Annotated in this window: 60 protein-coding genes (2 of these 60 running past the window's edge); 26 read left to right on the top strand and 34 right to left on the bottom strand. The window is 66.1% G+C overall.

All coding sequences use genetic code 11. The annotated features are described in order from the left end of the window. The 5 genes from DOL89_RS05275 to DOL89_RS05255 form a co-directional block, all read right to left on the bottom strand. Positions 1-643 carry the 5' portion of a TonB-dependent receptor gene (locus DOL89_RS05275; protein ID WP_119678195.1) on the bottom strand. Its footprint begins 1496 nt before the window's first position, so 643 of the gene's 2139 nt are visible here — the first part of the coding sequence; it begins with the start codon at positions 641-643; its stop codon lies beyond the left edge, outside the window. 104 nt (positions 644-747) lie between these two features. Beyond that, a complete protein-coding gene (locus DOL89_RS05270) occupies positions 748-1461 on the bottom strand; it encodes an HdaA/DnaA family protein (RefSeq protein WP_119678194.1) in 714 nt (237 codons plus the stop codon). A 28-nt stretch (positions 1462-1489) separates the two neighbouring features. After that, complete coding sequence (locus DOL89_RS05265) at positions 1490-2659, bottom strand: AI-2E family transporter (RefSeq protein ID WP_119678193.1); 1170 nt, start codon at positions 2657-2659, stop codon at positions 1490-1492. Beyond that, positions 2656-3243, bottom strand: coding sequence for a CDP-alcohol phosphatidyltransferase family protein (locus DOL89_RS05260; protein ID WP_225889902.1), 588 nt, complete (start codon positions 3241-3243; stop codon positions 2656-2658). Before DOL89_RS05260 ends, DOL89_RS05265 begins: the two co-directional genes overlap by 4 nt. A gap of 9 nt (positions 3244-3252) precedes the next feature. Beyond that, positions 3253-4770, bottom strand: a complete 1518-nt coding sequence (locus tag DOL89_RS05255) for a DUF2066 domain-containing protein (RefSeq protein WP_119678192.1) — start codon at positions 4768-4770, stop codon at positions 3253-3255. 159 nt (positions 4771-4929) lie between these two features. Between DOL89_RS05255 and purM the strand changes: the two genes are divergently transcribed. From purM to DOL89_RS05240, 3 genes are all read left to right on the top strand, one after another. Then, complete coding sequence (gene purM, locus DOL89_RS05250) at positions 4930-5991, top strand: phosphoribosylformylglycinamidine cyclo-ligase (protein WP_225889901.1); 1062 nt, start codon at positions 4930-4932, stop codon at positions 5989-5991. Further along, on the top strand, positions 5979-6629 hold the full coding sequence (purN, locus tag DOL89_RS05245) for a phosphoribosylglycinamide formyltransferase (RefSeq protein ID WP_119678190.1): 651 nt from the start codon (positions 5979-5981) through the stop codon (positions 6627-6629). The genes purM and purN overlap by 13 nt, the downstream gene beginning before the upstream one ends. A gap of 119 nt (positions 6630-6748) precedes the next feature. After that, the gene (locus DOL89_RS05240) at positions 6749-6970 is read left to right on the top strand and encodes a hypothetical protein (RefSeq protein ID WP_119678189.1); all 222 of its coding nucleotides are present in this window, start codon (positions 6749-6751) and stop codon (positions 6968-6970) included. A gap of 144 nt (positions 6971-7114) precedes the next feature. Here the strand turns inward: DOL89_RS05240 and ndk are convergent, their stop codons facing one another. Next, complete coding sequence (gene ndk, locus DOL89_RS05235) at positions 7115-7537, bottom strand: nucleoside-diphosphate kinase (RefSeq protein WP_119678188.1); 423 nt, start codon at positions 7535-7537, stop codon at positions 7115-7117. Between the two features lie 225 nt (positions 7538-7762). Here ndk and DOL89_RS05230 point away from each other — a divergent pair, with 225 nt between their 5' ends. Together DOL89_RS05230 and DOL89_RS05225 are read left to right on the top strand one after the other, a co-directional pair. Then, positions 7763-9652 (top strand): ABC-F family ATP-binding cassette domain-containing protein, encoded by a 1890-nt coding sequence (locus tag DOL89_RS05230; RefSeq protein ID WP_119678187.1) that lies wholly within the window; start codon positions 7763-7765, stop codon positions 9650-9652. A 167-nt stretch (positions 9653-9819) separates the two neighbouring features. After that, entirely contained in the window at positions 9820-10419 is a 600-nt protein-coding gene (locus tag DOL89_RS05225; RefSeq protein WP_119678186.1) for a class I SAM-dependent methyltransferase, read from the top strand. Positions 10420-10435: 16 nt separating this feature from the next. Here the strand turns inward: DOL89_RS05225 and DOL89_RS05220 are convergent, their stop codons facing one another. Then, positions 10436-11194 carry an SDR family NAD(P)-dependent oxidoreductase gene (locus DOL89_RS05220; RefSeq protein ID WP_119678185.1) on the bottom strand — a complete coding sequence of 253 codons (759 nt, stop codon included), beginning with the start codon at positions 11192-11194 and terminating at the stop codon, positions 10436-10438. Between the two features lie 184 nt (positions 11195-11378). Here DOL89_RS05220 and DOL89_RS05215 point away from each other — a divergent pair, with 184 nt between their 5' ends. The 10 genes from DOL89_RS05215 (at position 11379) to DOL89_RS05170 (ending at position 21369) form a co-directional block, all read left to right on the top strand. After that, the gene (locus DOL89_RS05215) at positions 11379-12248 is read left to right on the top strand and encodes a YicC/YloC family endoribonuclease (RefSeq protein WP_119680260.1); all 870 of its coding nucleotides are present in this window, start codon (positions 11379-11381) and stop codon (positions 12246-12248) included. Between the two features lie 58 nt (positions 12249-12306). Beyond that, complete coding sequence (gene gmk, locus DOL89_RS05210) at positions 12307-12975, top strand: guanylate kinase (RefSeq protein WP_119680259.1); 669 nt, start codon at positions 12307-12309, stop codon at positions 12973-12975. 102 nt (positions 12976-13077) lie between these two features. Next, entirely contained in the window at positions 13078-13731 is a 654-nt protein-coding gene (locus DOL89_RS05205) for an HAD hydrolase-like protein (RefSeq protein ID WP_119678184.1), read from the top strand. 139 nt (positions 13732-13870) lie between these two features. Further along, complete coding sequence (locus DOL89_RS05200; RefSeq protein ID WP_162937342.1) at positions 13871-15394, top strand: hypothetical protein; 1524 nt, start codon at positions 13871-13873, stop codon at positions 15392-15394. Between the two features lie 177 nt (positions 15395-15571). After that, positions 15572-16966 carry a DNA repair protein RadA gene (gene radA / locus DOL89_RS05195; RefSeq protein ID WP_119678182.1) on the top strand — a complete coding sequence of 465 codons (1395 nt, stop codon included), beginning with the start codon at positions 15572-15574 and terminating at the stop codon, positions 16964-16966. Positions 16967-16968: 2 nt separating this feature from the next. Next, positions 16969-17658, top strand: a complete 690-nt coding sequence (locus DOL89_RS05190; protein ID WP_119678181.1) for a CvpA family protein — start codon at positions 16969-16971, stop codon at positions 17656-17658. A 42-nt stretch (positions 17659-17700) separates the two neighbouring features. Continuing rightward, on the top strand, positions 17701-19152 hold the full coding sequence (gene purF, locus DOL89_RS05185) for an amidophosphoribosyltransferase (RefSeq protein ID WP_119678180.1): 1452 nt from the start codon (positions 17701-17703) through the stop codon (positions 19150-19152). A gap of 162 nt (positions 19153-19314) precedes the next feature. Beyond that, entirely contained in the window at positions 19315-20034 is a 720-nt protein-coding gene (locus DOL89_RS05180) for an SDR family NAD(P)-dependent oxidoreductase (RefSeq protein ID WP_119678179.1), read from the top strand. Positions 20035-20436: 402 nt separating this feature from the next. Then, positions 20437-20826, top strand: a complete 390-nt coding sequence (locus DOL89_RS05175) for a response regulator (RefSeq protein WP_119678178.1) — start codon at positions 20437-20439, stop codon at positions 20824-20826. Positions 20827-20973: 147 nt separating this feature from the next. After that, entirely contained in the window at positions 20974-21369 is a 396-nt protein-coding gene (locus tag DOL89_RS05170) for a DUF6491 family protein (protein ID WP_162937341.1), read from the top strand. Positions 21370-21396: 27 nt separating this feature from the next. On the opposite strand, the gene DOL89_RS05165 is transcribed toward DOL89_RS05170, so the two are convergent. Further along, complete coding sequence (locus DOL89_RS05165; RefSeq protein WP_119678176.1) at positions 21397-21909, bottom strand: GNAT family N-acetyltransferase; 513 nt, start codon at positions 21907-21909, stop codon at positions 21397-21399. A 130-nt stretch (positions 21910-22039) separates the two neighbouring features. Between DOL89_RS05165 and gor the strand changes: the two genes are divergently transcribed. Further along, positions 22040-23422 (top strand): glutathione-disulfide reductase, encoded by a 1383-nt coding sequence (gor, locus tag DOL89_RS05160; protein WP_119678175.1) that lies wholly within the window; start codon positions 22040-22042, stop codon positions 23420-23422. A 62-nt stretch (positions 23423-23484) separates the two neighbouring features. Here gor and DOL89_RS05155 read toward each other — a convergent pair whose 3' ends face one another. From DOL89_RS05155 to DOL89_RS05135, 5 genes are all read right to left on the bottom strand, one after another. Then, positions 23485-24246, bottom strand: coding sequence for a SapC family protein (locus tag DOL89_RS05155; RefSeq protein ID WP_119678174.1), 762 nt, complete (start codon positions 24244-24246; stop codon positions 23485-23487). Positions 24247-24356: 110 nt separating this feature from the next. Continuing rightward, the gene (locus DOL89_RS05150) at positions 24357-25346 is read right to left on the bottom strand and encodes a DNA topoisomerase IB (RefSeq protein ID WP_225889900.1); all 990 of its coding nucleotides are present in this window, start codon (positions 25344-25346) and stop codon (positions 24357-24359) included. A 281-nt stretch (positions 25347-25627) separates the two neighbouring features. Then, positions 25628-26137: a hypothetical protein gene (locus tag DOL89_RS05145; protein WP_119678172.1), complete on the bottom strand. Its 510-nt coding sequence runs from the start codon at positions 26135-26137 to the stop codon at positions 25628-25630. Positions 26138-26300: 163 nt separating this feature from the next. Then, positions 26301-27371: a Glu/Leu/Phe/Val family dehydrogenase gene (locus DOL89_RS05140; RefSeq protein WP_119678171.1), complete on the bottom strand. Its 1071-nt coding sequence runs from the start codon at positions 27369-27371 to the stop codon at positions 26301-26303. Positions 27372-27586: 215 nt separating this feature from the next. Next, entirely contained in the window at positions 27587-28483 is an 897-nt protein-coding gene (locus tag DOL89_RS05135; RefSeq protein WP_119678170.1) for a peptidoglycan-binding domain-containing protein, read from the bottom strand. A 163-nt stretch (positions 28484-28646) separates the two neighbouring features. On the opposite strand from DOL89_RS05135, the gene DOL89_RS05130 reads away from it, so the two are divergent. Further along, positions 28647-29051 carry an Hpt domain-containing protein gene (locus DOL89_RS05130; RefSeq protein WP_162937340.1) on the top strand — a complete coding sequence of 135 codons (405 nt, stop codon included), beginning with the start codon at positions 28647-28649 and terminating at the stop codon, positions 29049-29051. A 12-nt stretch (positions 29052-29063) separates the two neighbouring features. Here DOL89_RS05130 and DOL89_RS05125 read toward each other — a convergent pair whose 3' ends face one another. Together DOL89_RS05125 and putA are read right to left on the bottom strand one after the other, a co-directional pair. After that, on the bottom strand, positions 29064-29780 hold the full coding sequence (locus DOL89_RS05125) for a response regulator transcription factor (protein WP_119678168.1): 717 nt from the start codon (positions 29778-29780) through the stop codon (positions 29064-29066). Between the two features lie 159 nt (positions 29781-29939). Beyond that, the gene (gene putA, locus DOL89_RS05120; RefSeq protein WP_119678167.1) at positions 29940-33104 is read right to left on the bottom strand and encodes a bifunctional proline dehydrogenase/L-glutamate gamma-semialdehyde dehydrogenase PutA; all 3165 of its coding nucleotides are present in this window, start codon (positions 33102-33104) and stop codon (positions 29940-29942) included. Positions 33105-33233: 129 nt separating this feature from the next. On the opposite strand from putA, the gene DOL89_RS05115 reads away from it, so the two are divergent. Then, positions 33234-33731 (top strand): Lrp/AsnC ligand binding domain-containing protein, encoded by a 498-nt coding sequence (locus tag DOL89_RS05115; protein WP_119678166.1) that lies wholly within the window; start codon positions 33234-33236, stop codon positions 33729-33731. A 2-nt stretch (positions 33732-33733) separates the two neighbouring features. Here the strand turns inward: DOL89_RS05115 and DOL89_RS05110 are convergent, their stop codons facing one another. The 12 genes from DOL89_RS05110 to DOL89_RS05055 all read right to left on the bottom strand — a co-directional run bounded on the left by DOL89_RS05110 (position 33734) and on the right by DOL89_RS05055 (position 43939). Next, positions 33734-34084, bottom strand: coding sequence for a YjhX family toxin (locus DOL89_RS05110; RefSeq protein ID WP_225889899.1), 351 nt, complete (start codon positions 34082-34084; stop codon positions 33734-33736). A 168-nt stretch (positions 34085-34252) separates the two neighbouring features. Then, on the bottom strand, positions 34253-35464 hold the full coding sequence (locus tag DOL89_RS05105) for a TIGR03862 family flavoprotein (RefSeq protein ID WP_119678165.1): 1212 nt from the start codon (positions 35462-35464) through the stop codon (positions 34253-34255). Between the two features lie 122 nt (positions 35465-35586). Further along, a complete protein-coding gene (locus DOL89_RS25820; protein WP_119678164.1) occupies positions 35587-35949 on the bottom strand; it encodes a methyl-accepting chemotaxis protein in 363 nt (120 codons plus the stop codon). A gap of 171 nt (positions 35950-36120) precedes the next feature. Continuing rightward, on the bottom strand, positions 36121-37698 hold the full coding sequence (gene serA / locus DOL89_RS05095; protein WP_119678163.1) for a phosphoglycerate dehydrogenase: 1578 nt from the start codon (positions 37696-37698) through the stop codon (positions 36121-36123). Positions 37699-37725: 27 nt separating this feature from the next. Further along, a complete protein-coding gene (locus tag DOL89_RS05090; protein WP_119680257.1) occupies positions 37726-38076 on the bottom strand; it encodes a DMT family protein in 351 nt (116 codons plus the stop codon). 134 nt (positions 38077-38210) lie between these two features. After that, entirely contained in the window at positions 38211-39356 is a 1146-nt protein-coding gene (locus DOL89_RS05085) for a phosphoserine transaminase (protein WP_119678162.1), read from the bottom strand. A 167-nt stretch (positions 39357-39523) separates the two neighbouring features. Next, positions 39524-41233, bottom strand: coding sequence for a hypothetical protein (locus DOL89_RS05080; RefSeq protein WP_225889898.1), 1710 nt, complete (start codon positions 41231-41233; stop codon positions 39524-39526). Between the two features lie 152 nt (positions 41234-41385). Beyond that, positions 41386-41838: a GNAT family N-acetyltransferase gene (locus DOL89_RS05075; protein WP_119678160.1), complete on the bottom strand. Its 453-nt coding sequence runs from the start codon at positions 41836-41838 to the stop codon at positions 41386-41388. Continuing rightward, entirely contained in the window at positions 41831-42628 is a 798-nt protein-coding gene (locus DOL89_RS05070; RefSeq protein ID WP_119678159.1) for a PhzF family phenazine biosynthesis protein, read from the bottom strand. Before DOL89_RS05070 ends, DOL89_RS05075 begins: the two co-directional genes overlap by 8 nt. Positions 42629-42639: 11 nt before the next feature. Continuing rightward, positions 42640-43071 (bottom strand): GNAT family N-acetyltransferase, encoded by a 432-nt coding sequence (locus DOL89_RS05065; protein ID WP_119678158.1) that lies wholly within the window; start codon positions 43069-43071, stop codon positions 42640-42642. Between the two features lie 10 nt (positions 43072-43081). Beyond that, the gene (locus DOL89_RS05060; RefSeq protein WP_119678157.1) at positions 43082-43678 is read right to left on the bottom strand and encodes a LysE family translocator; all 597 of its coding nucleotides are present in this window, start codon (positions 43676-43678) and stop codon (positions 43082-43084) included. 9 nt (positions 43679-43687) lie between these two features. Beyond that, the gene (locus DOL89_RS05055; protein WP_225889897.1) at positions 43688-43939 is read right to left on the bottom strand and encodes a DUF1127 domain-containing protein; all 252 of its coding nucleotides are present in this window, start codon (positions 43937-43939) and stop codon (positions 43688-43690) included. A gap of 78 nt (positions 43940-44017) precedes the next feature. Here DOL89_RS05055 and DOL89_RS05050 point away from each other — a divergent pair, with 78 nt between their 5' ends. After that, positions 44018-45448 carry an aminotransferase-like domain-containing protein gene (locus DOL89_RS05050; protein WP_119678156.1) on the top strand — a complete coding sequence of 477 codons (1431 nt, stop codon included), beginning with the start codon at positions 44018-44020 and terminating at the stop codon, positions 45446-45448. A 194-nt stretch (positions 45449-45642) separates the two neighbouring features. Here the strand turns inward: DOL89_RS05050 and DOL89_RS05045 are convergent, their stop codons facing one another. The 3 genes from DOL89_RS05045 to DOL89_RS05035 all read right to left on the bottom strand — a co-directional run bounded on the left by DOL89_RS05045 (position 45643) and on the right by DOL89_RS05035 (position 46941). Further along, positions 45643-45969 carry a PspC domain-containing protein gene (locus tag DOL89_RS05045; RefSeq protein ID WP_162937338.1) on the bottom strand — a complete coding sequence of 109 codons (327 nt, stop codon included), beginning with the start codon at positions 45967-45969 and terminating at the stop codon, positions 45643-45645. A 50-nt stretch (positions 45970-46019) separates the two neighbouring features. After that, a complete protein-coding gene (locus DOL89_RS05040) occupies positions 46020-46682 on the bottom strand; it encodes a PspA/IM30 family protein (protein WP_119678154.1) in 663 nt (220 codons plus the stop codon). Between the two features lie 61 nt (positions 46683-46743). Continuing rightward, positions 46744-46941, bottom strand: coding sequence for a hypothetical protein (locus DOL89_RS05035; RefSeq protein WP_162937337.1), 198 nt, complete (start codon positions 46939-46941; stop codon positions 46744-46746). A 282-nt stretch (positions 46942-47223) separates the two neighbouring features. On the opposite strand from DOL89_RS05035, the gene DOL89_RS05030 reads away from it, so the two are divergent. The 3 genes from DOL89_RS05030 to DOL89_RS05020 are packed head-to-tail and all read left to right on the top strand — an operon-like array spanning position 47224 to position 49015. Next, a complete protein-coding gene (locus DOL89_RS05030) occupies positions 47224-48195 on the top strand; it encodes a homoserine kinase (protein WP_119678152.1) in 972 nt (323 codons plus the stop codon). A 10-nt stretch (positions 48196-48205) separates the two neighbouring features. After that, positions 48206-48655 carry a ribonuclease HI gene (gene rnhA / locus DOL89_RS05025; protein WP_119678151.1) on the top strand — a complete coding sequence of 150 codons (450 nt, stop codon included), beginning with the start codon at positions 48206-48208 and terminating at the stop codon, positions 48653-48655. 12 nt (positions 48656-48667) lie between these two features. Continuing rightward, complete coding sequence (locus tag DOL89_RS05020; RefSeq protein ID WP_119678150.1) at positions 48668-49015, top strand: hypothetical protein; 348 nt, start codon at positions 48668-48670, stop codon at positions 49013-49015. A 79-nt stretch (positions 49016-49094) separates the two neighbouring features. On the opposite strand, the gene DOL89_RS05015 is transcribed toward DOL89_RS05020, so the two are convergent. Beyond that, positions 49095-49577, bottom strand: a complete 483-nt coding sequence (locus DOL89_RS05015; RefSeq protein ID WP_119678149.1) for a peroxiredoxin — start codon at positions 49575-49577, stop codon at positions 49095-49097. Positions 49578-49899: 322 nt separating this feature from the next. On the opposite strand from DOL89_RS05015, the gene DOL89_RS05010 reads away from it, so the two are divergent. After that, positions 49900-50472 carry a YqgE/AlgH family protein gene (locus DOL89_RS05010; protein ID WP_119678148.1) on the top strand — a complete coding sequence of 191 codons (573 nt, stop codon included), beginning with the start codon at positions 49900-49902 and terminating at the stop codon, positions 50470-50472. A gap of 74 nt (positions 50473-50546) precedes the next feature. Further along, on the top strand, positions 50547-51368 hold the full coding sequence (locus DOL89_RS05005) for a DUF3108 domain-containing protein (protein ID WP_162937336.1): 822 nt from the start codon (positions 50547-50549) through the stop codon (positions 51366-51368). 28 nt (positions 51369-51396) lie between these two features. Here the strand turns inward: DOL89_RS05005 and DOL89_RS05000 are convergent, their stop codons facing one another. From DOL89_RS05000 to thrC, 3 genes are all read right to left on the bottom strand, one after another. Then, positions 51397-51990: a GNAT family N-acetyltransferase gene (locus DOL89_RS05000; RefSeq protein ID WP_119680255.1), complete on the bottom strand. Its 594-nt coding sequence runs from the start codon at positions 51988-51990 to the stop codon at positions 51397-51399. A gap of 17 nt (positions 51991-52007) precedes the next feature. Further along, the gene (locus tag DOL89_RS04995) at positions 52008-53270 is read right to left on the bottom strand and encodes a M16 family metallopeptidase (RefSeq protein WP_119678146.1); all 1263 of its coding nucleotides are present in this window, start codon (positions 53268-53270) and stop codon (positions 52008-52010) included. A gap of 67 nt (positions 53271-53337) precedes the next feature. Continuing rightward, entirely contained in the window at positions 53338-54741 is a 1404-nt protein-coding gene (thrC, locus tag DOL89_RS04990; protein WP_119678145.1) for a threonine synthase, read from the bottom strand. Between the two features lie 170 nt (positions 54742-54911). Here thrC and DOL89_RS04985 point away from each other — a divergent pair, with 170 nt between their 5' ends. Then, entirely contained in the window at positions 54912-55547 is a 636-nt protein-coding gene (locus DOL89_RS04985) for a hypothetical protein (protein ID WP_225889896.1), read from the top strand. A gap of 72 nt (positions 55548-55619) precedes the next feature. Next, on the top strand, positions 55620-55719 hold the beginning of the coding sequence (locus DOL89_RS04980; RefSeq protein ID WP_119678144.1) for a hypothetical protein. Its footprint extends 449 nt past the window's final position; the window shows 100 of its 549 coding nt (coding positions 1-100); the start codon lies at positions 55620-55622; its stop codon lies beyond the right edge, outside the window.

Raw genomic sequence — 55719 nt, 5'->3', positions numbered from 1 at the left:
GGTTTTCCTCATTGCGGCCGGTGCGGTCGCGCCAGCCATCGCCGCGCTGCACCTCGCCGGACAGCAGCAGCGCTCCGCCCTCCACCGTCGGCGTCTGTAGAAGTGCGCCGATACTGCGCCAGCCGTGGCTTCCGATGCCTGCCTCCACCTGCCCTTCCAACGCATCCCCGACATTGCGGGTGATGTAGTTGATGGTGCCGGCGATGGCGCCGCGGCCGTACAGGGCCGACATCGGCCCACGCACCACATCGACCCGCCCGGTCGCGCCGAATGGAAGCTGCTCCAGATCCACCTCATCGTCGCCGGTGACGAAGGGAACCCCGTCCATCAACACGACAAGCGTGTCGTTATGGACGCGGTTCGGAATGCCGCGGATGGTGATGTCGGTATAGGTTCCGGCATCGTTGGTCTTCAGCGACACACCGGGCAGCCCCCGAAGCTCCTCCCCGATGAAGCGGGTCGCCATCGGCTCGAACTCCGCACGGGACAGGGTCGAAACGCTGGCAGCGACATCACGCAGAGGCTCCGCCCTGCGGCTGGCCGTCACCACGATCTCATCAAACGCGCTGTCCGCCGCTGTCGCAGGGGATGCGGCAAGGGCGGCAATGGAACTGGTGCAGAGGAGCAGGAGAGACATACGCATCGGTGAACCGGATGAACAGGAAGGATGCGCGGGTGTACTTCATCCGTGTCGGCGGTCAATCCGAAGCCGGCGAATGCGACGATCCGGCACGCCCGCCGGCCTGATCAGACGCCCGGTTCCGGATTCTCCGGCGACCTGACAGCCGGCGTCCGTTCGCCCAGCACCTGCCGACAGAAATGCGGCGTAATCGGCTTCTTTGCGGCCAGGGCTGCGCGGTCAAGCGCGTCGACCACCCGCCGGGCATTGGCGAAGCTGCGCTCGGTATGGGTCATCAGCCAGGTGATGACATCCTCCCCCACCCGGATCTGCCGGTCCATGAACAGCTTGACCAGCACCGCCATCAGCAGCGCATCGTCGGGCGCCGCCATGCCCACGGCCGGCGCCGCCAGCAAGCGCGAGCGAAGGTCCGGCAGGCGCAGTACCCAGTTGATCGGCGCATTGTCGGCCAGCAGCAGCAGATAGCCGTTGACCTCCTTCGCCGCATTGTAGAGGTGGAGCAGCGCCCGTTCCATCAATGGGTCGCCGGCAACCTCCTGCGCCCGGTCCAGGACGATCGCGCGCATGGGGCGCAGCAATTCCGGCACATCCTCGATGCTGAGGTCCTCCGGACCGATCAGGCTGGCGCGGCTGCGGGCGCGCCAGATCTGCGCAAGATGGCTTTTCCCGCTGCCCTTCGGCCCGAACAGCACCAGGGCCGGCGCCGGCCAGTCTGGCCAGGAATCCAACCACGCCACTGCATCGGCATTGCCGGGGGCCACGAGAAAATCCGCCTCGCCCATGGCGGAGCGGTGCCCGAGATCAAGGGGCAACTGCTTCATCACATCCTGCTCGCCATGCCGATGCCGGTCAGGGGGCCGGTGTCGCGTCGACCGGCGCCCTCACCTTGGTGGCCGGCGGCGCAGGCGGCAACTCCGCCGGTGCGCCGGCCGTTCCATCCGGGCCAGCCGAGGTACCATTTCCGGTGCCCCCCGTATAGAGGGAGCTGGAAAGATACTGCGTCAGCAGGAAGCGGACCAGTACCCCGATCACCGCTGCCACCGGCACGGCCAGAAGCACCCCGGTGAAGCCGTACAGGCTGCCTCCGGCAAGCAGGGCGAACATCACCCAGACCGGGTGAAGTCCAACCCTTTCCCCCACCAGCTTCGGCGTCAGGAAATTGCCCTCGACCGCCTGCCCGAAGATGAAGATGCCGACCACCAGACCCACGCGCCACAGCTCGTCATACTGGAAGAAGGCGATACCCACGCTGGCCACGAACCCGACCAGCGAACCGACATAGGGAATGAAGGACAGCAGCCCTGCTGTCATGCCGATGACCAGCCCGAACTGCAGCCCCGCCAGCGACAGGGCCACGGCATAGAAGGTTCCCAGCACCAGACAGACTGTCGCCTGCCCGCGCACGAAGCCCGCCAGAGTGTCGTCCACCTCCCGCGCCTGCTCCCGCACCGTCTCCACATGCTGACGTGGCAGCCAGCCATCCACCGCCCCCACCAACCGGTCCCAGTCGCGCAGAAGATAGAAGGCGACGATGGGCGTGATAAGCAGGATGGAGATGACGTCGAACAAGGCGACGCCGCCGGAGAGAAGTCCGCGCAGCATTCCAGCGACCCAGCCGACAGCCGTGCCGGCATAATCGCTGACAGCCGCCTTCAGCCGCTCCACCTCTTCCGGGCTCAGCCGCTCGGCCAGGGCGACGGCGCGGGGAATGCCTTCTTCCCGAATCCAGGCGACCCATCCGGGAACGGCGTGGGCGAACTGGACGATCTGGGAGCGGACCAGCGGAAGCACCAGGATGAATGCCAGTATCGCCACCAGCGCAAAGGACAGCAGCACGATGGTGGCGGCCATCCAGCGCGGCGCACCCAGCCGCTCCAGCCGGTCCGCCAGGGGATCGAGGAAGTAGGCGATCGCCATGCCGGCCACGAAGGGCAGCAGCATCTCCGAAAACAGCCAGATGAAGGCTGCAAAGGCCAGGAAGACCAACAACCAGATGCGGAGCTGTCGTCCCGGACTCATGTCTTCTCCCCTGCCCGCGGCACGTCCCGCCCCTCACCGGGGGAGCGCAGGATGATGATGCCACGGGTGATGTAGCCGACCAGCGACCAGGCGGTGGTTGCCGCCACCACATACTCCAGCGGAACCACATAGGGGGCCAGCCCTACGCCCGCCCCGTGAACCGCCAGCTCCAGCGCCACCAGCGCGATCTGCAGGAAGGTATTCACCTTGCTGATCCAGAGCGGCTGCATGGCCAGCCGCTCCCGCCGGAGGGTAAGGTAGGACACGCCGGCCACGATTATGATGTCGCGGGCAACCGCCAGCACGACCAGCCACATCGGCACTATGCCGACGATCCCCAGCGCAATGAAGCTGCCGACCAGAAGCGTCTTGTCGGCGATCGGGTCCAGGTAGCCGCCAATCTTGGTACGGGCGCGGAAGCTGCGCGCAATGAACCCGTCCAGCGCGTCGGACACGCCACAGGCGACGAACAACCAGAAGGCCGCCCCCAGCCGGCCGTTCAGGATCAGCCAGACCAGAAGCGGCACAGCCAGCAGCCGGGCCACGGTGATGATGTTCGGAAGATTGACGACGAGGATTCGCAAGTGGCGGCCTCACGGCGTTCCGGGCGGAAGGGTTCCGGTCCCGCCCATGTCGGCCGGCACCGGCGTTCCGTACACCGCCGGCTGCGGCTGCACCGCGGCGGCGCCACGCCACTGCAATTGCCAGCGCGGCTCCGCCTGCGGCGGCATCGCGCCGGAAAGCGGCATCTGGCCGACGAAGGCCGGCGGCGGCTCGCTCAGCAGCAGGTCCCGCTGGGCCAGCGCCGTGCGGAGCCCATTCGAATCGCCAAGATAGTAGAGTTCGATGTCCGCCTGATCGCGCGACAGTTCGATCAGCCGTGTCCGGGTCACGGTCGGAACCTGGGCCAGACGCGAGCGCGTCTCCATCCATTCCTTCAGGCTGGACAGCGGCACGCGCACGCTGAGCACGCTTTCATTGCCGGTTTCCAGAAGATTGGCCCGAATCCAGTTCTGCTCCAACGCTGCCGCGACCTGGGTAACGGCCGCAGGAACAAGCTGGGCCGCCTCCGGCGGAACCGCGCCGGCACCATCCTCGGGCAGTTCCTCGCTGAATCCGGCTGCAGGCTCCTCGCCGGTCGCCGCCGGCTCGACACCGACAGTCACCGCTCCGTCCTCCGGCAGCGCCGCCGAGGGAGGCAGTTCAACCGTCAGCACCTCCGGCTGTCCCTGGAACCGGTGGATGGTAACGATGGACATGAGCCCGCGCGGACGGTCCGTGTCCTCCGCACCGCCCTCGGACGGTACCGCTTCTGCCGCCTGATCGGGCGAGGTCATGGCGGAACCGGGGCTTGCCAGGAAAGACGTCGGGTCGGCGGGAGCGAACGGGTCCTGGGGCGGCGGCGGGGGCTGAAGCTCGCCATCCAGCCCGAGCCGGGCCACTGCCACCGCTCCGGCCCCGTAACGGTCGGCGATCCGGCGCATCGCCTCCTCGTTTCCGGCCAGGGCCTCATTGACATCAATATCCGTCACATCCTGGATTTCGCCATAGGGCACCAGGATCGGCAGCAGGCTCGGCGGGGCGGAGAAGTTCTCCCACGCCTGACGCCACGGAGTTTCCCGCTGCCACAGCACCGGCTCCTGTCCCGTCTCGTCCACAGGCAGAATCAGCACCGGCTTCGACCTGACCTCCGCATAGCGGATGCCGTTCGAGAGCATCAGCGACCGCACGGCAGCCGGCCGAAAGCTGACATTGATCTCCGCCACATAGCGAACGGAGGAACTCCGCTCGGACACCACCTCGAAGCTGTCCACCATCTGCTCGATCTCGGCCGCTCCGAGGGCGGGCAGCCTTGCCCCGTCCTCATCCAGGGTCAGCCGATCGAACAGACGGGCGAAGGCGTCGCGCTGAGCCTGGGCGATCCCCTGCTCGCGGGCCACCGCAGCGCTGGCTGCGGTCACGTCCGCCGGCACCCGCTCAACCGTGAAGACATCGTCCCGGGTCTGGGCGACGGAGGGGACCGGCGACAGCGCGGTCATGCCCGCCAGGGGCATCGCCACGAGGGCCAGCGGGAGGAACCTGCGCAGGAGGGGAATGCAGCGGACCAGCATTGCAATGGATTCCGATCTTGCTATGTTCGGCCCCGGTTACAACGACCGGCGGCCCCCATGGTTACAGGCGGGTGCACGGATGCACAGCCGCCTGTCAGGGAACGGTGCTTTTGCTGTTTTAGCCCAGCCGCTACCGCGATTGCCAGAAGCGAGGATACCTTGAGCAGCTACTCCTACAAGGACGCCGGCGTCGACATCGACGCAGGCAACGCGCTGGTCGAGGCAATCAAACCCCTGGCCAAGAGCACGGCGCGCACCGGTTCCGACGCAGGACTCGGCGGTTTCGGCGCCCTTTTCGACCTCCGCGCTGCCGGGTTTCAGGACCCTCTTCTGGTCTCCACCACCGACGGCGTCGGCACCAAGCTGAAGGTCGCCATCGAGGCCGGAAAGCACGATACGGTGGGAATCGACCTGGTTGCCATGTGCGTCAACGACCTTGTCGTGCAAGGGGCGGAACCGCTGCTTTTCCTGGACTATTTCGCGACGGGCAAGCTGGACGTCGCCGCAGGCCGGGCCATCGTCTCCGGCATCGCCGAGGGGTGCCGTCAGGCCGGCTGCGCCCTCGTCGGCGGTGAGACGGCGGAAATGCCCGGCATGTACGCCGAGGGTGATTACGACCTCGCCGGCTTCTCCGTCGGTGCGGTGGAACGCAGCCGGGTCCTGACCGGCGTCGGCGTGGCGGAAGGGGACGTCGTGCTGGGTCTCGCCAGCTCCGGCGTCCACTCGAACGGCTACAGTCTGGTCCGCAAGCTGGTGGAAGTTTCGGGCCTGACCTACGGCGACCAGTGCCCGTGGGACTCGGGCCGCACGCTTGGCGAGGCCTTGCTCACCCCGACCCGGATTTATGTGAAGCCGGTGTTGGCCGCCGTAAAGGCTGGCACGGTGAAGGCCCTTGCCCACATCACCGGCGGCGGGCTGATCGAGAATATCCCGCGCGTCCTGCCGGACGGCACCGGCGTAGAGCTGGATGCCGCCGCCTGGACCCTGCCCCCGGTTTTTCGCTGGCTGATGCGGACGGGCGACATCGCCCCGCATGAGATGGCACGCACCTTCAACTGCGGTATCGGCATGGTCGTGGTCTGCCCCGCCGACCGGGCCGAGGAGGCGGCGAAAATCCTGGCCGATTCCGGTGAGACAGTGACCCGCATCGGAAAGGTCGCCGCCAGCGCCGATGGTCAGGAGCGTGTTCGGATTGCAGGGCTGGACGGATGGCGCGGCTGAAGCTCGGGGTTCTGATCTCGGGGCGCGGATCGAATCTCCAGGCCCTGATCGACGCAGCCGCCGATCCCGCTTTTCCCGCCGAAATCGCGCTGGTTCTTTCCAATAAGGCGGATGCGCTGGGACTGGAACGGGCGCGCAAAGCCGGCATCGCCACTGCGATCGTGTCCCACCGCGGCTTTGCCGACAAGCCGACCTTTGAGCAGGCGATGACGGAAGCCCTGGAAACGGCGGGGGTGGAGCTTGTCTGCTTGGCCGGCTTCATGCGCCTGCTGTCGCCATGGTTCGTGGAACATTGGCATGACCGGCTGATCAACATCCACCCGTCGCTGCTGCCCGCCTTCCCCGGCCTGGATACTCATCGCCGCGCCCTGGAGACAGGCGTGCGCTTCCATGGCTGCACCGTGCACTATGTTCGTGCGGCCATGGATAACGGCCCGATCATTGGCCAGGCGGCGGTGCCGATCCTGCCCGGCGATACGGAGGATGCGCTGGCGGACAGGGTACTGACCCAGGAGCACCGGCTTTATCCGCTTGCGGTCAAGCTGATCGCGGAGGGCCGGGTGCGGGTCGTGGACGAGCGGGCGGAGATCACGGGCCAGCCTACCGCGCCCGAACCGGTCCTGAACCCGCCGGGTTGAGGGATCGCCGGACCTGCGGCAACGGTTCCTGCGCCGAAACGCACATCCGACTTGTCAGCAGCACAGGGACTGCTTAAACCCTGGGCAAAGGGTACGGCATCAATCCAGGGGTAAGAGACATGGCCGGTCACGACAACACCGTCGTCAACGATGCGCTCGTTCGCGAGCATGCGGCGAACTGGGCGGGCTTCACCCGCTTCGTCACCATGGGAATCATCAGCGTCATCCTGATCCTGCTGATGTTCCTGCTGCACTTCTTCGTGGGCTGGGGCTACGCCGTCGTCTTCATGATCCTCGGCCATATCGCTCTCGCCATCGCTGCGATGCTGGGCAAGGTCTGACGCGCCGGCCGCGGACAGGATTTCCAGGGCCGCCGGAGCGATCCGGCGGCCCTTTGTCTTGCCCGCGCCCCACTGAAGCTGGATACGAAAAAGGCCGCCGGATCGCTCCGGCGGCCTTTCCGTCCTAACCGGACCGGGCTGCAATCAGCCGACGATCTCGATCTCGCTGAAGAAGAAGGCGACCTCACGGTTCGCGTTCTCCAGGCTGTCGGAGCCGTGAACCGAGTTCGCCTCGATGCTCTCGGCGAAATCCTTGCGGATGGTGCCCGGGGCGGCATTGGCCGGGTTGGTGGCGCCCATGATCTCGCGATTCTTCGCGACGGCGTTCTCACCCTCCAGCACCTGCACGACGACCGGGCCGGAGATCATGAAGGACACCAGCTCGCCGTAGAACGGGCGCTCGGCATGCACCTCATAGAACTTCTCGGCCTGCTCCTTCGTCAGGCGGACGCGCTTCTGCGCGACGATGCGCAGACCGGCATCCTCGAAGCGGGCGTTGATCTTGCCGGTGAGGTTGCGGCGGGTCGCGTCGGGCTTGACGATCGAGAGCGTCCGTTCGACGGCCATGTCTATTCTCCTGGATACCTGGAAATTTGCGCGAGCTTATAGCGGCGGGCGTGCCGGCGGGCAACGGCCTTTTTACGCCATGAGGATGAGTGGCAGCGTTGCGCCGGTCGCACTGCGCGTAGCGACAGGCCGCCAAGGTTGTCCCCCGCCCCTGGCATGGGGGGCAAGCGGGCCCATATGAGGGGCGGGCTTTGGCCCGACCAAAACCCATGCTATGACGCGCCTATGCTGCTGATCAACGATCTTACATACCGCGTGGCCGGGCGCGTGCTGCTGGACCAGGCGACCGTGACCATCCCTGACGGGCACCGCGTCGCCATCGTCGGCCGCAACGGTACCGGCAAGTCCACCCTGCTGAAGCTGATCGCGGGGGAGCTTCAGCCCGATGCCGGCGACATCCGCCTGAACAGCGGCGCCCGTATGGGTTGGGTCCGGCAGGAAGCGCCGAGCGACAGCCGCTCCCTGATCGAGACCGTGCTGGCCGCGGACACGGAACGGGCAAGCCTGCTGGCAGAGGCGGAGACGGCCACCGACCCGTCCCGCATTGCCGACATCCACGCCCGTCTGGTGGACATCGAGGCGCATTCGGCGGAAAGCCGGGCCGCCCGCATCCTGTCCGGCCTGGGGTTCGACGCCGAGGCTCAGCAACGCCCCTGCAGCGACTTCTCCGGCGGCTGGCGCATGCGTGTCGCCCTGGCAGCGGTGCTCTTTACCGAACCCGACCTGCTGCTGCTGGACGAGCCGACCAACCACCTGGACCTGGAGGCGACGCTCTGGCTGGAGGATTATCTGCGCGCCTATCCGCGCACGGTGATCATCGTCAGCCACGACAAGGACCTGCTGAACAAGGTGCCGACCACCATCGTGCATCTGGACCGGCTGAAGCTCACCTCCTACACCGGCAATTACGACACCTTCGCCAAGACGCGCGCCATGCAGATGGAGCTGCTGAAAGCGCAGGCGGCAAAGCAGGACATGCAGCGCAAGCACCTGCAGAGCTTCGTGGACCGGTTCCGCGCCAAGGCCACCAAGGCCCGGCAGGCGCAGAGTCGCATCAAGGCCATCGAGCGGCTGGGGCCCCGCATCCAGGTGCTGGAGGACGAGACCACCAGCTTCGACTTCCCCTCCCCCGACGAGCTGGCGCCGCCGCTGATCGCGCTGGACGGCGTCACCATCGGCTATGGCGAGAAGGCGGTGCTGCGGGATGTGGGCTTGCGCATCGATGCCGACGATCGCATCGCGCTGCTGGGCGCCAACGGCAACGGCAAGTCGACGCTGGTGAAGCTGCTGGCCGGCAAGCTGAAGGCCATGGCGGGCGAGGTGAAACGGTCCGGCAAGCTGCGCGTCGGCTACTTCGCACAGCACCAGACGGATGAGCTGAACCTGGACTGGACGCCGGTGCAGCAGCTCGCCACCATCATGCCGCAGGCGAACGAAACCCAGCTCCGCAGTCATCTCGGCCGCTTTGGCCTTGGCCAGCAGAAGGCGGAGACGAAGATCGGCAGCCTGTCGGGCGGCGAGAAGGCAAAGCTGCTTCTCGCCATGATGACCCGCGACGCCCCGCATATCCTGATGCTGGATGAGCCGACCAACCATCTGGACATCGACAGCCGCGATGCGCTGGTTGAGGCGCTGAACAACTATGAGGGCGCGGTCATCGTCATCAGCCACGATCCCAACCTGATCGAGCTGACGGCCGACCGGCTGGTCCTGGTCGCGGATGGCACCGCCAAGCCGTTCGAAGGCGACCTTGAGGAATACAAGAAGCTGCTTCTCGACCGGGCCCGCTCGGCCAACCGGGAGGCGAAGGGCGAGGCCAGATCCAAGGAGCAGCGCAAGGAGGAGCGGCGCGCCGCAGCTGAAATGCGCGCACAGTTGGCCCCGCTGCGCCGGAAGATCGAAGAGGCGGAGAAGAAGCTGGCCAGGCTGACCGCCAAGCGCGGCGAGCTGTCGGCGAAGCTCGCCGATCCCGCGCTTTATTCCGGTCCGGCCGACAAGGTCACCCGGCTGCAGATCGAGCTCGGAACACTGGAAAAGGAAATCGAGGAGGTCGAGTCGCAGTGGCTGGATCTGTCGGAGCAGTTTGAACAGGCAGGTGCGGAGGCGCCCGCCTGACATCCACGCACAAACTCTTCTCGGGGCAGCGTGGAACGTTTCCGGTTCGGCCGGGTTCCTCTGCGCAAGCCTCTCCTCCAGGCCGAATCATTGCGCCGGCCGGATATGCATGCCATTTCTCCTCCACCCGCCCGCTCCATTCCATGTCACGAAAGGGTCGTTTCGCGATGCCGCTGGACCGTGTCGAGGCTAGGTCGGCTACCAAGCCACAGCACCCCGCCCTGTTGTTCCTCCGGCGGTGGCTGGCCAACCCGATAGCGGTGGCGTCGATCACCCCCTCGGGTCCGGCCCTTTCAAATCTGATCTCCAGCTTCGTCCGCCGTGAACAGGATGAAGTGATCGTCGAGTATGGCGGCGGAACCGGGGCGATCACCAAGGCCCTGCTGGATTTCGGCATCCCTCCTTCCCGCCTCTATTCGGTGGAGATGGACAAGGAGCTCGCCACCTATCTCCGCGGCCAGTTCCCGGACATCAATGTGCTCCAGGGCGATGTCCGCAACATCCGCTCCCTCCTGCCGCCGCAGCATATCGGCAAGGTCGGCACCGTGGTGGTCGGCATCCCGATGATCCTGATCCCGCTGGAAGCCCAGCGGCAGATCGTGGATGAGATCTTCAAGATCATGCCGGAAGGCCGCCAGTTCCTGGCGTACACCTACTCCGCCCGCTGCCCGCTGAAGCGCAAGGCGCTCGGCGTGGAGGGCAAGCGCCTGGGCTTCACCATGGCGAATATCCCGCCGGCCAGCGTCTGGGGCTTTACCCGGAAGTAACCGGGAACCGACGACCCTATTTCCGCGGCGCCCTAGCGAGCAGCCTGTCCGTCCAGGCCGGCGGCAGTGCGGCCAGCAGCCAGGTCGCCGCATAGGTCGGCCAGGGAAAAGCGATGCGGGACCGGTCTGCGGCCAATCTGGCGACAATCAGCGCGGCAGCCCTGTCCGCATCCATCAGGAATGGCATGGGGAAGCGGTTCACCGCCGTCATCCTGCTCCTCACGAAGCCGGGACAGATGACGTTCACGGATATGCCCTGCCCCTTCAGGTCCCCGCGCAACGCCTCGCCATAGACCCGCACCGCCGCCTTGGATGCGCAGTAGGCGGGTGCTCCCGGCATTCCCCGGAATCCGGCCAGTGAGGCCATCAGGGCGATCTGCCCGCGCCTGCGCGCCGCCATGCGGGGAATCAGCGGGTGGATGGTGTTCAGAACGCCGTCCAGGTTGGTGGCGAAGATGGCGCGCGCCTGCTCCTCCGTCTCTCCGCCCCTGCCTGTGCCGGCGGAGATGCCTGCATTGGCGATGACCAGATCAATGGGCGCCGTCTCATCCTGCGCCAGCACCCAGGCGGCAAACGCCTCCCGGTCCGTTACAGGCACGGTGCTGGTCTCCACGGCCGCCCCCTTCCCTGTACAGGCTGCTGCGACGGCGGTCAGGCGTTCGGCATCGCGACCGGTCAGAAGCAGCCTGCGTCCCTGACGGGCGTAAGCGAGGGCCAGCGCCTCACCGATGCCGCTGGACGCGCCGGTAATGAGGATGCAGGCGGGATCGCGCATGGATGGGTCCTTCCCGACCAGGGCCGAGTTTCTTGTTGCACAGCGGCATCGGGTCTATAACCCCACTACCGTTCGGCGGATGACCTTCGCCGGATCACCTCGTCCCACAGCATTAGCCGAGTCCGCGGTGCCCGCCAACACATCCCCCCGTTCCGCCAATTCCGCCGGCAGCGCAATCGCCAGCATGACGGGCTTCGCCCGTGCTGACGGCTCTGCCCCCTCCGTCCACTGGACGGTCGAGATCAAGAGCGTGAACGGACGGGCCCTGGATGTGCGCTGCCGGATGCCGCCCGGCTTTGATTCGGTAGAGGGCGCGGCCCGCGCCGAAGTGGGGAAGCTGATCCGCCGCGGTAGCGTAAACATCGCCCTGAACGTCACCCGGACAAGCCAGACGCAGGCCCTGCGCCTGAACCGCGACCTTCTGCGCGACGTGCTGGCCCTGGCTCGTGAGATCGAGGGCGAAGGCGCTGCCCCGCCCCGGCTGGATGCCCTGCTGGCGGTGCGCGGCATCATCGAACCCGAGGAGCAGGCCGAGACGGAGGAAGCGCGCGCGGAGCTGGAAGCCGCCATCGCCGTCACCGTGGGACGCGCGGTCGCCGATCTGGCCGCCGCACGTCTGGCCGAAGGCATGCATCTGCGCGACGTGCTGTTGGCCCACCTGGATCAGATCGCCCGCCTGACCGATGCCGCCGCTGGCACCGCCGCCCTGCAGCCGGAGACGCTGCGGGCCAAGCTGCGCAACCAGCTCGCCGCCTTGACGGAAGCCGTTCCCGCATTGTCGGAGGAGCGGCTGGCCCAGGAGGCCGCCCTGCTGATCGCCAAGGCCGATGTCCGGGAAGAACTGGACCGGCTGCGCGCCCATATCTCCCAGGCAAAGGGGCTGCTGACGGAAGGGGGGGCGGTCGGACGACGGCTGGACTTCCTCTGCCAGGAGTTCAACCGCGAGGCCAATACCCTCTGCTCCAAGTCCGCGGACGTTGAGCTGACCCGCGTCGGGCTGGAGTTGAAAGCCACGATCGAGCAGTTCAGGGAGCAGGTGCAGAACATCGAGTAATTCACTGCCGCGAAAAGAGTTGTTGCCGATTATGCTGACCATGACCCGGACGCCCGACATGACCGACGCCACCGCCACCGCGCCTGAACAGTTCCCGGATGACATCCACCGCCGCGGCCTGATGCTGGTGCTGTCCTCTCCGTCCGGCGCCGGCAAGACCACCATCTCCCGCCGTATGCTGGAGTTGGACGGAAACCTGTCCATGTCAGTGTCGGTCACCACCCGTTCCAAGCGGCCGGGCGAGGTGCATGGGCGCGACTATTTCTTCATCGATCCCACCGAGTTCAACCTGATGGTCAACCGGCGGGAGCTGCTGGAGCATGCCAAGGTGTTCGGCAACTACTATGGCACGCCGAAGAGCGCGGTGGAGAACGCCCTGAAGGCGGGCAAGGACGTGCTGTTCGACATCGACTGGCAGGGCACCCAGCAGCTTTCCGAATCCGCCCGCGACGATCTGGTCAGCATCTTCATCCTGCCGCCGGGCGCCCGCGAGCTGGAGCGCCGCCTGACCACCCGCGCGCAGGACTCGGCGGAGGAGATCGCCCGTCGCATGGCCAAGGCGAATGACGAGATGAGCCACTGGTTCGAGTATGACTATGTCATCGTGAACCGGGATGTGGACCGCTCTGTCGAACAGGTCCGCGCCATCCTGACTGCGGAGCGGCTGAAGCGCCGCCGTCAGGTCGGCTTGGCGGAGTTCGTGCGCGGGCTCCAGTCCGGGCTCTGACACCGGCCACGGCAGGCATGCGGGGTACCGCCGCCCAAGCGGTTGTGCAGCGCGGCGATCCTGGATAGACAGGCGGACGCACTCGACAGATTTCCGTCCGCCATGCCCACCCGCCTCGTCATTTTCGACTTCGACGGAACGCTGGCCGACAGCATTCCCTGGTTCCGCACGGTCCTGAACCAAGTCGCCGTCCGGTTCAACTTCCGCCAACTCGGCCATGAGGAAATGGAGGAGGTCCGGAGGCTGGGAAGCAGGGAAATCCTGGCGCGTGTAAACGTGCCGATGTGGAAGCTGCCCATGATCGCGGCCCACATGCGCCGCCGCATGGCGGAGGAGATCGGCCAGATCCGCCTGTTCCCTGGCGTGGACGACATGTTCCGGCAGCTGCATGCCGATGGAATCCGCATCGCCATCGTGAGTTCCAACAGCGCGTCCAATGTGCGCCGTGTCCTGGGTCCCGAGCTTGTGCCGCTGGTGAGCCACTTCGGCTGCGGCAGCTCCCTGTTCGGCAAGGTGCCGCACATCCGGAAATGTCTGGTTTCAACCGGCATTCCCGCATCCGAGGCACTGTGCGTCGGGGACGAGGTGCGCGACCTGGACGCGGCTCGCAAGGCCGGCGTGGCGGCCGCCGGTGTGACCTGGGGCTACGCCCATCCCAGCACGCTCCAGGCCCATGGCGCTCCGATCCTGTTCACAAATCTGGACGAAATTCCCAGACTGCTGACCAGCGGCGCCGAGGCAGTCCGCTCCGTTTAAGGGAAATTACCGTACGTTGAACGAAGCCGACCCGCGGGCATTCGGCGGCATGGACGTGCGCAGCTAGTCTCCTGTAAGCTTATGCTTGTGCGCGAAAAAATCGCCACAACTCAGAATAAGAATGCTTCAGGGGGCCTACGTGCATCGTGTTTACTTCCGGGCGGGAAGCCTTTTCGCCGCCCTCCTGGTTCTTGCCGCCTGCTCCTCCGAGGATCAGGTCGTTTCCGCTACCGAAGAGGGCGCGGCCCGGATTGTCGCCGGGATCAAGGAGCATATGGACATCTATCTGGCCGACACGCCGGAAGTGGATTTCCAGTGGGTCGGGGAAGTTACCGCCGTTCCGGCAGGGGATCATTACGAAGTGACCCTTCCGGCAGTCGGAGCGGTTATCGATGGGGGCCGATTTGATATCGGTCAGGTAAAGCTGACGGTAATCGCCAATGCCGACGGAACCTACCGGTTCGACGCCAAGCTCCCGCCGGAGATGACCGCCTCCGACTATGACGGAATCGAAATCGCCCGTCTCTCGATCGGCGGTCAATCTCATACCGGACTCTGGCTTCCTGCCTGGTCCACGTCCCTGGACTACAAGTTTGCGTATGACAAGGTCTCCATCGATATCCAGCCGCCCGGCGAGGACAAGGTGCGGATCGATATCGGTCGCCTCGCTGGCGTCTCAAGCACCACGCCGACCAAGGGCGATCTGCTCGACGTGAAGTCGCACTTCGAAGCCGCCGACTTCAGTGTCTCGGCCCCGGATGGCGCACTGAGCGTGAAATCCAACCGGATTGAATCGGCGATGAACAGCATCGATGTCGGTCGGTTCATGGGCGCCTTGGAGGAACTCCAGCAGTTCCAGGCGAAACATACTGTTGCCGGGCTTTCAGGCGTGGCGGGCCCCGAGGCCAAGAAGCAGGTCCTGGCGCTCATGGAAGACCTGATCACCAGCTATGGTGAAGGTCTGAGTTTAGATTGGTCGGTCAAGGGCATCGCCCTGGACGGGAATGGCAAGCGGATGACCCTCGACGGGTTGACCCTGGGGATGAATACCGTCAATGGCTCCCTGGGCAGCATGGGCGTGCGCTTCGGGCTGGACGGATTTGGCATGGACCCTGCGCCGCTTCCGGGGGAACTCCTGCCTACCCGATTCGCCATGGATCTTCAGGCCGGCAACCTTCCAGTCAAGGAAGTCTGGGCAAATTTCGTCCGTCTGATGGAGTTGCAGGACGAGTCCGGGAGCATCGACCCGAAAATGCAGGCCCTGATCGGACAGGACATGGTCGCCGCCTTATCGGCCGCGACCAGCGAGTTGCGATTGCAGAACTTCTCGATCGCCAGCGCGACAAGCGCCCTGGACGCCTCCGGCGGACTGACGGTCTCCAAGGAGGCCGCGATGGGAATGACCGCGGATTATACGCTGGTCGTGCGTGACATGGGCTCCGTTACTAAGGCCCTTTCCCCCGCGGCCGGCCAGCAGCCGGATCAGAAGATGACGGGCGCACTGATGTTCCTCGGCATGCTGCAGGGGATGGGACGAGCCGGCGCTGCGGAAGACGGCGTGCAGACTCTGACCTACGACATCAAGATCGCGCCGGACGGTAATATCCTGCTCAACGGCAATGACCTGTCGGCCCTGATGGGAGCGATGGGCGGGGCGCGTTGAGGGTATAGCGCGGGCCGCTCCCCCGGGATGCGGCCCGCTTTTTCGGGCAGAGGAGCCAGCCGGGCTAGGCTCTTTTGCAGGTCCGCGTATGTTGCAATCGTGTTATGAACCCCTGCGAAGGCTAGGCAGATCGCGCTATATACCGACTGCTTTCTGCCCTCCGGGAGTCCGCGACCTTTGGCCCGTTCGTCCACCCGCTATGTCTGCCAGTCCTGCGGCGCCGCGCATCCGAAGTGGAGCGGCAAGTGCGACGCATGCAACGAGTGGAACACCCTCGTCGAGGAGCAGGTCGAGTCGGCGCCGAAGGGGCTTGGCCCCAGCCGAAGCTCCGGCCGCCGTGTCGAGTTCGTTCCCCTGTCAGGTGTCAGCAAGGACGCGCCGCGCCGTCTTTCCCACATTGGGGAATTCGACCGTGTCTGCGGCGGCGGTCTGGTCAATGGTTCCGCCCTGCTGGTCGGCGGCGATCCGGGCATCGGCAAATCCACGCTTCTTCTCCAGGCGCTGTGCCGCCTGTCCCAGCATACCCGTTGCGCCTACGTCTCCGGCGAAGAGGCGGTGGACCAGGTGCGCATGCGCGCCTCCCGCCTGGGCCTTGCCAATGCGCCCGTTGAGCTGGCGGCGGCCACTTCGGTGCGCGACATTGTAGCCTCGCTGGACGTGGCCGACGGCCCCCAGATCGCCGTCATCGACTCGATCCAGACCATGTATGTCGACACGCTGGATTCGGCCCCCGGCACCGTTGCCCAGGTCCGCGCCAGCGCGTCCGAGCTGATCCGGGTGGCGAAGCGCCGGGGCATCACCCTGCTGATCGTGGGCCACGTCACCAAGGACGGCCAGATCGCCGGCCCGCGCGTGCTGGAGCACATGGTCGATACCGTGCTCTATTTCGAAGGGGAGCGCGGACACCATTTCCGCATCCTGCGCGCCGTCAAGAACCGCTTTGGTCCCACCGATGAGATCGGCGTGTTCGAGATGGGCGAGGAAGGGCTGGTCGAAGTCACGAACCCGTCCGAGCTGTTCCTGGCCGACCGTCGCGGCGACATCACCGGAACGGCCGTCTTCGCGGGGCTGGAAGGCACCCGTCCGGTTCTGGTCGAGGTGCAGGCACTGGTCGCCCCCTCTCCGCTAGGCACGCCGCGCCGGGCCGTGGTCGGCTGGGACGCGTCCCGCCTCGCCATGGTCATGGCAGTGCTGGAGGCGCGTTGCGGGTTGGCAATCGGGGCCAATGACGTGTACCTGAATGTCGCCGGCGGCCTCCGGGTGACGGAGCCGGCGGCCGATCTGGCCGTGGCGGCCGCCCTTGTCTCTTCCCTGACGGGGGAGCCTGTGCCCCATGATGCCGTTGTATTCGGGGAAATCGGGCTGTCGGGGGAGATCCGGGCCGTGAGCCAGACGGACCAGCGCCTGAAAGAGGCCGCGAAGCTGGGCTTCAGCCGCGTGCTGATGCCGGCCCGGCGGGGCCGTAGCGCTTCACGCGGCGACGACGGGCTGAAGCGGATCGAGCTGGATAATCTCGGAGACCTGCTGCCGCTGTTCCAGCCGACACGCCAGATGGCGAAGGGCCGGGGGTAGACATGGGGGAGAGCAGTTTCAATCCCATCGATCTGGCCGTCATCGCCGTTATCGCCATATCGGCGCTTCTGGCTTTTGCGCGCGGATTCGTCCGCGAGGTTCTGTCCATCGCCGGCTGGGTCGGAGCGGCCTTCGTCACCCTGTACAGCTTTCCCGTCGCGGCCCAGTATTCCCGGGATTTCATCGAGAGCCGCATGGTCGCGGATGCTGTGGCGGCGATCGGGGTATTCGTCGTTGCCCTGATCCTGTTCTCCATCGTGACGCACATGATCTCGGAACGGGTGCAGGACAGTTCCCTTTCGGCCATCGACCGATCCCTGGGCGTCGTCTTCGGCGTCTTCCGGGGGGCCGTGGTCGTTAGCTTAGCGTACATGTTCGCGGTTTATCTTTGGGCCGACGACCAGCCGGCGCTGTTGGCGCAGGCGCGGACCAAGCCCATGATGGTCGCCGGGTCAGATGCGATCCGGGAACTGCTTCCGAGCGACATGAGCGCTGCGGAGCGGGAGGCGGAGCGGCTGCGCCGGGAGGCGGAGCGCGCACTGGACCTGGAGAACGCAACCAATCCCCGCCCAGCCGCCGGCTCGGGCCGGCCGGATACGGATCGCGGTTACGCCCCGCAGGAGCGTGGGCAGTTCGAGCAGTTGATTCGAACGACACCGACCAACGAACCCCCTCCTCCTTCGCGGGATTGAGGGCCGATGACACCGAGTGCCACTGGCGAAAGGCGCACGCCCATGTTGACGACCCACCCTTTCGACGATGACAAGCTCCGCGAGGAGTGCGGCGTCTTCGGCATCCTCGGTCCCCAGGACGCGGCGGCGCTTGCGGCGCTCGGCCTTCATGCCCTGCAGCATCGCGGGCAGGAGGCGGCCGGCATCGTCAGCTTCGACGGCGACTTCCATGCCCACCGTTCGATGGGGCAGGTCGGCGACATCTTCGGCAGCGAGCAGGTGATGCGGACGCTGAAGGGCGATGCCGCCATCGGCCATGTCCGCTACGCCACCACCGGCGAAACGGCGCTGCGCAATGTCCAGCCGCTCTATGCCGAGTTCGAGTTCGGCGGCTTCGCGGTCGCCCATAACGGCAATCTGACGAACGCGCTGCAGCTCCGCCGCCAGCTCGTCCGGCGCGGCTGCCTGTTCCAATCCACCACCGATACCGAAGTCATCATCCACCTGATGGCGACCTCGCGCGGCGGCAGCGTCATCGACCGGCTGGTGGAAGCCGTCCGGCAGGTGGAGGGCGCCTACTCCCTGGTCTGCCTCGCCAAAGACATGGTGATCGGCGTCCGCGACCCGCTGGGCGTCCGTCCGCTGGTGCTGGGCATGCTGGGCGACGCGCCGGTGCTGGCCAGCGAGACGGTGGCGCTCGACATCATCGGGGCGGATTTCGTCCGTGATATCGAGCCGGGCGAGATGGTCGTTCTGGACAAGAAGAACGGCGTCACCAGCCTGCGTCCCTTCACGCCCCAGGGCACGCGCTTCTGTGTGTTCGAGTTCATCTACTTCGCCCGCCCCGACAGCTTCGTCGAGGGTCACTCGGTCTATGATGTCCGCAAGAAGATCGGCGCAGAACTGGCACGGGAAAGCCATGTCGATGCGGACCTGATCATCCCAGTCCCGGACTCGGGCGTGCCGGCGGCGCTGGGCTATGCGGAGGAGAGCAGGATCCCCTTCGATCTCGGCATCATCCGTAACCACTATGTCGGCCGCACCTTCATCCAGCCCACGGACAAGATCCGTCACCTGGGGGTGAAGCTGAAGCACAATGCGAACCGCCACTTCATTGAGGGCAAGCGCGTCGTTCTGGTGGACGATTCCATTGTGCGCGGCACCACCTCGGTCAAGATCGTGGAGATGATGCGGCAGGCCGGCGCCAAGGAGGTGCATATGCGCATCTCCAGCCCGCCGACGAACAATTCCTGCTTCTACGGCATTGATACGCCGGAGAAGGAGAAGCTGCTGGCGCATAAGAACACGGTCGAGCAGATGCGTGAGTACATCAAGGCCGACAGCCTTGCCTTTATCTCCCTGGATGGGCTCTACAAGGCGCTGGGCCATGCCAAGCGCGATGGCGACATCCCCCAGTACTGCGACGCCTGCTTCACGGGCGACTATCCCATCGCCCTGACCGACTACGATGCCGGCCGGGCGGAAGTATCCTATCTGGCTGAGCGTCGGGCCTAGGCCATTCCGGCAGGCGATCGGCGCTCCCGGACCTTCCGGCATCGGGAGCGCCCATCCGCGATGATGGCGGAGCCGGAACGGTTGCGCCGCGACCATTCTGCCTTTGCGTCGGTCGCCGCCTTCGGTTAATCCAGCCTACCTTTTCCAGTCAGGTTGCAGATCATGACCACCTCCGCCCCCCGCCTCACCGGCCGCGTCGCCCTCGTTACCGGCGCCTCCCGCGGGATCGGGGCCGCGGTCGCGGAGGCCCTGGCCGCCGAGGGTGCGCATGTGGTGCTGATGGCCCGTACCGTCGGCGGGCTGGAGGAAGTCGACGACCGCATCCGGGCGGCCGGCGGCAGCGCCACGCTGATCCCCCAGGATCTGACCGATGTCGCCAAGCTGGACGGGCTGGGTCCTGCCCTGTTCGAGCGCTTCAAGCGGATGGACATCCTGGTGGCCGCCGCCGCGCACCTCGGCGTGGTCGGGCCGATGGCGCACGCCAATCCCAAGGAGTGGGACCGGAGCTTTGCGGTTGGCGTCACCGCCACCATGCGCTTGGTCCGCACGCTCGACCCGCTTCTGCGCGGGTCAGACGCCGGCCGTGCCGTGTTCCTGACCGACCGCGTCGGCCATGAGCCGACTGCCTACTGGAACGGCTATGCCGCGGCGAAGGCGGCGCTGGAGATGATGGCCCGGACCTATGCCGCGGAGACCCTGAAGACGAACCTCCGCGTCAATCTGGTCGATCCCGGCCCGGTCGCCACGGCCCTGCGGGCCAAGGCCTTCCCAGGGGAGAATCCGGAGACCCTGCGGCAGCCGGCCGATGTCGCGCCTGCCATCGCGGCGCTGACACTGCCGGAGTACCAGGAGCATGGCGGACTGATCCGGCTTCAGGGCTGACCGGAAGCAAAAAGAAATTTGCCTGCGTGATTGCCGTCACAGTTCGCGGCGGGATACCGGGCTAGCTTCCCTTCACCACTGGTTCCCCGCCGGTGGCCGGACGGACAATCTCCCCGCATACCCCGCCCGTCCGAATTGAGTACGGCCCGCCCGGTCCCCGCCCGGCGGGCCGTTTTCTTGTGGTCCTAGCCGGTTTATGCCCCGTTGCCGCTCGGTCTATGACCAGGGCTGTCCGGTCGAGCCATCCCGATAGAGGTTACGATTCCGGGTAACGCCGGCCGCCACTCCGCCTGCCCCTTCGGAGCTTCGCCGAATGCACAAGTGACGGGACTAGGGCCGTTCGTGACACTCACCCTCAGTCGGGGGTCCGCTGCGGACCGCCCAAAAGGACGGAGGAGCCCCATGCAAGAACAGCCCCGGGTTCTCATTGTCGAAGACGATGCCATGACGGCCCTGCTGCTCTCCAACGTGATGACGGAGATGGGATGCGAGGTGATCGGCCTTGCCTCGACCGGACCGCGCGGCGTCGCCCTGGCCGATTACCACCGGCCGGACCTGGCGCTGGTCGACGTCAAGCTCGCCAAGGGTACTGACGGCTTCGCCGCCGCGCGTCAGATGCGCCGGGAGTTGAAGCTGGACGTCGTTCTTGTCTCCGGCACGCAGCCGGAGGATCTGGACGGTCAGGACGACGACCTGCCCCTGGTGCGCAAGCCGTTCGACACCATGCAGATCAAGACCGCGGTGCGCCGCATGCTGGAACGCAAGGCGTCCCCCGAAGTGGCGCTCTGCTGATCAGCTGGAAATCTGAATGGATGATGGGCGGCGCCCGGCCCTCCCCCCGAAAATGGGGTGGGATCGGACGCCGCCCTTGCTATGCCGCAATCCTCCGGCATTGTTTCCGGCAGATGGGGAGAGTTCCGGAAAGCGGGAGGGAGACTCGTGGCCAAGCCCTCGAGATCAGCGATATGTGCCGCGGTTCTGTTGGCGGCGGTGCTACTGGCGGCGGGGCCAGTAGCGGCGCAGGACCGCGCGGAAGGGAAGCCAAGGATTCCGCCGAAGGAACAGCTCGGCCGCGGCAATGACTGCACCTATGCCCGCTCGATCGACGACTGGGAGGCCGTGGACCGGGACCACATCATCATCAAGGGAATGGGCCGGGAGGAATATCTGGTCCAATTCTCCGGCGCCTGCATCGCCAATCCCCGGTTCGAGCACGAAATCGGCGTGGTGTCGCGGGACAGCCGCCTCTGCCCCTATGGCGGGGACGCGCTGATCATCGGCGGAGAGCGCTGCACCATCCTGAACATCTGGCAGCTTCCCCAGAAGGACGAGTAAGCCAGGGAACGGCGTCGTCGGCCGGGATCAGCTTTCCGGGCCGCTGAGAAGGTAGCGGCGCACCGGAACCCCGTCCTCCATCACCACCGCGTCCAGGCGAAAGCCCAGCCGTTCAACGATCCGACAGGACCGATGATTCGCCTCGTCGACGGTGGCGAGGACAAGCGGGAAGCGGAACTGCTCACGCGCCAGCCGCACGAGCGCGAGCGCGATGCGGCTGCCAAGCCCGCCGCCCCATCGCGCCTTCTCGAATCCATAGATGATCTCCGGCACAGGCTCCGCACCCGGCGGGACAAATCCGGCCCAACCGAACAGCCGGTCATCGGCCGGATCGCCCAGCGCGAAGGTCCCATATCCGTGGGCCACATAATTAGCCAAGGACCGCTCGATCCAGAGATCGACCAGCGCTGGCGTCAGGGTGCTGCCGTCACCGACATGACGGACCACGTCCGGATCGGACGTCACCGTCAGCAGATCCTCAGCATCCGACCTGCGCAGGTGGCGCAGGCGAAACCCCGCCTCCTCATGCAGCACCGTCATGCCAGCCCGGCCTCCGATCCGTGCGCGGTATCACAGAGCCGCGCGGGTGCGGCGATGAGTATCGTAGGGGTGGACCCTCGGCAAGGGCTGGGGCACAACAGGCCCGGACCAGTGGCAGGAGAGCAGGATCATGGCGCGCTACGACTACGACCTCTTCGTGATCGGTGCCGGCTCCGGCGGCGTGCGGGCGGCCCGGATCGCGGGCCAGTACGGCGCCCGCGTGGCTGTGGCCGAGGAACGGTATTTTGGCGGCACCTGCGTCAATGTCGGCTGCGTGCCCAAGAAGTTCCTCGTCTTCGGTGCAAGCTACGCTCACGACTTCGAGGATGCGGCCGGCTACGGCTGGTCGGTGGGCGAGCGGTCGTTCGACTGGCAGACCCTGATCGCCAACAAGGACCGGGAAATCCAGCGCCTGAACGGCATCTACCGCCGCCTGCTGGAGGGGGCCGGTGTCACCATCTTCGAGGGACGCGCCCGCCTGGGTGAAGAGCCCCACAGCGTCGTCGTGAACGGCCAGACCGTGACGGCGGAACGGATTCTGATCGCCACCGGCGGCTGGCCGGAGCTGCCGAGCGAGCCGGGCGCGAAGGAATATGGCATCACCTCCAACGAGGTCTTCCACCTGGATCGCTTTCCCCGCCGTGTCATCATCGCCGGCGGCGGCTATATCGCGACCGAGTTCGCCAGTATCTTCAACGGGCTTGGCGCGGAGGTGACGCAGCTCTACCGCGGCCATCAGATCCTGCGCGGCTTCGACCGGGATGTGCGCGAGTTCGTATCGGAGGAGCTGGTAAAGACCGGCATCAACATCCGCTACAACACCATCATCAGCCGGATCGAGAAAGCTGGCGATTGCCTGATGGCCAGCCTGTCCGACGAGCGGCAATTGGAAGTCGATGCGGTGATCTACGCCATCGGCCGGGTTCCCATGAGCCGCGGGCTGGGGCTGGAAGAAGCCGGGGTGGAGATGGACAAGGGCGGCGCCATCAAGGTGAACGATCAGTACCAGACCAGCGTGCCGCACATCTATGCGCTGGGCGACGTCACCAACCGCGTGAACCTGACACCCGTGGCGCTGGCCGAGGGCCACGTTCTGGCCGACCGGTTGTTCGGCGGCAGGGAGGAACGGGATGTGAACTACGACAACATACCGACAGCCGTTTTCTCCATCCCGCCGGTCGCTACCTGTGGCCTGACCGAGGAGGAAGCGCGCGCCCGCTTCGGGAACGTCGATGTCTACCGCTCCAACTTCAAGCCGATGCGGCACACCCTGTCCGGTCGCGACCAGCGGACCATGATGAAGCTGGTGGTGGAGCGGGAGAGCCAGCGGGTCGTCGGCGTCCACATGGTGGGCGCCGATACGCCGGAGATGATCCAGGGCATTGCCGTAGCCATGAATGCCGGAGCCACCAAGCAGGTCTTCGACCGTACCATCGGCCTGCATCCCACGGCGGCCGAGGAGTTCGTGACCATGCGGACCAAAGCGCCGGAACCTGCCGGCGACGAGGACTGAGCCGGAAAGCAGAAGGGCCGGCCCCATCGCTGGAGCCGGCCCCTTTCATTCAGAACGAAGGCTCAGTCGTTCGCCGCAACGCGCTCACCCGCCAGACGCAGCAGGTTGTTCCAGCGGCTGAGCGACAGCAGGTGGGCATAGATAATCCCCACCCAGTTCTTCCGACGCCAGGCGATGAAGACCTCGTCCGGCAGCTCGTTCAGCTTCTGCTCATCCACGATGCGGAAGCCGGAAAGGGCGATCTGCTTCCGGTCGGGCGTCATCAGGTCGGCGCGCTGGTCGATCAGCAGCCCGCGGTCGTTCAGCTCCTTGCAGAAGGCCTGGGTCTGCTCGACGGAACGGTTGAAGGCCATGCAGTAGTTCATCACTTCCTGGCCGTGCTTGCTGCCCTGTCCGTTCTCGAACAGCGGATGGTCGCCATCCTGGGCGACGACATTGCTGTCCTCTTCCATCACCAGGATCATGCGGTCGTCCTGGGGCACGGGCACGAGCATGAAGGGATAGCGCGTGAGATAAGCAGGGATCGGCCAGCCCGGCTCGAAGCTGCCGTCCTTGTTCACCACAAGGCTTTCCTCGGGGCGCAGTCCCAGCAGCGCCACCAGGGCGGGGTTGTCGCCCGGCGTGAAGACCAGCGGATAATGGCCGGAGAGCAGCGGGATCTCGTCCAGCACCGCGGGAACCGCATGGGCCGAGGCCGCGTAGGAGTAGTTGCGCTTCTGCCGGATCTTGAGGTCCTTGTGACGCTCGAGAGTCACCGGGGTGGGCCGCTTGTACAGCAGCGGCATGGCGGGCGGCGCGCCGGCGGCGACGGCTTCGTCGGTCATTGATCGGGTCCCAGACTGGAGGTTGCCAGTATTGCGCTTCGGCAAGCCGGTCGGGGTAACCCGCCGGTCGCAGGCCGAAGCGCCTCAACTGCCGGAACCGTACAGTCCTGTCAATGCCGGATGGCCTGCTGTGCCTCACTTGTCCCTGCTCTGGTGCGACCGGACCGCTTCCTGACCTCACGGCGAAGCCGCGTTTCCAGGAAGCAGAGCACAGCCGTCTCCTCCGGCGACAAGCCGGCCAGATCTTCCCGCAGTTCTCGCTCCACCTCCGCCTTCACCTGCTCGATCAGGCTGCCGTCCATGTAGGAGTTCAACACCTCCGGATGGACGTAGCAGCGTCGGCAGACTGCCGGCGTATTGCCCAGGCGCGATGAGACCGTTCGGATCGCCTGGGTCAGGTTCCGCTTGCGCGCCGTCTGGCTGTCCACCTTCTCGAATTCCTGGAGTGCGAACGCTGCCAGGACGGTTCCGGCCCAGGTGCGGAAGTCCTTGGCGCTGAATTCCTCGCCGGCGATGGCATGGATATATTCGTTCACGTCCTGCGAGCTGATGGAGTGGCGGTTGCCCTCCTCGTCAAGATATTGGAAAAGACGCTGACCCGGCACGTCCTGGCAGTCCTTCACCAGCTTCGCCAGACGTCTGTCCTTGAGCTGCAGGTTCCAGGTCTTCCCGCTTTTTCCACGGAACTCGAACCGCACCTTCCCGCCTTCGACCTCCACATGCTGGTCGCGGAGCGTGGTCAGGCCGAAGCTCTTGTTCTCCTTCGCGTAGATGTCGTTTCCGACCCGGATCATGGTGGTGTCCAGCAGCTTCACCACGCAGGCCAGCACCTTCTCGCGAGGAAGACCCCGGCGGCGCATGTCCGAATCCACCCGTCGCCGGATTTCCGGCAATGCGCGGGAGAAGGCCAGGATGCGGTGGTACTTGTCGGCGTCGCGCTGTTCGATCCAGCGGGGATGGTAGCGGTACTGCTTGCGCCCGCGCGCATCCCGCCCCGTTGCCTGGATATGTCCGTGCGGGTCCGGACATATCCAGACATCTGTATATGCCGGCGGGATGGCAAGGCTCCTGATCCGGGCGAGCGTCTGCTCGTCTCTCACGGGGCTTCCGTCCGGATCATGGTAGCTGAACCCCTTCCCCCGCCGCCGCCGGGTGATCCCCGGCTCGTGATCATTCACGTACCGGAGATCCGCCGCCGCCGCCGCGGCAACCCCCTCCGGGTCGGCTGCTGGGGAAATGTCGGCCGGGGGCAAAGATTTGGGAAGATCGGCGGTGGATATCTCCGCTCTGGCATCCATGATCGGGGTCCGCAGCACCTGTTCGGGATCGGACCACCCTCAACCGCCGTACTAACAGAAGATCGCGAGAGGACGCCGGCCCCTCAAGGCTTCCAGCCATCCTCGCCGCGCTTCACGACGGAAAGGAAGGTTCCCGCAGCCGCCTCGACGGCGTCGGGCTGTCCCAGCAGGCGGACAAGCACCAACCCGCGCCGGCTTTCGAACAGGGCGGTGGCCATGGACACCTTGCCCGGACCGATCCCGTCTCCGCCGCGCCATGCCCCGTACAGGCGGGCGAAGTGGACGGGACAATCCGCGATCCGCTCCGTCCAGCTCTTCTGCACGATGTCCTCCGGAGCTTCCTCGAACAGCTCCGCCCACGAGGCGGTGACGGCGGAGGCACTGGCGTCGGGAATTCTGTCGAAGGTGACGATGGCGGAGCCATGTTCAGTCGGGACTTCAAAGGCCGCGACGCGGTGACCCGCGGCCGGAATCTGCACCCATGCGTCCGGCACCCGGAACAGCAGGACTCCGACCTCGATGGCGCCTACGGCCATAGCGGGCGCGGTCGACAGGACCAGCATGAGAAGTCCAAGAATGACGCGGCGCGCCAAGAGCGTTCCTCCAAAGAACCGTTCGATCCATAAGATTGCTGTGGATGGGGCCGACCGTTCAAGCACGACGAAGGAGCGTCGGTTCAGCGGGCCCGCCAAATGGAAAGGGCGGCGCCGTCGCCGGACACCGCCCTGATCCATTTTTCCGGCAATCCGGCCGGTTCTATTCCGCAACTTGGGCCAGATTCGGGCGGCGTGCCGCCGCCAACCGCTCCCGCGCCATCTGGTCGGCCACCGCACTGGTCGCCCGGCTTTCCTGGTCAGCACGGCGGAAAATGTCGGTCAGCGTATGCGGGATACGCTCGACGGACTGCATCACGGCATCGCGGTCATAGGCCTGCACGACCTCGGCCGACACGTTGATGATGCCGCCGGCATTGATGACGTAGTCCGGGGCGTAGAGAATGCCGGCCTGTCGCACCAGCTCACCAACCGAGTCGGTGGCAAGCTGGTTGTTGGCGCCGCCGGCGACAACCTTCGCCTTGATCTGCGGCAGGCTGCGCTCGCTCAGGATGGCGCCCAGGGCGCAGGGCGCGAACACGTCTGCCTCTACCGCATGGATCAAGGCCGGATCGACCGAAGTAGCGCCGTACTGGTCGACAATGCGCGCGACGTTGTCCGCATGGATGTCGCTGACCAGCAGTACGGCCCCCTCCTCCGCCAGATGACGGCAGAGATTGCTGCCGACATTCCCGAGCCCCTGGACGGCGACACGCAGCCCTTTGAGGCTGTCTGCGCCGAGCTTGTGCCGGACGGCGGCCTTGATGCCGAGATAGATGCCGTAAGCCGTGAACGGCGACGGGTCGCCGCTGGCGGCATCGCCCTTGGACAGGCCGGCCACATGCCGCGTCGTCTGGCCCATCGTATGGACGTCGGCCACCGTGATCCCGACATCCTCGGCCGCGATGTAGCGGCCGCCCAAGCTGTCCACCACCCGGCCGAAGGCGCGGAACAGATCATCGGACTTGTCCTTGCGGCTGTCGCCGATGATCACAGACTTGCCGCCGCCCAGCGGCAGGCCCGCCATGGCGTTCTTGTAGCTCATGCCGCGGGACAGGCGCAGCACATCGCTGACCGCCTCCGCCTCCGTCGCATAGGGCCACATGCGGCAGCCGCCGCAAGCCGGGCCGAGCGCCGTATCATGCACGGCAATGATGGCCTTCAGCCCCGTCGCCTCGTCGCGGCCGAACAGGACAAGCTCGTGATTGTCGAAATCGGGGGCCTCGAACACCATGCCGGCGTCTCCTGCGCTACGCAAACCACTCCCCTCGGCCAACCGTCGCACCGCCTTCGCATTCCGCTCCGGGCGGCCGGTTGCCGATACCCCTTGGCGGGGCTTATGGGACTGATTTTATTTTCAATCGCAGGCCAGGGTCGATTTCGTTGTTGAACGCGCATCCGCACGATTCACGCCACGGATGCGTCGGCGAACGAAACGTCATGTCCCATTCATACAACCGTCGCAGTCCGTGCGGGCTGAGCCCTGGAATCAGAGCCGCCCGCCGCGCAGTCCCGGCTGACCGCCCGGACGGGTCTGGCCGCCGGAGCTGGGGAAAAAGGGGTCCCGGCGTCCCCCGGCTGCACAGCCGGCGGAGGGGTCAGCGTCGGCGGCTGGCGGACAGGCCCGCCGGAGTTCCGCGCTGCGCCCTTGGGTCCCTTCCCGCCGGCGCGCTTCGCCGATGTCTTCCGCCGCCCGCTGAACGCCCAGACCAGCGCCATCATTACGAGAATGCCGGCAATCGTGCCCAGCAGCGCGTAGCGCACCCAGCCCGGGGCTGTAAGGTTACGTAGATCAAATGCCGGCTCGGCAGGGGCTCCCCCCTCCACCTCGACGCCTGCACGGGCGGCCGCCTCCGGCTGGCTTTCCCCGGCGATGCCGGGTGCTGCCGATGGCGTACCGATGGCGGGTCCGGCTGCCGGAATTTCGGCCCCCCGCTCAACCTGCACGCTCGGCGCACTGGGCGCGGCCTGCGGCACCACATCCTTTTCCTTCAGGATGGGGGCGGACGGCTTGGCGCGGGCACCCGGATCGGCAAGGTTGCCCATCGTCGGCGTTTCCTTCGCCTGCCGATCCGCCAGCATCCGGTCGATGGTCGACTGGTCCAGCCGGCCCGTCGCCTTCAGCCCGACCGACTGCTGGTACTTGGAGATAGCGGCGGCAGTGGCCGCATCCATGCGCCCATGGGCGCGCCCGTTATAGAACCCCGCCTCATCCAGAATCTGCTGCGCCCATTGGATCGCCGCGCCGCTCGGCCCTTCCTGCGCAATGGCAGGAGCGGAGACGGTCAGCGCTGCGGCAACGAGCAGCGGACGGACGAGCCTACGGGCGGACAGGATGGCGATCATGGCGCGACTCAAGCTGCTTTGCGAATGTGGCTCTTTGGTGATAGCAGAGGTAGGTTAACGGGTCGAGATGCCGCCGGACGGCACATTTCATTTCGCCCGGCCATGTGTTTCCAGCCACAGCAACTCCCCCTTCAGCCATGCATTACCAGGAGCCCGGCACGCCATGAGCATGAGCAGCCCGTCCTCGACGCAGTCCGCGCTCACCGGGTCGCCTGCGGCCGAAATCCTGGACAGGTCTGTGCTGGACCAGCATCTGGAGATACTGGGAAGCGAGTGCGTGGCCGGCATCATCGCCAAGTTCCTGGACACCGTTCCGGAAACCGTGAACCAGATCGTCCAGGCCGCCCGCGATGGCGATCTGAAGACGCTGGGCGCGCAGTCGCACAAGCTCGGCAGCGGGGCTGTGACCTTGGGTCTGCCCGCCCTGACGGAACTCAGCCGGTCGGTGGAGCGGCTGGCCAAGGGCGGGGAAGCCGAGGCGGCGATTGCCGCCGCCACCGGGATCGCGGCCGCCGTGGAGGATGCCTTCGGAGCGTTGCGGGCCGTGCTGGCAGACCTGCCGGCCTGACGCCGCCTGGTCTCAGGTGATGTCCGCCCCCAGGCGGTAACCCATGCCCTTTTCCGTCAGGATGAGTTTGGGCGCGTTCCCCTCATCCCCCATCTTCCGCCGCAGGCGGCTGACCAGCACGTCCACGGTGCGGTCGCTGGGCGTCCGGTCGGTTCCGGATACGGCATCGATCAACTGATCACGGGTAACCACCCGCCCGCCGGAGCGCACCAGCAGAGCCAGCAGTTCGAACTCCCCCCGGGTGATCCGGATTTCCTGCCCCTCCGGCGTGATCAGCCGGCGACGGGCCAGATCCATGGTCCATCCGGCGAAACGCCGGACCGTCCCCTCCGCCCTCCGCATCTTGCTGGGGTGCGTCCGGCGCAGCAGGTTCCGGGCGCGGGCCAGCAACTCCCGCGGGTTCGGCGGCTTGGTCACGTAATCATCGCCGCCTGTTTCCAGCCCGAACACCCGGTCATCCTCGCCAGCCCGATTGGTGACAATGATGATGCCGACGTTGGACGTTTCCCGGATGCTCTTGGCAATGGAAAATCCATCCTCGTCCGGCAACTCGATATCGAGCAGGACGAGATCGGGTGGCTGGCGGAGAAGGGCTTCGCGCGTCTGCCGTCCATTTTCCGCCTCCGCGACCAGAAAGCCGGCCGCGTGGAAATAGCCCACGAGCGCTGCGCGCGTTGTCGGTTCATCCTCTACGATAAGGACAAGGGGTGCGTCTGCGATCTCTGCCATCCGTGACTCTGCCCCGTTTTGGGGATTCAGCCGTTCATATTCGGCGCAAAGATATCACGCCTCGCCATTTTGTAGAGGGAATTCCGAAAGAGTGTCGCACCCCAGTATGCAACAGGGCCGGCGCACAACCAGCGCCGGCCCGCTATTTTCCCTTTCAGTTCAGCCGCCTAGCTCCAGAAGAGAGGCATTTCCGCCGAAGGCGGTGGTGTTGATGGTAAGGGTCTTCTCGGTTGCAAATCGCATAAGGTAGTGCGGACCGCCAGCCTTCGGGCCCGTGCCGGAAAGTCCCTGCCCGCCGAAGGGTTGAACGCCGACGACGGCGCCGATTATGTTCCTGTTAACATAGGTATTTCCGCAACCCATGCGGCTGAACAGCTCCTGAGCGCGGCCTTCCAGTCGGCTGTGCACGCCGAAGGTGAGACCGTAACCGGTGGCGTTAATGGCAGCTACGACTCGGTCCAGTTCGCCCGCCTTGAACCGCACCATGTGCAGCACCGGCCCGAATACCTCCCGCGGCAAGCGCGAAAGACCGTCGATTTCATAGAAGCGCGGCCCGAAGAAGGTGCCGCCGGACAGATGCGCCGGAACCGGCACCGCCTTGATCAGCTTCGCTTCCCGATCCATACGGGCGGCATGATCCTCCAGAACCTTGCGCGCCGCCTGGTCGATGACCGGGCCGACATCGGTGCTGGCATTCCACGGGTCGCCGAGCTTCATCAGGTCCATGGCCCCGGCCAGCATCCCTGCCAACTGGTCCGCGATCTCCTCCTGCGCGAATAGCACCCGCAGGGCCGAGCAGCGCTGGCCGGCGGAATGGAAGGCGGAGGTGACGCAGTCATCCACCACCTGCTCCAGCAAGGCCGTCGAGTCCACGATCATCGCATTCTGCCCGCCGGTCTCGGCAATCAGCGGAATGATCGGTCCTTCCCGGTTGGCCAGTGCCCGGTTGATGGCACGGCCGGTCTCCGTGGAACCGGTAAAGGCCACGCCCACCACGCGGCGGTCGGTGGTCAGCGCAGCTCCCACAGTTTCCCCATCGCCCGGCAGCAGATGCAGGACGTCAGCAGGCACGCCTGCCCGATGGAACAGGCGCACAGCCTCCGCTGCGATCAGCGGGGTCTGCTCCGCCGGCTTGGCGACCACGGCATTGCCGGCCGCCAGCGCCGCCGCAACCTGTCCGGCAAAGATCGCCAAGGGGAAGTTCCAGGGGCTGATGCACAGGAACGTGCCGCGGCCATGCAGGTAGAGCTCATTGCTCTCCCCCGTAGGACCGGGCAGCCGGGTGGGCGCACCGAACTGCTCTTCCGCACGCGCGGCATAATACCGACAGAAATCAACCGCTTCCCGAATTTCCGCGACAGCGTCCGGCAGGGTCTTGCCCGCCTCCCGGACGAGCAGCGCCATCAGGGTGGGCGTCTCCGCTTCCATCAGGTCGGCGGCCATGCGCAACGCTTCGGCTCGCAGTTTGCCGCCCCTGGCGTCCCAGCCGGGCTGCGCGCGGGTGGACAGGATCAACGCCTGCTCCAGCGCCGCCGCATCGGCATCCACCACCGTGCCCACGATCCGCGACCGGTCGGAAGGATCGGTGACAGGGCTCCCCTCGCCCGGCAGTTCCTTGCCGCCGACGATCGGCCCGGCGCTCCAGCGCCGCTCCATCGCCTTCGCCATGTCGGCATGCAGTGCGGACAGCTTTTCCCGCGCCGTCAGGTCGATGCCATTAGAATTCCTGCGCTCCGCTCCGTAGATGTCCGCTGGAACCGGGATGCGCGGATGCCGCAGCGCTCCCCCGGTCTGGAGCAGTGCGACCGGGTCGGCGACGACCTGGTCCACCGGCACGTCCGGGTCCATGTAGGCATTGACGAAGTTGCTATTAGCCCCGTTCTCCAGCAGTCGCCGGACCAGATAGGGCAGCAGATCCTCATGCGTGCCCACCGGCGCATAGATGCGCACCCGCGGCATGTCCTTCAGCACATCCCGGGCAGCGGCATAGAGCAGCTCGCCCATGCCGTGCAGCCGCTGGAATTCGAAGTCCCGGTTTCCGCCCGCCAGGTGCAGAATGGCCGCGATCGTATAGGCGTTGTGGGTGGCGAACTGCGGATAGATGGCGTCCCTGGCCTCCAGCATCCTGCGGGCGCAGACCAGATAGGACAGGTCTGTGGCGGCCTTCCGGGTAAAGACCGGGTAGTCGGCATGGCCGGCGATCTGGGACCATTTGATCTCACTGTCCCAGTAGGCGCCCTTGACCAGCCGCACCATCAGCCGGCGGCCCGCCGCCCGCCCCAGCGCCGCCAGCCAGTCCACCAGATGGGCCGTGCGCTTGGCATAGGCCTGGATGGCAAGGCCCAGCCCGTTCCAACCGGCAAGGTCGGGATCGTGCGCCAGTGCCGCGACCAGATCGAGGGAGAGGTCAAGGCGGTCCGCCTCCTCCGCATCCACGGTGAGGTTGATGTCCCACCGCTTCGCCGCGAGCGCCAGCTCCTTCAGCTTCGTAACCAGCTTTTCCAGCACATCGTCGCGCTGCGCTTCCACGTAGCGCGGGTGCAGCGCGGACAGCTTGATGGAAACACCGTCGGAGGCGGTCGGTCCGCGGCCCTTTGCGGTCTCCCCGACCGCGTTGATGGCGTGCAGGTAGGCGTCCCAGTACCGGTCGGCCTGGGCCCAGGTCCGCGCCCCCTCGCCCAGCATGTCGTAGCTGTGCACCGTGCCGGCGGGCTTCGCCTCCTTGGCCTTGGACAGCGCTTCCCGGATGGTCTTCCCCATCACGAAATGCCCGCCCATCATCCGCATGGCCTTCATCATGGCGGTGCGGATCACCGGCTCTCCGGAGCGGGCGACCAGCTTCTTCAGGACGCTCCTGGCATCGCCCTGGCGATCCAGATCGATCACCCGCCCCGTCATCATCAGGCCCCAGGCGGCGGCATTGACGAAGGCGCTGTCGCTCTGCCCCAGATGCGCGTCCCACTGGCCCTTCGAGACTTTCTCCGCGATCAGCCGGTCGGCCGTATCCGGGTCGGCGATGCGCAGCAGGCACTCGGCAATGCACATCAGCGCGAGGCCTTCCTGGTTCGACAGCCCGAACTCCTGGAGGAAGCTGTCCAGCGGTCCCAGCTCGTTCCGTCGGCCGCGAGCATTCACCACGACCTGCTCCGCCATGTGCTGGATGGTTGAGCGTTCATCCCCGGACAGCCCGTGCCCGTTCAGCAGGGCCGTGACGGCGGCGACTTCCTCCTGATGCTTCACGGCGCGCATGCGGCTGCGCAGGGCGGAGAGGTCCTGTGTGGACGGGATATCAATGACGGGCGCTGCGGAAATGCTCACGGACATGGCGAATAGGCCCCGAGCTGGATGTGGCGGATTGTCCGGATTATCGCCGATCCGCTGGACGATTTCCCGCCGTTATAACCTGTTTTGCAGTATTATGCTCGGCACATTAGCTCATATGTAGTGGAAGATATGGCAACCACGGATGCCGGCCACCGGCTGGACAGGATTGACCTGAATATCCTGCGCATTCTGCAGCAGGATGGTCGGCTGACGAATGTGGAGCTGGCGCGGCGCGTGAACCTTTCAGCCACGCCCTGCCTGGAGCGGGTGCGTAGGCTGGAGCGGGAAGGCTATATCCGCGGCTATGTCGCCCTGCTGGACGCGGAACGGCTGGACCGGGGCCTGCAGGCTTTCATCGAGGTCCGGCTGGACCGCACGAACCCCGACGTTTTCCGGATTTTCGCGGATGAGGTGGCGAAGCTGGACGAGATTCAGGAATGCCACATGGTTGCCGGCGGCTTCGACTACCTGATCAAAGTCAGGGTCGCCGACATGTCCGCCTACCGCGCCTTCTTGGGCGACAAGCTTTCCAGCATCCCGGGCGTGGCCCAGACCCACACCTACATGGTGATGGAGGAGGTCAAGTCCACGCACGAGATTCCGGTGCCGCGGGAGGTGCGGCGGTAAGGCTAAGCCCGGTTGTCCAACTGCGGGCGCACCGCGGTCAGGCCTTTGCGGGTGATGCGGTAGGGACCGCCCTGCTCCGACGCGATCAGGCGTTTGGAGCGGAGCTTCTTGAAGATGTCGATATCGCAGTCGAGCAGGCGCCATCCCTCACGGGTGATGCAGTCGACCTCGATGGGGCGGCGGCTTTCGTCCTTCTGGACCTCGATACGGCCGCCACGGGCCAGTGCGTGCAGCGTGCGCTGCTCCGGATTGGAGATGTTCATGATGGATTGTCTGTCGTCGATCAGCGGAATAGCTGACGCAGCCGGCAGCACCGGCGCCCGCAACGCGGACGGCGGCCCGGACTTACGCAAGGCTGATCCGTCGCGCCCGAAGGCGGCGGTCAGCGGACGATGACAATCCCGGACATAAAACCCTCACAAGAACGGGCGGATGAGGAAAGATATATCCGCAGGCGGATGGGTTGGCAAGCGGCTGATATTCCAGGCTGCAGTCGCAATCCGCCTTCGGCTTCTTGCGACCTACTTCAGCCTTTCAACTACGCCTTCGCCGGCAGCCACGCCGCTGGCGAAGCAGCCTTGCAGCAGATATCCGCCGGTAGGGGCTTCCCAGTCCAGCATCTCGCCGCAGACGAACACACCCGGTAGCCTGGGCAGCATCAGATGTTCATCCAGCGCATCCAACCTGACACCCCCGGCACTGCTGATGGCGCGGTCCAGTCCGCGCAGCCCCGTCAGCGGTACCGGCAAGGCCTTTACCACCTGCGCCAGCCGCCCCGGCGTGGCGAGGTCCGCCGGATCGGCGAACTCGCGGATCAGGGCACCGGTGGGCGGCCCAAGCGTCAGAGCCTTGCGTAGCCGGTTGGCCAGACTCTCTCCCGAAGACACCCGACCGAGCTTGCCGGCGATCTGCGCCGTGCTGAGGTCCGGCTTGAGGTCGAGCGAGACGACCGCCTTGCCGGCTGCCAGAATGGCATCACGAACCGCAGCCGAGAGGGCGTACAGCGCGCCACCCTCCAGCCCGGTGCGGGTGATGACCAGTTCCCCCTTAACCGTGCGCCCCCCGAAGGTCAGGGCGATCCGCTTCAGCGGCTCTCCCTCCGCCCGCTCGACAAAGCCAGGAGACCAGGCCACATCGAAACCGCTGTTCGAGGGATGGAACGGGGCCAGGGCGATGCCTCGTTCCTCCAGCAGCGGCGCCCAGCCGCCGTCCGAGCCCAGACGCGGCCAGCTCGCCCCGCCGAGAGCGAGGACCGTGGCGGTCGGGGTAATGGAGAGCGAGCCGCCCGGCGTTGCGAAGGTGAGCGCGCCATCGGCATCCCAGCCGGACCAGCGGTGTCGGGTGTGAACCCGTACGCCCTGTCCGTCCAGTCGCCTCAGCCACGCCCGCAGCAGCGTGCTCGCCTTGAAGGTTTCCGGAAATACCCGGCCGGAGGAACCGACGAAGGTGGGAACGCCCAGCCCCTCGCACCAAGCCCGCAGGTCGGACGGGGTGAAGCGCTTCAGCAGCCGCTCGAACAGGGGGCGTGCCGAACCGTAGCGTGTTAGGAACCGGTCCAGCGGTTCGGAATGGGTGATGTTCAGGCCGCCGCGCCCGGCCATCAGGAACTTGCGGCCGACAGACGGCATGGCGTCATAGACATCCACCGGAATGCCCTGGGCGGAGATCACTTCCGCCGCCATCAGCCCCGCCGGCCCGCCGCCGACCACCGCCACGCGCCTGGAATCGGTCATTCGTCCGCCGCCTGCAAAGGAAAAGGGGACACTCCTAGTTCCGCTCAGCCCCCGGCGCAATCCCTTCGGATGCCGCAGGCACGGAGTCGGACGTGTCCCCTGTCGCCCTGACGGACGCGGTCTCAGGCGCTGGTAATGGCGCGGTCGACCAGATTGCCCAGGTGATGGGTCCGCTTGGTGAGGCTCTGAAGCACGGAGGAAATCTCAGCCGTAGCGGCCGCGGTCTGGCCGGACAGATTCTTGACCTCGCCCGCAACGACCGCAAAACCACGGCCGGCTTCTCCAGCGCGCGCGGCCTCGATCGTGGCGTTCAACGCCAGCAGGTTGGTCTGCTTAGCGATAGCGTCGATCTGTTGGGCAACGGTTCCGACCTTCTCGATCTCGTTCCGCAGCCCTTCCAGCTCCCGGCTGATCTCCTGCAAGGCGGCGGAGAGTTCGGTCTTGGTCATGGAGTTGCTGGAGAGGCTTTCATTGCCGTACTTCATGGAACGCACCTGCTGCGGTTGGCCGTTAGGGATAATGAACGGGTCTGATCCTGTGCGCAGGCGGTCGCCGGCGCGGCCACTGTCATAGCACGAAAGCGGTCGCGCAATTGTGACGATTTTCTCCGAAGGGATAGGGCCGGGTGCAATTGCACCCGGCCCTATCAGACAGTTTTAGAAGGACAAGCCCTTGGCCCGGACGACGCCCGGCAATGCCGCGATACGGGTCAGGAGCTGCTCCTCGACAAGCTGGTCGACGCTGACCAGGGCGATGGCGGTGGCGCCCGGCGCGGTGCGGCCCAGATGGAAGGTGGCGATGTTCACGCCGGCATCGCCCAGCGTGGTGCCCAGCTTGCCGATGAAGCCCGGCTTGTCCTCGTTGCGGATGAACAGCATGTGCGGCGTGACCTCCGCCTCGACCGGCACTTCCTCGATCTCGACGATGCGGGGCTTGTCGCCGCCGAACAGGGTGCCGGCCAGGGTCCGGGTCTGCCGCTCGGTGGTGACGATGACACGCACCAGGGTCTGGTAGTCGCCGGCGCTGTCCCGCTTGGTCTCCGAAATCTTGATGTCCCGCTCCTTCGCGATGACCGGAGCGTTGACCATGTTCACCGATTCCATCAGCGGCGACAGCAGGCCCTTCAGCACCACGGCCGTCAGCGGACGTGTGTTCAGCTCGGATACCTGGCCCTCATACTCGATGGTGACGGCCTTCAGACCGGTCTCGGTGATTTGGCCGGCGAAACCGCCGAGCTGCTCGGCAAGCTTCATGTAGGGGCGCAGCTTCGGCGCATCCTCGGCGCTGACCGACGGCATGTTCAGCGCGTTGGTGACGGCGCCGGTGGTCAGGTAGTCGCTCATCTGCTCGGCGACCTGGAGCGCCACATTCTCCTGCGCTTCCGTGGTGGACGCGCCCAGGTGCGGGGTGGCGATGACCTTGTCGTTGCCGAACAGCGGATGGGCCTTGGCCGGCTCCTCCGCGAACACGTCCAGCGCGGCACCCGCCACATGGCCGGCGTCGATGGCGGCCTTCAGCGCCTCCTCCACGATCAGGCCGCCGCGGGCGCAGTTGATGATGCGCACGCCCGGCTTGGTCTTGGACAGCGCCTTGGCGTCCAGGATGTTGCGGGTCTGCTCGGTCAGCGGCGTGTGCAGGGTGATGAAGTCGGCCCGGCGCAGCAGGTCCTCCAGCTCCACCTTCTCCACGCCGAGGTCCTGGGCGCGCTCCGGCGACAGGAAGGGGTCGTAGGCGACCACGCGCATCTTCAGGCCGATGGCGCGGTCGGCGACGATGGCGCCGATGTTGCCGCAGCCGATCACGCCCAGAACCTTGCCGTACAGCTCCACGCCCATGAAGCGGTTCTTCTCCCACTTGCCGGCATGGGTGGAGGCGTTGGCGGCCGGGATTTCGCGGGCCAGCGAGAGCATCATGGCGATGGCATGCTCGGCCGTGGTGATGGAGTTGCCGAAGGGCGTGTTCATCACGACGACGCCGCGCGCGGTGGCGGCCGGCACGTCCACATTGTCGACGCCGATGCCGGCGCGGCCGACGACCTTCAGGTTGGTCGCGGCGGCCAGCACGTCCTTGGTCACCTTGGTGGCCGAGCGGATGGCGAGGCCGTCATACTCGCCGATGATGGCCATCAGCTCTTCCGGCTTCAGGCCGGTCTTCACATCGACCTCGACGCCGCGCTGCTTGAAAATCTCGACGGCGGCGGGCGACAGCTTGTCGGAAATCAGGACCTTGGGCATGGGAAACTCCTTGGGTTCCAGCGGCGCTCAGCGCCAATCGTGGACGGAGAAGAAGACTGCTGCGGCGACCAGCGCGAAGGCGACCCAGTCGTTCCAGCGCAGATGCTCTCCGAGATAGAGGGTGGAGAAGGCGGCGAAGACCAGGAGGGTGATGGCCTCCTGGATGATCTTGAGCTGAGGCGCCGTATAGACCGCATGACCCATGCGGTTGGCCGGAACCTGCAGGCAGTATTCGAAGAAGGCGATGCCCCAACTGGCCAGGATGACCAGCGCCAGCGGCGTCGCCTTGAACTTCAGGTGCCCGTACCAGGCGAACGTCATGAAGACGTTAGACGCCACCAGCAGCAGCACAGGCAGGATATAGGTGGAAACGGGCATTTCGTGGCTCGCCGGAACGAGGGCCATGGCGTCCGTAGGTCGGATCGAGCCCTGGGCAATGATCCGACACACCGGTGCAGAACTGTCACCACTGCGTCGGATCGGCGCTACGCTTGATCCGACGTACGGAAAACTCAACCCGCCTTCACTGTGGCATAGGCCCAGTCCAGCCAGGGCAGCAGCGCCTCGATATCGGCGGTCTCGACCGTGGCGCCGCCCCAGATGCGGATGCCCGGAGGAGCGTCGCGGTAGGCGCCGGCGTCGAGGGCTACGCCCTCCTTCTCCAGCAGGGAGGCCAGCTTCTTCGCGATCTCAGCCTGCGCGTCGGCCGGCTGGGCGGTGGCCCAGGGATCGACGATCTTCAGGCAGATGGAGGTGCAGGAGCGGGTCTCCGCCTTCACGGGCAGGAAATCCACCCAATCGGTCCGGGCCGCCCAGTCGGCGATGGCCTTCAAGTTCGCCTGGGACCGGCCGATCAGCGCCGGCAGGCCGCCGATCTCCTTGGCCCAGGTGAGGCCGTCGATGGCGTCCTCCACCGCGATCATGGAGGGGGTGTTGATCGTCTCGCCCTTGAAGATGCCTTCGACGATCTTTCCGTCCTTGGTCATGCGGAAGATTTTCGGCAGCGGCCAGGCCGGCTTGTAGCTCTCCAGCCGCTCCACGGCGCGGGGGCTCAGCACCAGCATGCCGTGCGCGGCCTCGCCGCCCAGGACCTTCTGCCAGGACCAGGTGACCACATCCAGTTTGGACCAGGGCAGGTCCATGGCGAAGGTGGCGGAGGTGGCGTCGCAGATCGCCAGCCCTTCGCGGCTGTCGCTGATCCAGTCGCCGTTCGGCACGCGCACGCCGGAGGTGGTGCCGTTCCAGGTGAAGACCACGTCGCGGGTCCAGTCCACCTGCGTCAGGTCCGGCAGCTCGCCATAGGGGGCGGTGAAGGTGCGAACGTCCGGCAGCTTGAGCTGCTTGGCGACGTCGGTCACCCAGTCCTTGCCGAAGCTTTCCCAGGCCAGCATGTCGACGCCGCGCGCACCCAGCAGCGACCAGAGCGCCATTTCGACGGCGCCGGTGTCGGATGCGGGCACGATGCCGATGCGGTAGTCGGCCGGGATGTTCAGGATTTCGCGGGAGAGGTCGATGACCTTGGCCAGCTTGGCCTTGCCGGGCTTCGACCGGTGGGAGCGTCCCACCAGGGCCCCTTTCAGGGCATCGAGGCTCCAGCCAGGGCGCTTCGCGCAGGGGCCGGAAGAGAACTGGGGATTCGCGGGGCGAATCTCGGGCATTGGCGGAGCCATTATGGCTATTCCTTCCAGAATAGTAGCGCCCCGTTGGGGGGGCGTGTCCCGCCGCGGAAGGTAGGGAAACCAGCGGATGCGGTCAACACCCGTCAGCGCTGTGCCGGACACATTCCGGCCATGTGAGCCACGCAGGCGAAATAATGGTGCGCGACTCAGGCCGCTTTGGGCACCAGCGCACGATCCACAAGACCGGATTCGACGAGGGCGTCGCAGAGCTTCTGGTAAGCGACACGACGTTCCCCGGCACCGGGAAACCGCTCCAGATAGTTCAGGATGAATTCCGGTCGCCGCAGCGCCTGAGTCAGCGTATCCCCTGCCAACTGCCGCGCCCGCCCATCCGGCAATCCTGAGCAAAGGCGCAGCAGCATCAGAATGCGGTCGGTGAAGTTCACCGACCCATTGCCCAGGATTTCCGTCCGGATGCAGTCATGGACCGCCATATCCAACACCTCCAGCATGTCCCGCTTCGCAGCGCCGGGCAGACGTGAGGCGTGGATGCGCCGGGCAGTATCGGAAAGGCTGCGGATCGCCTCCGCCCGGTTGCCGCATTCCCGGATCATGTCTTCCGGGCTGATCAGGGAGCGGAGATAGGGGGCGAGCTTGGCCTTGGGCGGATCGCCCGGCACCTCTTCCACGAGAGTCAACACAAGGTCGATCCGTGCGGCGAGGCTGCGCGCCGTCGCCATCATCTCCGCCATCGCCTCCGGCTGAATCAGACGGTCGGCGCGGAGCGCCAATGCCTCCAGCACCTCCTCATCGCGGGCAAGTGCCGGCGCATGTAGCCTGAGGTGTTCCAGAACCTCCGCCGTAGCCCGCATCTCATCGCGCAGACCGGAACCGGTGCGGAGCGGCAAACGGGCATGGAGGTGACGGAGCAGGCCCGTGCGCAGTTCCGCCATGGTCCGGGGCAGCACGCCCTCCGCCAGCAGCAGCGAAAGCGCCCGAACGCCCGCCGGCCACTCCCCCTCCCCTTTGCCGAGGTTGCCGGCATGAAGGTCTATGGCGTTCGTGACCAACTCGAACCGGTTGCGCTCCTTGCCTGCAAGCTCCTTCAGCGCCAGCGGCGAGGCCAGGATTTCCGCCGCGATGCTGTCGAGAATACGCATCTCCCGCACGGTCAGGTCCGGCTCCCAGAGCTGGAACAGGAGGTCCAGCTTCTCCACCCAGCTTTTGGCTGCTGAGAGATGAGCGGCGACGGACCGGTAAAGGGCAGCGGTCACCTCCGCCGGCCCGCCATTCAGGCTTCCGGCCAGCGCCGCGAAGCCGCCGGGCTTCAACGGATGGATCGGCCCTGATTTGGCTTGCTTCAGTAGACCGGCCAGCACGCCGTCGGCCAGGGCGATCAACTCCTTCATCCGCCCTACGGCGGACTGCTGGGTGCCGCGGACCTGCTGGCTCGCCAAACGCTGCAACGCGCCCTGAACGGTGGTTCCGGCCTGGTCAAGGGCCTTGGCATGGAGCTCGTGGTTAAGGATCTCCAGCGGGGTCAGCCGACGCTCATCCAGGTACTTGGCCAGCAGGCCACGCATGACCTGCCTCTGAACGTCCCCCAGAAAATCCTCCGGCTTCTCGCACCAGGAGGCGTCACGGCCGGGATTGGCGCGCTGCAGCGGGTCGGCTTCCTGAACGCCGGTGCGCAGGCGCTTCAGGATCGTCACGGTGACTGAAAAATCATGGTCGAGATAGTCGGTGCGGCGGACAAGGCGAATGCCATCCACCTCGTTGCGCTGAACCAGCAGTGCGGCAGCGGGTTCGATCTGGCGCAGTTCAGCCCCGTCCTTGACGAGCAGCCACTGGTCGCCATGGAAGCTGTGCAGTTCGAACGATGTCCGGGTCACCCCGACCAGACGCTTCTTGTCCACCACTCGACCCCAGGATACGGACCGACCTCCATCCCAGCGGAAGGGACGGTCGACGCAACAGGTCTATTCTGCGCAATTATCCGTTCGGGGTAAACCCACAACCATTACCAATGGTGGCGCAAACGACGCACTCGTAATCCGATCACGTTGCATCAGGACGCCGGGCCGGAACGGACCATGGCGGTCTGCGGCGCCGGCAGAGGGCCGAAGCCGAACCGCTCATACAAGCCGTGCGCGTCCCGCGTGAACAGCATCCAGCGCCGAAGATCGGACAGATCGGGGTCGTTCACGACAATCTCCACCATCCAGCGTCCCAGGCCCTTGCCGCGCACCTCCTCCAGCACGAAGACATCGGCCAGATAGGCCAGGGTGGCGCGGTCGGTGATCACGCGGGCGTAGCCGACCTGCGCTCCGTCGGGACCATAGAGCCCGTAGCAGAGTGCATTCCGTGCCGCCCGTTCCACCCTCTCCCGGCTCACTCCGGGGGACCAGTAGCTGCGGGTAAGGTAGGCGTGGACGACCGCGAAATTCAGGCGGCCCGGGTCCGTGCTCAACACGAACCCGTCCTCGCGGACCCAGCTTTTGGGCGGAACAGGATCAGACACGGATGCTGCCTTCCATGTACATCACCGCCTGTCCGCCGATGCGCACACGGTCGCCAACAAGGGCGCAGGAGAGATCACCACCACGGCGGGAGACCTGTCTGGCCTTGAGCGTGGACTTGCCCAGCTTCTCCGCCCAATAGGGGATCAGACTGCAATGGGCGGAGCCCGTCACCGGGTCCTCCGCGATGCCCTTGCCGGGGGCGAAGAAGCGGCTGACGAAATCCACGCCCTCCTCCCCGGCCAGCGGCCCAGGGGCGGTGACGATGGCCATGTCCGGCAGGACGGAGAGGCGCTCGAAATTTGGTTTCAGGTCGAGCACCTGCTGCGCCGTCTCATAGACCACGAACCAGTCGCGTGCCTTGCGAACCTCCACCGGGGCCGGGCCGCCCAGACCTGGAAGCAGTTCGGCCGGCGGGATAGCCGGCTGCGGCGGACGGGACGGGAAGTCCAGCGTGTAGATATCGCCGGTGCGCTCCACCGTTAGTTCGCCCGCCTGTTCCGTGCGGAACACCATGCGGTCAGCACCGGGGCGCAGCACCTCGGCGATGACGAAGGCGCTTGCCAGCGTGGCGTGGCCGCAGAGATCCACCTCCACCTCCGGTGTGAACCAGCGCAAGCCCCACCGATCCCCTTCCGGCACCAGAAAGGCCGTTTCGGAGAGGTTGTTCTCCGCCGCGATGGCCTGCATGAGGTCGGACGGCATCGGCGCCTCGAGCGGGATCACGGCGGCCGGATTGCCGCCGAAGATCCGGCTGGTGAAGGCATCCACCTGGTACATGCTCAGGCGCATGGGAACTCTCCTCAGAGATCGGTGAAGTCGAACGCGTTATCCAGCCGGGCCAGCCCGGCCTGGGGGTAATAGGTCATGGCGCCAGGGGCGGAGAGCAGCAGGCAGCGCAGGGGCCGCCCGTCCGGCGCAATCTCCAGCCCGCGATTGGCCTCGTCGCGGGTCGCCTGCATCAGCCGCTTGCCGATCCCCCTGCCCTGCCATTCCCGGTCAACCGCGAGATCGGACATGTAGCAGCAGAAGCTGAAGTCGGTGACGGATCGCGCTACACCGACCAGCAGCCCGTCGGATGTGCGCGCGCCCACTGTCAGGTTCGCATGGCGCAGCATGCGCTCGATCCGCTCCGGCTCATCCACCGGCCGCCGCTCGGCAAGACCCGAGCGGTGCAGCACATCCACGAACTCAGCCGGGGTCAGGTCCGGTTCGACGCGGTACAGGATTTCCATTGCAAGGCCCTTACAGGAACAGGAGTGCGGCACTGGCGGCTGTCAAGCCGCCGAGGACAAGATTGAAGGCCCTCAGCGCCCGGTCGGATCGCAGGAACCGGCCGGCCGTTGTGCCGAGCCCTGCCCAGGCGCAGATCGAAAGAATGCTGACCAGCGCGAAAACCAGCGTAACCGTCAGCACGCTTCCCGCGGCCCCCAGTTCCGGAATGCGGAACGCCGCATGGGCGCTTATGGCGACGCCCACCCCCTTGGGATTGACGAACTGGAATGCCGCGGCCTCCCAGAAGGTCACTGGACGCGTGCCGCCCTTCGCCTCCGCCCTGCCGGCCGTGGCGATGCGCCAGGCCAGATAGAGCAGATAGGCCGTGCCCACGAACCGGAGTGCCGATTCCAGCCAGGGAACGGCGGACAACAGCAATTCTCCGCCGATCCCGGCGGCCAGGATCAGCGCAGCGAACCCCACGCCGGTGCCCAACATGCAAGGCACCGTCCGGCGAAACCCGAAGGTGGCGCCGGATGCCGCCAGGACCATGTTGTTCGGTCCCGGCGTGATCGATGCCGCGAAGGCAAAGGCCGCGAGGGCCACGACGGGCTCGATGGAGGTCATTGCCTTACCTCAGGGCTGCCAAGGCCATTTATCGGCTTCCATCTCCGCATCGGCAACGCTTACGCCAATGTCGCGCAGCATGCGCTCATCCAACTTGCGCAGGGCCGCGCGCTGACGACGGCGCGCCTGCAACTGGGCGGCCCAGGCAACGAGCGAACCCAGAAGGTCGGGAATGACCAGCCGGTCCCCAGCCGGCGGAAGCGCCGACGCCTTGTAGGCTGACACACCGCCGGGCAATGGTGTCGAAGACATTGTACCCATACAACCCTCCCAATCCAGACGATTGAGCCTGATTGTCCGCCTTGTACAGCGGGCACAATCGGGATATTCTCCTCTCAAATGAGGGTCAATGGAGACATTGTCTCGATGACAAGTTACCCGATTGCTGATTGGCATCCGGATATCAGCCAGCGTACCGGCCCGGTCTACCGGGCCATCGCTGCGGCTTTGCATGATGACGTTGTGTCCGGACGCCTGCCGCCCGGAAGCCGATTGCCGACTCATCGGGATCTGGCCTGGAAGCTGAAGGTCACGGTTGGAACAATTACCCGGGCCTATCAGGAAGCGGAGCGTCAGGGTCTGGTCGGCGGGGAAGTCGGTCGCGGAACCTTCGTGCAGGACCCTCGCCGTCTGCCCAACGCCCCTCTTGAGCCGCCGCCGGCCGCTGACATCATCGATCTGTCGGTGAACTCCTCCGCCGTCTGGCCGGACGCCCCGGTCCTGCGCAAGGCCCTGGCCGGCGTGGCTGCACGGGCGGACCTGTCGGCATTGATGGGATACAATCACACCAATGGCGCAACCCGGCTCCGCCGTGCGGCATCAGTATGGATTGAGGAGACCGCCGCTCTCTCTGTTCCGGACGAGAGGGTCCTGATCACCGCCGGCGGACAGGGTGGTCTTCATGCGGCATTCAGCACGCTGACCCGCCCCGGCGACGCCGTGCTGGTGGAGCAACTGACATATCCCGGCGTGAAGGCGCTGGCCTCCCTGCTGGGGCTGCGTCTGATTCCGGTGCCGATGGACAAGGACGGTCTGTTGCCCGATGCGGTTGGGGCATTGGCTGCCCAGCACGGTGCTCACACTCTCTATTGCATGCCTACCCTCCAGAACCCCACCACCGCGACGATGCCGCTGGAACGCCGGAAGGCGCTGGTGGAGGTCGCGCGGCGGATCGGCCTGACGCTGGTGGAGGATGACGTCTACGGCTTCCTCAATCCGCAGCCTCTGGCGACCCTGGCGGAAATCGGTCCGGATGTGACCGTCTATGTCACGAGCCTGTCCAAGAGCCTGTTTCCCGGTCTCCGCACAGGCTTCATCGTTCCGCCCGAGCCGCTGTGGGAGCGGACGGCGACGATGCTGCGCGCCTCGCTGCTGAGCACGGCCCATCTCGGCACCATCGCGGCGGCGGAACTCATTGAAAGCGGCGAAGCCGGCGGAATCGCGGCGCGCCGCCGTGCCCTGGTCGCGGAGCGGCAAGGTCTGGCGCGTCGGGTGCTCGGGCAGGAGCCGGCGGGCTCCGACCCGCGTATCACCCATCTCTGGCTGACACTGCCGGAGGCATGGCGGCGGGAGGAGTTCGCGCGCGAGTTGATGGCACGGCGGATCAAAGTGACGCCGGCGGATGCCTTTACCGTAGCCCGCGGCGACACGCCCCATGCGGTGCGTATCTGCCTCTGTTCCGTGGATCGGGAGGATCAATTGGAATCCGCCCTGCACGTCGTCGCCAACCTGCTGACGGAACCTACTGCCGTGATGACGACACTGGTCTGAGCAAAGGGAAACCCCGCCGGGTCTTGTGACCCGGCGGGGCTCCGATCCACATCGCCGACCCGCCCGTCGGCATTGCGGATATCCGGATTCCCGGGGCGGTTCGGGTTCGAGGCGTCCCGCCCGGCATCCTTGTGCCGGGCGGGGCCTCTACCGCCGGGGGGCCCGCCCGCCGCCCCGGCGATTGCGTCAGCGGCTCAGTAGCCGCGCTCGAACCGGTCCCACTCGCGCCGCCAGTCGCGGCCGTAGCGATCCTCATCCTTCTTGCGGCCGAACCGATCCTCGGTCCGGTCATAGCTGTCGCGGGGACGGCGATTCAGGACCAGTGCGCCCACCACATAGGCCAGAATCACGGCTTCGGGCCACATGATCAGGGCGATGACGGCCAGCAGGCGGATGAACCAGGTCTTCACGCCCAGCCACCAGGCCACTCCGGCGCAGATGCCGAAAATCCAGCCATTCACCTTGTCCTTGCACAGCTTGCGCGTCCGGGCAGTGTGGCGCATGCGGTCGAAAGCGTTCACGTCGGTCTCCATAGGGAAAGAGTTCGGTCAGGTCGGTCGCGGGCAGCGCGTCAGCGCGCCGCGACCTTGGCCTTGAGGGCGGCCAGCTCCTCACTCACGCGGGCGTCGGCCGCCAAGGCGTCGATTTCCTCGGCCAGGGTGAAGGGCCGGCGGGGCGTCATCATCTCCGACCGCGCCTCCACCTGATCCACCCGGCGGTGCAGCTGGTCGTAGCGGGACATGGCCTCATCCAGCCGGCCGTCATACAAGGTCTCCCGGACCCGGAGGCGATCCACCGCGCCGCGGTGGCGGGCGACGATCGAGCGGCGGCGGGCATGCGCCTCGGTCAGCTTTGCCTGCAAGGCCTGCGCATCGGCGTTCAGCTTTGCAATGGCCTGATCGATGGCGTCCATTTCGTCATGGGCCGGCTTGGCCGCCTGGGCAATCCGGGCCTTGGCGGTCAGGGCGGCGCGGGCCAGGTCCTCACGGCCATGGGACAGGGCCAGTTCGGCCCGCCGCTCCCACTCCATCATCTCGAACTCGGCCTCGCGCCAGCTCGCCTCGAAGCCCTTGCGCTCGGCCATCAGCCGGACCGCGCCGGAGCGGGCCTCGGTCAGAGCGTCCTCCATCTTGCGGATGGCGTAGCCGATGGCGACCTCCGGGTCCTCCGCACGGTCGAGCACGCTGGAGAGGTTGGAGTCGATGATGTCGCCGATGCGGTTGATGATGCCCATTTGGAAATTCCTCGGTCTCGGGGGTCGTCGGTCGGTTGGCGGAGGGGCGAGCTGCGGCGGATCAGAAGATCTGCGACAGGCAGAGCACCATCACGGCCGCGGAGGCCAGCGCCGGCACCAGCTCGGCGTTCGGCACCATGTCCTGGATGCGGGCGACCCAGTCCCGCTCAGCCTGTGCCCCTTTGGCCTTCGCCCTTTCGGCGAGAGCCTGGGCCACGGACGTCCTGCGGGTCGTCTTGGCGAAGCTGATTACGGTCATCGTCGTCTCCATCAGGAAGCGGTTGGCGTCGACCTCGCGGTCTTGCTTCCCTATCAGCAACCGGCGTGCCAAGTGCTGGAGGTGACACTAACCTATTGTTTTAGATGGATTTTCGTTTTTGCACACACCGCCGCCCCGACGAGCGCGCCACGACGCCGCCACAAAATGGCGGACTTCGCCACCGCATCGCCACTTTTGCCACCGGCTCAGGCAACGCCATTTCCCAACCTGTTCACAGCGCCGCCGATTGACCCCGGCGCGGGAACCCGCTAGCCAAGGGGCATGGCCGTTTACACCGAAGTTTCCGACGAGGATCTGCACGCATTCGTCGCCCAGTACGATCTGGGCGGGGTGCTGTCTGCCAAGGGCATCGCGGAAGGGGTGGAGAACTCCAACTACCTGCTGGTGACGGAAAGCGGGTCCTTCATCCTGACGCTCTATGAGAAGCGGGTGGACCCGGCCGACCTGCCCTTCTTCCTGAACCTGATGGAGCATCTGGCCGCCAATGGCGTGGAATGCCCGCAGCCGGTGAAGGGCAAGGATGGCGTGGCGCTGCGGGAGCTGTGCGGCCGGCCGGCGGTGATCGTCACCTTCCTGTCCGGCATGTGGCCCCGCCGTATCCTACCGGAGCATTGCGCTGGCCTGGGCGGTGCGCTTGCCCAGCTCCACGTTGCCGGGGCCAGCTTCCCCATGTGGCGGGCCAACAGCCTGTCCGTCGCTGGCTGGCGCCCTCTGTTCGAGGCGAGCCGGGCCCGCGCCGACGAGGTGAAGCCCGGTCTAGCCGGCACGCTGGCGGCGGAGCTGGACGTGCTGGAGCGGGATTGGCCCACCGGCCTGCCCTCCGGCGTGATCCATGCCGATCTGTTTCCGGACAATGTGTTCTTCCGCAGCGGCAGACTGTCGGGTCTGATCGACTTCTATTTCGCCTGCACCGACCTGTTCGCCTACGACATAGCGATCTCCCTGAATGCCTGGTGCTTCGAGCAGGACGGATCGTTCAACATCACCAAGGCCCGCCTGCTGCTGGCGAACTACCGTGCCGTCCGGCCCTTGGCGGTGGAGGAAATGGCGGCCCTGCCCCTGCTCTGCCGGGGAGCGGCGATGCGCTTCCTGCTAACCCGCCTCTATGACTGGCTGAACACGCCGGCAGGCGCCATGGTGAAGCGGAAGGACCCGCTGGAATATCTGCACAAGCTGCGCTTCCACGCGCAGGTGCGGGGCATCGGCGATTACGGCCTCGACCTCACCGACTAACCGGATTCCCATGAGCGACAAGAAATTGGTGGAGGCCTGGACCGACGGGGCCTGCAGCGGCAACCCCGGCCCCGGCGGCTGGGGCGTCGTGCTTCGCTACGGCGAGGTCGAGAAGGAGATGATGGGCGGCGAGCCGCAGACCACCAACAACCGGATGGAGTTGATGGCGGCCATCAAGGCGCTGGAGGCATTAACCCGCCCGGTGGAAATCCATCTCCACACCGACAGCCAGTACGTAAAGAACGGAATCACCCAGTGGATTCACGGCTGGAAGAAGAACGGGTGGAAGACCGCCAGCAAGGACCCGGTCAAGAACGAGGATCTCTGGCGACGGCTGGATGAGCTGGTGACCCGGAACAAGGTCCAGTTCCACTGGGTCAAGGGCCATGCCGGCCATGTGGAGAATGAACGCGCCGACGCGCTTGCCCGCGAAGGGCTCCGCTCCGCGCGGGGCGGGTGAGGAGAGAGAGCGATGCGCAGGGTAGTGAAGACGATCTTGTTGGTGCTGGTGGCGGGCGGAATCGGTTACGGACTCGGCCTGTTCCGGGTGCCGGAGAAGCTGCTGGCCGGAAATGACGAAGAATCCTCGGTCCCTGCAATCAACCGGCGCAAGGACCCGGAGACCGGCTGCGACGCCATCGCCGATGGTATCCGCATGCTGGTCGACACGACCCGTTACAGTGAACCCGTAAAGGCGCAGATGCTGGACGGGCTTTTGCTGAACTACCGCAATCTGGAATGCGGCATCCACAATAGGACACGTCTTCTATTGGAACTCACGAGGAAGTCAGTAACGGACCGAGCGGCCGCTCCCGAGTGATCCTGGCGTCGCCGACGTGCCGAACGGAAACGGCCGCCCTGAGGGGCGGCCGTTTGCACATCCGGCAGGACCCGTCGCGTCAGATCTGCTTCAGAATGTAGTCGGCCGAGGAGACCTCGAAGGCGCCCGGCTTTTCGATCTGCAGGCTCTTTACCACGCCGTCTTCGGCGACCAGGGCGAAGCGCTGGCTGCGGAGACCGAGATTGTAGGCGGTGCCGTCCATCTCCAGCCCCAGTTCGCGGGTGAGCGCGCCGTTGCCATCGGGAAGCATCAGCAGCTTGTCGCCGACATTGTTGGACTTGCCCCAGGCCTGCATGACGAAGGGATCGTTCACGGCCATGCAGACGATCGTGTCCACCCCCTTGGCCTTGAACTCGTCCGCATGCTCCACGAAGCCAGGGAGATGCTTGGCCGAGCAGGTTGGCGTGAAGGCGCCGGGAACGGCGAAGAGCACCACCTTCTTGCCCTTGAAGATCTCGTCCGTGGAGATCTCCTGCATGCCGCCCTCTGTAAGGTGCTTCAGCGTCACGGACGGAATGCGGTCACCGACTTGGATGCTCATCTTTACTGTCCTCCCGGCGGGTTGGGGTTCGGAGCAATGAAGCTGGTTCTAGGCTGCCCCGCGGTTCGCGGCAAGAGGGTGTCGCTGGCAGCGCCCAGGAGGGTGAGGCCGTGTTCTTCCGGCACTCCGGCAACCTTTGCCACGGAAGCGGGTTTTCCTTGAGCGACCACCGGGATGGTTCGTTGCCCACGCTCCCCGTCCTAGCATGCGATAGGAGCACCGCCAGGACCTGTGTTACGCTCTTTCGGACAGGTCAGGGAAACGGACTCAAGGACCACCCGATCGGACAGCCCTTTGGACAGCAGCAGGTGAGCGCCCGCCCATGATGGACAAGGAAATCCGCCAATACCTGACGGGTCAGCTCCTCATCGCGATGCCGCAGATGTCCGATCCGCGCTTCGCCAGGACCGTGATCTATGTCTGCGCCCATACGACGGACGGCGCGATGGGTCTGGTCCTGAACAAGCCCTTTGCGGGAATCGGGTTCACTGACTTGCTGGAGCAGCTCGGAATCGAGGTGGAGCAGCAGCTCGGCGACATGCGGGTACATTATGGCGGCCCGGTCGAGTCCGGCCGCGGCTTCGTCCTGCACACCACCGACTACACGCGCGAGGCGACGCTGCTGGTCGATGACGACGTGGCCCTGACCGCCACGGTCGACGTGCTGCGCGCCATCGCGGAGGGTCGGGGGCCACAGAAGAGCATCCTGGCGCTGGGCTATGCCGGCTGGGGAGCCGGGCAGCTCGATCAGGAAATGCAGTCCAACGGCTGGCTGCACGCGCCGGCCGATCCCGCCATCCTGTTCGATGCCGACCTGGATACCAAGTGGGAGCGGGCCATCGCGAAGCTGGGCGTCAGCCTGTCGATGCTGTCCGGCGAAGCCGGCCACGCCTGAGACCGCCCCGGACGCCCCTCCTCCGCCCGGTTCCGACCCCATCGCCGACACAATCCGGCAGGATGCTGCCCGGCATGAAAGCCTCCTGCACCATGGCGGCTGCAGCCGCCTTGCTCACCCTCTCCGCCCTGCCCGCCGCGGCGGAGACGTTGCGGCTCGGATACGATGTCTATGTTGGCGGCATCAGCCTCGGCCGCATGACGCTGGAGACGGAACTTGCCGACGACCGGTACCATGTCGCCGTCGGCGCACGGGCCAACGACCTGCTGGACCGGCTGGTCCACTGGTCCTACACGGCGGAGGCCAATGGCGCCCTGTCCGGCCCGGCCGGAGTCGCGCCCGACCGCTTCACCAGCCTGCGCACCCTCCGCAACAGGAAGTGGGAAGCCGTTCTGGACTATTCCGGCGACACCGTCACCCATCATCAGACCCCGCCGCAGTCCGAAGAGGATGAGAACGCCGTGCCGCCGGAACTTCGCCCCGGCACGGTGGACCTTCTCTCGGCCTCCGTCGCCATCGCCCTGTCGGCGGAGGCTTCGGGCGGATCCTGCGAGGCGCGCGTCCCCGTATTCGATGGGCGTCGCCGATACGATGTCCTGGCCGAACCGGGCAAGAACCGGCAGCTGAAGAAGAACAGCTACAACGCTTATGAGGGGGAAGCCATCGGCTGCCGGATCGAAATCGATCCGGTCGCAGGTTTCCGTCAGGCTCGCCGCGGCAACGACGATTTCTGGACGATTCCCCGCGACGGCAGCCGCCGCGGCTTCGACCTTTGGCTCGGCCGCCCCCAAGAAGGCGGGCCCCTGGTGCCCGTACGGCTGGAAGCGCGGGAACTCTTCTATGCCGACATCATCGGGCATCTGGCGACCATCGAGACGGTGGATGGCACGCCCTAGCGCCTAGAGGGCGGAGCGGAACGCGCTTCTATCCGACCAGATCGTCCTTCAGCACGGCGTAGAGCACATGGTCGGCCCAGCGGCCATCGATCCGCAGATAGCCCCGTGCATAGCCTTCCCGCGTGAAACCGGCTTTCTCCAGTACGCCCTGGCTCGGAATATTGGTGGGCAGGCACGCAGCCTCCACCCGGTGCAGGCCGAGCTGGCCGAAGGCGAAGTTCAGCAGCAGCTTGGCGCTTTCCGTCGTGTAGCCGCGTCGGGCGAAGGGTTTGCCCACCCAATAGCCCATGGTGCCCATCTGGGCCACGCCGCGCCGGACATTGGACAGGCCGATACCGCCCACCAGCCGGCCCGACCTCCGTTCGAAGGTCAGGAAGCTGTAGGCCTCATCCTCCCGCCATTCCACCGCCTGCCGGCGAACCCGCCGCTGGAAGGCGGTGCGGGTCAGGGCATCGGCGGGCCAGGTCGGCTCCCACGGGACAAGGAAATCCCGGCTGATCTCGCGCAGCGCCGCCCACTCCTCCCAGTCCTTGGCCTGGGCCGGGCGAATGAAGACTCCTTCGCCCTCGACCCGGATGGCCGGCGGGGACAGCAGCCCCGTCTGGAAGATGCGGATCGGCACGGCGCGGCTCACCCTCCTCAGCCGGCCAGCCGGGCGCGGATGCCCCGGTAGGTTTCCAGCCTGTCGAGGGGACCGATGGCCGCCAAAGTCGGGGTGGTGGCGAACACCTGCTCCGCGCACCGCCGCACCGCCGCAAGATCGACGGCATCAATGCGGGCCGAGATTTCCGCCGGCGTCAGATGCCGGCCGAAGACCAGAAGCTGGGTGCCGAGCTGTTCCGCCCTGTTCGTCGTGCTCTCCAGCCCCATCAACTGGCTGGCCTTGAGCTGCGTGCGGGCGCGGGTGACCTCCTCCTCGGTCAGGGTCGCGGCCAGCTTCCGCACCTCGTCGCAGACGACCGGCACCAGTTCACCGGCGCGGTCGGGGTCGGTGCCGGCATAGATCCCGAATATGCCGTCATCCACCATGGACCAGTTGAAGCTCTCGACCGAATAGACCAGCCCCCGCTTCTCCCGCACCTCCTGGAACAGGCGGGACGACATGCCCCCGCCAAGGATGGTGGACAGGACGGAGACGGTATGGACGTCCGGGCTGCGGCTGCCGACGCCCTGGAAACCCAGGATCAGGTGCAACTGCTCCAGGTCGCGGTCTTCCCGGAACTCCCCGCCCTCATAGCAGCCGGGGTCGCCGGCTTCGGCCTCGCCACGCCCAAGATCGGTGAACAGCCGCTCCGCCAGCTCGACCACCCGCTCATGCTCCACATTCCCGGCAGCGGTCACAACCATCGAACCGGGGCGGTAGTTGCGCCCGACGTAATCGACCAGAACCTGTCGCGGCACGGAAGAAATCACCTCCGCGGTGCCGAGGGTGGAGCGGCCGAGGCGCTGGCCGGGGAAGCAGGTAGCCAGGAAGTGATCGTTGATGATGTCGTCCGGCGTATCCTCCGCCTGGCCGATCTCCTGGATAATCACCTGCCGCTCGCGATCCAGCTCGGCCGGGTCGAACAGCGGGTGCTGCACCATGTCGGCCAGCACGTTCAGCGCGGTTCCCAGATCCTCCTTCAGGACCTTGGCGTAATAGGCGGTGTGCTCGCGCCCGGTATGGGCGTTCATGTGGCCGCCGACAGCCTCGATCTCCGTGCTGATGCGCAGGGCGTCGCGGGTGGGCGTGCCCTTGAACAGCATGTGCTCCACCAGATGAGCGACGCCATTGGCCTCCTCCGGCTCATGCCGGCTGCCGACACCGAACCAAACGCCCGTTGTCACCGTCTCCACATGCGGCATGGGGTCGGTGGCGACCCGCAGGCCGTTGGCCAGGGTGGTGACCTTCACTCCACTCATACGTCAGCTTTCCTGCAAACCTGCAATCCGTACCGATACAGCCCTTCGGCGCGACTTCCAAGCGGCCTCAGCCGCGGACGGCCCGCGACTGCTCCCGCACGAAGCGCTTCAGCACGTCCATATCGTTGGGAAGTACATGGACACGCTCGGGCCGCTCGAACAGGTCGGCGAGATGCCGCGGCAGTCCGGGACGGATGCCGGTTGCCCGCTCCACCGCATCCGGGAACTTGGCAGGATGGGCGCAGGCCAGCGACACGATGGGCACGGACGGGTCCAGATCGGCCTTTCGCGCCGCATTCACGCCGACCGCCGTATGCGGGTCCAGCATGTAGCCGGCGTCGCGGTAGGTGCGCGCCATTTCCTCAAGCGTCTCCTCCTGGCCGCAACGGTGCCCCTCGAAAAGCTCGATGGCCCGGGTGAGCTGCCCCTGGGAGACCTGGAAGCGGCCGGTGCGCTTGAACTCGTCCATGGTAGCGGCCACGGCAGCGCCGTCGCGGTCCATCAGATCGAACAGCAGCCGCTCGAAGTTGCTGGAGACCTGGATGTCCATGCTGGGGCTGATGGTAGGCACGACCACCGAGGTCTTCATCTCGCCCTGCTGGAAGAAGCGGGCCAGGATATCATTCTCGTTGGTGCCGACGATCAGGCGGGCGATCGGCACGCCCATCGCCTTGGCGGCATAGGCGGCGTAGACATTGCCGAAATTCCCGGTCGGAACGGCGAAGGCCACTTCCCGGTCCGGCGCGCCCAGTGCCACGGCGGCCGTCACGTAATAGACGATCTGGGCCATGATGCGGGCCCAGTTGATGGAATTCACGGCGGACAGGTTCACTTCGGCCCGGAACTCCGGATCGTTGAACATCGCCTTCACGGCGTCCTGCGCATCGTCGAACGTGCCCTGGAGCGCCACGTTCCGGACGTTGGAGGAGAGCACGCTCGTCATCTGCCGGCGCTGTACCTCGCTGGTGCGGCCATAGGGGTGCAGGATGACGATATCCACCCGCTCCCGGTCGCGGCAGGCCTCGATGGCGGCGGAGCCGGTATCCCCGCTGGTGGCCCCGACCACGGTGATGCGGCTGTCCCGCTTCGCCAGCACATGGTCGAAGAGACGGCCGAGCAGTTGCAGCGCCACATCCTTGAAGGCCAGGGTCGGCCCATGGAACAGCTCCACCACCCAGTTGCGCTGGTCGAGCTGGATCAGCGGCGTGATGGCGCGGTGGGTAAAGGTAGAATAAGCGTCGCGGACCAGCCGGGCGAACTCCTCCTCCCCGATAGCGCCCTGGAGGAAGGGCGTCATGACGCGGACGGCAACCTCCTCGTAGGGCTTGCCGCGCAGGGCGCGCAGGTCGTCGTCGGTCAACTGCGGCCAGACGTCCGGCACATACAGGCCGCCGTCACGCGCCAGACCTGTCAACAGCACATCGTCAAAACCCAGGCTGGGGGCCATGCCCCGCGTGCTGATGTAGCTCACCTGATCCTCACCGCCCGATTCCAGGGCGGCTACACTAGCCACCGCCCCCCTGCCCCGCAACCGCCCCCGTCCCGAGTCCCGCCATGCGCCACCCGCACACCCGCGCGGGCCTTCGGGCACAAGAGGCCGTCCTGGTCTGTTGCCTGCGCAGTGACATAGGGAGACCGCCCATGGACCGTATCTATTCCGCCGGCGGAGGGTTGCCGGCCGGGATCGCAGCCGCCGCTCTGCCGAACCTGGACCAGGCGCTACGCCTCACTTCCGCCTTCCTGACCGGACCGATGATGCAGTCCTTGCGGGCCGTGGAACATCCCATGCCCGCCTTCACCACCGAGCCCATCAACCTGGATCAGGAAACCTGGCTGGATGAAGTGGGCCGGGCCGAGGTGGAAGTCCGGCACGTTCCCGGAGCCACGGATGCGCTCTACCGCATCCGGGCGTTCGGCGATGTCCTGACCATGCGCCTGCAGCTCAACGTCTGGCGCTTCGTCATCGTCTATGCTCTTCCCTCCAATGATCTGGTGGACGTGGCCGGGGTGGCACCGCGCTTTGAGCGATGGCAGACCGGGGCCGCCCACGCCGGATGGACCATCGGCTGGCGCGATGCCGTGGACCCGTGGGAGCACGACGTGCACATGGTGGAAACATACTGCTACGCCATGTTGCCCCAGGACTTCCTGGTGAACCCTCTGGCCCAGCTCTACTGGCGGAACGATATCATGCAGATGACCCGCGCCTTCATGCTGGAAGCGCGGAGAGTCGGCGTCTCGCTGGGCAAGAACAGCTCGCACCAGATGAACAGATAATATTTTTTTAAAATGCCATATTCCTGGAGCCGGCGCTATGATCCCCGACGGGACAGGTGACCGGGCACAGCCATGGGCTTCTTCGATACGATCCTGCTATCCGCGCTGTTCGCCGGAGCAGCATTCCTGCTGGCTCTGCTGATCGGGAGGTTCGCCGAGGCGCGGATCGCGG

This window comes from Indioceanicola profundi, assembly GCF_003568845.1.
In the GTDB taxonomy this organism is placed as follows: Bacteria; Pseudomonadota; Alphaproteobacteria; order Azospirillales; family Azospirillaceae; genus Indioceanicola; species Indioceanicola profundi.
Note: the sequence above shows the minus strand (reverse complement) of the source record. Positions and strands in the feature narration are given on the sequence as shown.

Coding starts and splice junctions, on each gene's coding strand:
- DOL89_RS05115 (WP_119678166.1), top strand. CDS start 33,234: ATGGCAACCACGGATGCCGGCCACCGGCTGGACAGGATTGACCTGAAT.
- DOL89_RS05165 (WP_119678176.1), bottom strand. CDS start 21,909: ATGACGGTGCTGCATGAGGAGGCGGGGTTTCGCCTGCGCCACCTGCGC.
- DOL89_RS05125 (WP_119678168.1), bottom strand. CDS start 29,780: ATGGCAGAGATCGCAGACGCACCCCTTGTCCTTATCGTAGAGGATGAA.
- DOL89_RS05220 (WP_119678185.1), bottom strand. CDS start 11,194: ATGCGCGATCCCGCCTGCATCCTCATTACCGGCGCGTCCAGCGGCATC.
- DOL89_RS05205 (WP_119678184.1), top strand. CDS start 13,078: ATGCCCACCCGCCTCGTCATTTTCGACTTCGACGGAACGCTGGCCGAC.
- DOL89_RS05035 (WP_162937337.1), bottom strand. CDS start 46,941: ATGACCGTAATCAGCTTCGCCAAGACGACCCGCAGGACGTCCGTGGCC.
- DOL89_RS05030 (WP_119678152.1), top strand. CDS start 47,224: ATGGCCGTTTACACCGAAGTTTCCGACGAGGATCTGCACGCATTCGTC.
- DOL89_RS05085 (WP_119678162.1), bottom strand. CDS start 39,356: ATGCCCGAGATTCGCCCCGCGAATCCCCAGTTCTCTTCCGGCCCCTGC.
- DOL89_RS05140 (WP_119678171.1), bottom strand. CDS start 27,371: ATGGTGTTCGAGGCCCCCGATTTCGACAATCACGAGCTTGTCCTGTTC.
- DOL89_RS04995 (WP_119678146.1), bottom strand. CDS start 53,270: ATGAGTGGAGTGAAGGTCACCACCCTGGCCAACGGCCTGCGGGTCGCC.
- gmk (WP_119680259.1), top strand. CDS start 12,307: ATGACCGACGCCACCGCCACCGCGCCTGAACAGTTCCCGGATGACATC.
- purF (WP_119678180.1), top strand. CDS start 17,701: ATGTTGACGACCCACCCTTTCGACGATGACAAGCTCCGCGAGGAGTGC.
- DOL89_RS05130 (WP_162937340.1), top strand. CDS start 28,647: ATGAGCATGAGCAGCCCGTCCTCGACGCAGTCCGCGCTCACCGGGTCG.
- DOL89_RS05135 (WP_119678170.1), bottom strand. CDS start 28,483: ATGATCGCCATCCTGTCCGCCCGTAGGCTCGTCCGTCCGCTGCTCGTT.
- DOL89_RS05010 (WP_119678148.1), top strand. CDS start 49,900: ATGATGGACAAGGAAATCCGCCAATACCTGACGGGTCAGCTCCTCATC.
- putA (WP_119678167.1), bottom strand. CDS start 33,104: ATGTCCGTGAGCATTTCCGCAGCGCCCGTCATTGATATCCCGTCCACA.
- DOL89_RS05270 (WP_119678194.1), bottom strand. CDS start 1,461: ATGAAGCAGTTGCCCCTTGATCTCGGGCACCGCTCCGCCATGGGCGAG.
- DOL89_RS05255 (WP_119678192.1), bottom strand. CDS start 4,770: ATGCTGGTCCGCTGCATTCCCCTCCTGCGCAGGTTCCTCCCGCTGGCC.
- serA (WP_119678163.1), bottom strand. CDS start 37,698: ATGCCCAAGGTCCTGATTTCCGACAAGCTGTCGCCCGCCGCCGTCGAG.
- gor (WP_119678175.1), top strand. CDS start 22,040: ATGGCGCGCTACGACTACGACCTCTTCGTGATCGGTGCCGGCTCCGGC.
- DOL89_RS05155 (WP_119678174.1), bottom strand. CDS start 24,246: ATGACCGACGAAGCCGTCGCCGCCGGCGCGCCGCCCGCCATGCCGCTG.
- DOL89_RS05230 (WP_119678187.1), top strand. CDS start 7,763: ATGCTGCTGATCAACGATCTTACATACCGCGTGGCCGGGCGCGTGCTG.
- DOL89_RS05240 (WP_119678189.1), top strand. CDS start 6,749: ATGGCCGGTCACGACAACACCGTCGTCAACGATGCGCTCGTTCGCGAG.
- DOL89_RS05105 (WP_119678165.1), bottom strand. CDS start 35,464: ATGACCGATTCCAGGCGCGTGGCGGTGGTCGGCGGCGGGCCGGCGGGG.
- DOL89_RS05065 (WP_119678158.1), bottom strand. CDS start 43,071: ATGGAAATCCTGTACCGCGTCGAACCGGACCTGACCCCGGCTGAGTTC.
- DOL89_RS05190 (WP_119678181.1), top strand. CDS start 16,969: ATGGGGGAGAGCAGTTTCAATCCCATCGATCTGGCCGTCATCGCCGTT.
- DOL89_RS04985 (WP_225889896.1), top strand. CDS start 54,912: ATGGACCGTATCTATTCCGCCGGCGGAGGGTTGCCGGCCGGGATCGCA.
- DOL89_RS05005 (WP_162937336.1), top strand. CDS start 50,547: ATGAAAGCCTCCTGCACCATGGCGGCTGCAGCCGCCTTGCTCACCCTC.
- DOL89_RS05215 (WP_119680260.1), top strand. CDS start 11,379: ATGACGGGCTTCGCCCGTGCTGACGGCTCTGCCCCCTCCGTCCACTGG.
- DOL89_RS05020 (WP_119678150.1), top strand. CDS start 48,668: ATGCGCAGGGTAGTGAAGACGATCTTGTTGGTGCTGGTGGCGGGCGGA.
- DOL89_RS25820 (WP_119678164.1), bottom strand. CDS start 35,949: ATGAAGTACGGCAATGAAAGCCTCTCCAGCAACTCCATGACCAAGACC.
- ndk (WP_119678188.1), bottom strand. CDS start 7,537: ATGGCCGTCGAACGGACGCTCTCGATCGTCAAGCCCGACGCGACCCGC.
- DOL89_RS05015 (WP_119678149.1), bottom strand. CDS start 49,577: ATGAGCATCCAAGTCGGTGACCGCATTCCGTCCGTGACGCTGAAGCAC.
- DOL89_RS05050 (WP_119678156.1), top strand. CDS start 44,018: ATGAGGGTCAATGGAGACATTGTCTCGATGACAAGTTACCCGATTGCT.
- DOL89_RS05055 (WP_225889897.1), bottom strand. CDS start 43,939: ATGGGTACAATGTCTTCGACACCATTGCCCGGCGGTGTGTCAGCCTAC.
- DOL89_RS05225 (WP_119678186.1), top strand. CDS start 9,820: ATGCCGCTGGACCGTGTCGAGGCTAGGTCGGCTACCAAGCCACAGCAC.
- DOL89_RS05090 (WP_119680257.1), bottom strand. CDS start 38,076: ATGCCCGTTTCCACCTATATCCTGCCTGTGCTGCTGCTGGTGGCGTCT.
- DOL89_RS05180 (WP_119678179.1), top strand. CDS start 19,315: ATGACCACCTCCGCCCCCCGCCTCACCGGCCGCGTCGCCCTCGTTACC.
- rnhA (WP_119678151.1), top strand. CDS start 48,206: ATGAGCGACAAGAAATTGGTGGAGGCCTGGACCGACGGGGCCTGCAGC.
- DOL89_RS05070 (WP_119678159.1), bottom strand. CDS start 42,628: ATGCGCCTGAGCATGTACCAGGTGGATGCCTTCACCAGCCGGATCTTC.
- purN (WP_119678190.1), top strand. CDS start 5,979: ATGGCGCGGCTGAAGCTCGGGGTTCTGATCTCGGGGCGCGGATCGAAT.
- DOL89_RS05175 (WP_119678178.1), top strand. CDS start 20,437: ATGCAAGAACAGCCCCGGGTTCTCATTGTCGAAGACGATGCCATGACG.
- DOL89_RS05060 (WP_119678157.1), bottom strand. CDS start 43,678: ATGACCTCCATCGAGCCCGTCGTGGCCCTCGCGGCCTTTGCCTTCGCG.
- DOL89_RS05040 (WP_119678154.1), bottom strand. CDS start 46,682: ATGGGCATCATCAACCGCATCGGCGACATCATCGACTCCAACCTCTCC.
- DOL89_RS05265 (WP_119678193.1), bottom strand. CDS start 2,659: ATGAGTCCGGGACGACAGCTCCGCATCTGGTTGTTGGTCTTCCTGGCC.